Here is a 57,671-nt window from a genome sequence, read left to right on the forward strand (position 1 = left end):
TGTATTATTATTCCACAGTAGCTCAGTGGTAGAGCTATCGGCTGTTAACCGATCGGTCGTAGGTTCGAGTCCTACCTGTGGAGCCATATGGCCCCGTGGTCAAGCGGTTAAGACACCGCCCTTTCACGGCGGTAACACGGGTTCGAGTCCCGTCGGGGTCATTGATACATATTGGAGGATTAGCTCAGCTGGGAGAGCATCTGCCTTACAAGCAGGGGGTCGGCGGTTCGAACCCGTCATCCTCCACCATTGCTAATTTAATAATACGGAGGGGTAGCGAAGTGGCTAAACGCGGCGGACTGTAAATCCGCTCCTTCGGGTTCGGCAGTTCGAATCTGCCCCCCTCCACCATTAATGGGCTATAGCCAAGCGGTAAGGCAACGGACTTTGACTCCGTCACGCGCTGGTTCGAATCCAGCTAGCCCAGCCATTAGAGCCATTAGCTCAGTTGGTAGAGCATCTGACTTTTAATCAGAGGGTCAGAGGTTCGAATCCTCTATGGCTCACTTTTAAGCATTCCTTCGGGAATGCTTTTTTTGTTTTTAATAGAAGTTTTTTGATATTTATTATATACATTTTTTTGTTTAAAATAATGAAATTATGTTGCTATACCTAGTTATTTTGAATTAAAAATCGTTATTTTGTTTCTTTATGTAATTTGCTTAAATTTACATAATTGGGGGCTTTTGTATTAGCTTGAAAGTCATATCACTTTAGATTATCCTAGTATCAAACGAAAACAAAGGGGTTTTTTAAATGGATAAATTAGTAGAGATTATTGGTGCACCTTCGACTTATGGCCAAAAAAAATTGGGGGTAGATTTTGGACCGGACGCAATCCGTTATGCAGGTATTGTAGAACGAATACAAAATATTGGAATTAATGTTAAAGATTCAGGTAATATTAGTGTTCCTGCAATACATTTAGAGAAGTTCAACTCAGCTCAAAAAGGATTACGCAATTTAGATGAAATAGTTGAAGTATCTAACCAACTTAGTGAAACAGTATCACAAAGTGTTGATAATGGTAATTTTCCACTTATATTAGGTGGTGACCATTCCATAGCAATAGGCTCAATTTCTGGTATTAGTAAACACTATGAAAATTTAGGAGTGATTTGGTATGATGCACATGGTGATTTAAATGTACCTGAAGAATCACCTTCAGGTAATATACATGGGATGCCACTGCGAGTGTTGGCAGGCGAAGGGGACTCACGTTTAGTGAATATCTCTAATTATGCGCCAAAAGTTAGATCAGAGAACATTGTACTGATAGGTATGAGAGATTTAGATAAGGGAGAACGTCAATATATTAAAGAAAATAATATAAAAACATATACAATGGCCGATATTGATAAACTTGGGATTAAGCACGTGATGGAGGCAACTTTAGATTACTTGAAATCTAAAACAGATGGCATTCATTTGTCATTAGATGTAGATGCCTTAGATCCTGCTGAAACACCAGGAACTGGTACAAGAGTACTAGGAGGCTTAACATATAGAGAAAGTCATTTTGCGCTAGAATTATTACATAATTCAAATTTAATCACTTCCATGGATTTAGTTGAAGTAAATCCTTTGATAGATATGAATAATCACACGGCAGAACAGGCAGTTTCATTAGTAGGTAGTTTCTTTGGTGAAACATTATTATAAAACAATAAAAGGAATAATATGGGGGTAATTCCATATTATTCCTTTTAATTTTATGATAAAAAATTAATACTTAATATGACAGTTAATGTTATGATTGGTATAATATATAACATGGGAACAGATAACCGGAGGAGATGTTATGGATTTATCCAACTTTTTTGATGATTGGAGTACAGTCAAAATAATTGCTAGTGTACTCGATTTGCTCATTGTATGGTATGTACTTTATCTTCTCATTACAGTATTTAAAGGTACAAAAGCGATTCAATTGCTGAAAGGTATTGTAGTAATTGTGATCGGCCAACAAGTGAGTAAAATGTTAAACTTAACAGCGACATCTCGTTTGTTTGATTTAGTAATACAATGGGGTGTTTTAGCTTTAATCGTTATATTTCAGCCGGAAATTAGACGTGCTTTAGAACAACTGGGTAGAGGAAGTCTATTTAAACGCTATTCTACAAGTTTGAATAGTGATGAAGACAAGCTTATTTCATCTGTTTCTAAGGCTGTTCAGTATATGGCTAAACGCCGGATTGGCGCATTAATCGTATTTGAAAAAGAAACAGGATTACAAGATTATATTGAAACAGGTATAGCAATGAATTCCGAAATTTCTCAAGAATTACTGACTAATGTGTTTATACCAAATACACCTTTACATGATGGTGCTATGATCATTCAAGCGAACAAAATTGCAAGTGCTGCCAGTTATTTGCCACTGTCAGACAGTGCTAAAATAGCTAAAAGTCTGGGAACAAGACATAGGGCAGCTGTGGGCATTTCAGAAGTTTCAGATGCATTTACAGTAGTAGTATCTGAAGAAACAGGATCTATTTCAGTCACGTTTGATGGTAAATTAAGAAAAGATATCTCTAATGAAGCATTTGAAGAATTATTGGCTGAACATTGGTTTGGCACACACTTTCAAGAGAAAGGTGTGAATTAATATGTTAGAAAGTAAATGGGGATTAAGATTAATCGCATTAGTTTTAGCATTAGTATTCTTCTTATCTGTCAATAACATGTTTGGTAATATCTTTAATGCTGACCAACTGGGACAAAAATCTACTGAAACACTTCAGGATGTACCAGTACAAGTTAATTATGATAGTAAATCGTTATATGCTAGCGATGTACCGAATAAAGTGGATATTGAAATATCTGGTCCACAATCTCAAGTGTTGAAAGCTGAAAACGGCGAAAATATTAAAGCTGTACTTGATTTGAGTGGTGAGAAGGCTGGAAAACATACCACACAATTCAAGGTCAATGGTTTAAATAAAGACGTTGATTATACAGTTAAGCCAAAAGAAACAACAGTTAATCTTGAAGAAAAAGTTACTAAGAAACTTAAAGTAGAACCTGATGTGAGTGATAATGACTTAGATGCCAATTATAAAGTGAGTGACCAAAGCGTATCGCCTGAAACAGTTAAAGTTACTGGTGGTAGCAAGCAAATTGATAAAATTGCATACTTAAAAGCTACGTTTAAAGATAAAGATAAAATTAGTAAAGATACTACGGATATTGCACGTATCACTGCTTTTGATAGAAAACTCAATAAAATCAAAGTATTAATACAACCAAATGAAGTTAATTTGAGCGTCAAATTGGAAGATTATAGCAAGAAAGTAAAAGTGAAAACTAAAGCAATAGGCGCCTTACCTAAAGGTAAAGAGATAGATGATATAAAATTAGATAAAGAAGAAGTAGAAATTTTCGGTAATAGAAACGACATTCAAGATATTGACGAAATTACTGCAGAAATCGATTTAGATGGAGTTACAGAATCAACTGAAAAAAATGTAGAATTTAAATTACCAGATGACGTTTCAAAAATTGAACCAAATGAAACAACAGCAAAAATTAATATTAAATAGATTTTTATAAAGGAGATATAAATCATGGCAAAATATTTTGGTACAGACGGCGTAAGGGGCGTTGCAAACAAAGAATTAACGCCAGAACTTGCGTTTAAATTAGGGCGTTTTGGAGGTTACGTGTTAGCCCATAATGAAGGTGAAAAGCACCCTAAAGTACTAGTAGGTAGAGATACTCGTGTTTCTGGTGAAATGCTTGAATCTGCGTTGATCGCTGGATTGATTTCAATCGGTGCAGAAGTCATGCGTTTAGGCGTTATATCAACACCTGGCGTAGCATATTTAACTAAAGAGATGGAAGCTGAATTAGGTGTTATGATTTCTGCTTCTCATAATCCTGTCCCAGATAACGGTATTAAATTTTTCGGTTCAGATGGTTTCAAACTATCTGATGATCAAGAAAGAGAAATTGAGCAATTATTAGACCAAGAAAATCCAGAATTACCACGTCCTGTCGGTGAAGACATTGTGCATTATTCTGATTATTTTGAAGGTGCGCAGAAGTATTTAAGTTATTTAAAATCAACGATTGATGTTAACTTAGATGGTATGAAAATCGCCTTAGATGGTGCCCATGGTTCTACTTCATCGCTAGCACCGTTTTTATTTGGAGATTTAGAGGCTGATACAGTTACGGTTGGTTGTAATCCTAATGGTTATAATATTAATGATCATGTAGGATCAACACATCCAGAAACATTGTCTGAAAAAGTTGTTGAAGCTGAATGTGACTTTGGATTAGCGTTTGATGGTGATGGCGATAGAATAATCGCTATTGATGAAAATGGAGATATCGTTGACGGAGATCAAATTATGTTCATCATTGGTCAAGCAATGAGCAAGAACCAAGAATTAAATAATAATATGATCGTCTCAACCGTCATGAGTAATTTAGGATTCTACAAAGCTTTAGAAGATGAAGGTATTCAATCTAATAAAACAAAAGTAGGAGATCGTTACGTAGTTGAAGAAATGCGTAGAGGTAATTATAATTTAGGTGGAGAACAATCTGGCCATATCGTGTTAATGGATTATAACACTACTGGTGATGGTTTATTAACAGGCGTGCAGTTAGCAAGCATTATTAAAATGACTGGTAAAAGCTTGAGTCAACTTGCAAGACAAATGAAAAAATATCCTCAATCTTTAGTTAATGTGCGTGTGACTGATAAATATCGCGTAGAAGAAAATGTAGATGTTCAGGAAGTTATGACTAGAGTAGAGGTTGAAATGAACGGAGAAGGGCGTATTTTAGTTAGACCATCAGGCACGGAACCATTAGTAAGAGTTATGGTTGAAGCAGCAACTGATGAAGCAGCACAACATTATGCCCAAACAATTGCAGATGTAGTTAAAGAGAAAATGGGGTTAAATGAATAAGTTCTATGACTTATTTGAAACTGTTAATACAGATACTAATGATAGTGTTAGTACATGTATTGACAGTTTTTTTATTAGCTATAAACCAAACGAAGTGTGTAATTCATAATATTATATTTTAAATTCATTTTGTAAATTAATTTAGGTAGATATCTAGTAGAATCAGAAGCATAAGAAAAGTACAGAATTGAGCTATAAAGTCACTTATTTCTTGCAAATACAACTAATGTTATAAAAATTAACTAAAAAGACTAATCCATATAAATGAGGATTAGTCTATAATTTTGGATATTTAATAATACATTATCTTTTATAAAACGTTGTATTCTTTGTTAATTTCAGAAGCCAAGTGATCATCAATTTTAGCATAATCTTTTAAGAAGGCTTCAACACCATAAGCTTTAATATAATTATTTTTTTCAACTGTTTCTTGATCATTCGTATCATCGTATTTTAATAGTAATGCAGCTGCTTTAATTAAGGCATGATGTTTTAGATTATTTTGATAGAGATAATTTAATGGTTTAATTATTCTATCTTGAGGTCCAATTTTACGGATTGTGCCTCGACCAACACGAGTTACTTCATCTGAAAGATGAGGGTTTTTAAAGCGCTCAATAATTTTATCAACGTATTTTGCTTGTTCTGATGTTGAAAAATCAAATTGGTTCGTAATGTATTGACTGGTTTCTTTTAAAACTTCTTCCAGGTCATGTTTGATTATTTTATCATTCATTGCATCTAAAATCGTAGGTTGATTATTATATCTACCAGCGTAGGCTAAGAATGCATGACCAGTGTTTACCGTCAATAATTTTCGTTCAATATAAGGCGTTAAATTAGACACGTATTTGATATGATCTAATTCTGGACCATACCATGCATCTTTTTCTACAACCCATTCATAGAAAGGTTCCACGATGACATCTAAAATATTCTCATTGGACTGCAGAGGAACAATTCGATCAACTGCAGAATTGACAAAATGAATATGGTCATCTAATGGACCAGTGATATCTAAGATTGCCTCTTTCAATGTGTTCGTAGCCATAATGGCATTTTCACATGCTACAATATTTACCGGTGTTTCTTTTTCTTTTAAATAAGGCGCAAACGTTTTAGCTATAATTGGTAAAATATTTACACCGACTGCAGTAGTAATTAAATCAGCTTCTAATACAGCTTGTTTTAATTTAGCATAAGGTTGTCCTGAATTGATTGCGTCAACATTGTGCACACGAGTTGTTGTTTGCGCATCGTCAGCTAGTATCACATCATATTCATGTTTTGAATCTAAAGCATCAATAATTTCAGCATTGACATCTGCAAATGTAACTTTAATATCATTATCAGCTAAAATATAACCAATAAAACCACGACCAATGTTACCCGCACCAAAATGTAATGCTTTCATTATGCGTCAGCCTCCTCAAATACTTGTTTAATTTCTTCAGCTGATGAAGCATTGATAATGCGTTCAACATTTTCTTCTTCACTAAATGTGATAGCAATTTTTGATAGTAAATCTAAATGCTCACCATCCTTACCTGCGATACCTACAACCACTTTAACTTCTTCTCCATCCCAATCAACACCATCAGGAATTTGAATTAAAGTTAACCCTGATTTTAATACACTAGTTTTCGCTTCATCAGTACCGTGGGGAATGGCCAATCCATTACCCATAAATGTTGTTACAACTTGCTCACGATCTTTCATAGCTTGAATGTAGTCTTCTGTAACTGCACCACTGGATACAAGTGCTTGTCCTGCTTTTTCAATTGCTTCGTTTTGATCTTTCACAGTTTGATTAATAAAAATATTGTCATTGCTAAATAATTCGCTCATATTATTCACTCCATGTTTAATTGATTTTGTAATGCTTTCAGATAACTTTGTTTTAGTAAATCTGATAATTGTTCTGGTTGTTGCATAAATTGATCGATATTATCGAGATGCTCACCAATTTTTCCAGATAATTCACTAATAAGTTGTGCCATGATATCATCCGGAGGTATGAACATATTTAATAAATATGTTACAGAAACTTTGTCATTTTGATTACTTTTAAGCAAAAGTGGTTTTTCTAATATAGTGACTAGGATAAATGGTTTTTTAATTAAATCACTTTTTAAGTGTGGCATAGCAATAGGATAAGGATCTAAAACAAAGCCTTGTTCATCCATGCGTTGCTTAATAAGTTCAGCGAATGACTGTTTATCTTCAATAATTTGATGTTTAAATAATTGTCTTGTTAAATACATAATCCAATCTTGAATATGTGTATAATCAATATATATCGAATCAATGACTTCAAGTCCTTTACGGATATAATCTAATTGATATTCAGGATTTGAAAAGGTTATATCAGCATCATCAAATATTTGCGTTTGTGGCTTGTCTTGTTGCATGTTTAGAAAAGCAGCTACGTGATTAATGTCTGCATCTGGTAACAATGGATTAACAGTGAGATATGGTAAGCTGATATCTAGATTAACTGTTGAAATAATAGCATCATATTGTTGAATATCAATGGAATTAAGATCACCCACAGAGGCTTGCGTTGTTTGTTGAATTTCACTAAATGTTTGTTGTAATCGTGTAGCAAGTAGACGGCTTGTACCAATCCCACTACTGCAAACGACGAGCACCTTATAAAAAGATGTGGCTTGTTTTTGAATTGCACCACCGAAATGTAATACGATAAATGCAATTTCACTTTCTGGAAATTGAAAATTTGGCCATGTTTTTATTAAACCTTGATGTACACTTTCAAATAATCTTGGATATTTATGCTTAATCATTTCAGTTAAAGGATTATGCGTTTCAATATTAGCATTTAATCGATTGATTGCAGGTATTATATGCAATTTTAACCCTTCGCTTAATGTTCGCCAATCTTTAAATGTTTGTTGAGAAATTTCTGATACCATTTGAATAAGATTTTTGATGCGTTGATCATCTTTATTATTTTTAAACACTTCAGTAGTTTCTTTGCGTTTGGCCCCGCGTAAATGAATCGTGATAAAGGTTATTTCGGCTTGGTTGAACTGAACGCCGTAGATGTGCTCTAAATGTAATGCTAAAGCTGAGGCGACTTGATGTTCAAAGGTATCTTTGACATGATTATAAATATCATCATTTAAAGCTACATATTCATCTTTAAGCATTCGATCAATGCTGAGCACAATGTGTACTGTTAAAGTTAAATAGCTTGATTCTGTCAGTGAATAAGGTAGTTGTCCTAAATGATCCATAAGAATTCTCTCAACTTGGAAGATTTTATCTAAATCTACCATTGGTAACTGAGTTTGATTAATGGATTGATACACAAAGTGGTTTTCTATTACAGAATAAACACTCGTACTGTTTAAATTATTAACCATCAATTGACTTAATAACTCTCTTTTTTTTGATTCAGCACCATAAAGGTGAATACCTTCACCACGCTTTTTTTGAAGCGTTAATTGATATTGTACGAGTTCACCATCTAACTCATCTAGTAATTTAGCTAGGGTTTGCGTAGAAACACCAATTTCGTGTGCTAAACTGTATTGCTTGATTGGATCTTTAGCTTGAATAAGTGCATATAATATAATTACTTTTTGTTCTTCTTGAGACAAATCAATCGTAACTTGTTGAAGTAATTCATTTTTTAATGAATGTATCGCTGATGGACTACCAGATAACTGTAAACCTTTTTTCGTAACGCGTTCCAATTCAATATTAAAACTTTCTAAAAATGGCTCAATAGACTTTAATTCTCTATGAATAGTACGAGAGGATACAGCTAAATGTTGAGCAATGTCATAAATAGTGACATATTGACCGTGATACTTAATTAACATTTCGATAATTTCCTTTTCACGTGTACTCAAAAACATAGCCATACCCTCCAATTTATTTCTCTTTTAGTGAGTGATTAGTTTTCTTCTTTTTTAAGGTTTTCTAATAATTCATCATATCTAGGAGAATTTAAGAAATTCTCTACTGAAATATGAATTGCATTTGGAACTTGTTTGATTGCTCTATCTGTTAATTTTTTTTGAGTAATGACAAGTTGAGCGTCACTTGGCAATTGATTAATCGCTGTATTCGTTACTTCAACGTCTTGAATGCTAGCTTTTTTGAATTTGTTACGTAACATGCTTGCGCCCATAGCACTTGATCCCATACCTGCGTCACAAGCGAAGATAACATGATTTACTTTACTGTAGTCATGTGCATCTACATTCTCTGTATCATAGTTATCTAGTAAATCATCCTCTGATTGACTATCACTATTTTTGTCAGCTGTATCTTTTGTAGTTGTTGAAGTGTTATCATCACTATTCCCTGTTAACTTAGAAGATACACTCGATTTTTTACCTTTTGATGCTTCCATTTTCTCTGTCGCTGCTTCTAAATCTTCTTCTGTTTCTTTTGTGAATTTTAAAATAATTGATGAAACAATAAATGAAACGATTGCTGCTAATAACACACCTGTAATCATGTGTAAGAATTCGCCTTTAGGGGCATTTAACATATATACGATAAATGAACCAGGTGAAGCTGGACTCTTGAACCCAAAGTCTAATAATGAATAAGTAGCAACACCAGTCATACCACCTAATATTACTGCGATGAACAATAAGGGTCTCATTAACACATAAGGGAAGTAAATTTCATGAATACCACCTAAGAAGTGGATAATCCCAGCACCATATGAAGTAGCTTTAGCTGTCCCTTTACCAAAGATCATATAAGCAACTAAAACACCTAAACCTGGACCAGGATTTGATTCGATTGTGTATAAAATAGATTGGCCTGCAGATGCAGCTTGATCTGCACCCAATGGTGTAAATACACCATGATTTATAGCGTTATTTAAAAATACGATCTTAGCAGGTTCAACAATAATACTTACCAATGGAAGTAAATGCGCATGTACCAATGCTTCAACAGCAACTGATAAAATATGCATGATAAATTCCATGATTGGTGCTAATATTTTAAAACCTATGATAGTCATAATAAAACCTAAAATACCAGCTGAGAAGTTATTGAATAACATTTCAAAACCTTGTGGTGTTCTTGGTTGAATGAATTCATCAGTTTTCTTCATTAACCAACCAACAAGTGGTCCCATAATCATTGCACCTAGTAACATAGGTGTTTCTGGTAATGCTACAATAACACCCATTGTTGCTACAGCTGCAATAATTCCGCCACGCATCTCGTGTATTAGGCGACCACCACTATAAGCAATTAATAATGGTATTAAATAAGTAATCATTGGTCCAGCTAATTCACCTAAATCTTTATTTGGCCACCAACCGCCATCTATAAATATTGCTGCTATAAAACCCCAAGCAATAAAAGCACCAATATTAGGCATAATCATACTACTTAAAAATGAACCAAAGGCTTGAACTTTACGACCAATTCCTTTATTTTCTTGAGCATCTGTTTGTGACATAATTTGCACCTCTTTTTCTCTGTATTTAAGTATCATTGTAGGTCTGTTTACATAAATAAACAACAAATAGTAATCTCAAATTTGTCACATATTTTTTGACAAGTTTATGACTATTAATATATGGAAGGTTTTGAATTTTTAATAATAAAAACATTTTGCAATTATTTTAAGGATGAAGTTAATAAAAAATTTGCATTTGGTCACAAATACATTGTACAATTAGTGGTATTGAAGGAAAGGAGGAAAGTTTGTCTTAAATATATCAATAAAAGCGCCTGTGCAAGTGAAGCGGTTAAATATTTAACATTTAAGATTTATAGCAGAAATCTTAATAGATATGAAATCGAAGCTTGTAGACGAGGAGGATAGTTATCGAACCATCGGCGGATGCTATCCCGGATGTGGCTCATTCGTAAACTTATTAAGGAAAACATTAGGGTGACCTAGTGCACAAAGTTAATAAGATAGCCAAATTAAATAAAAATTAAAAGTAAAGGTGAATGGGATTTCTGTGCCTATTTTTAAAATTTCTTACAAAAACGAATGTTAAGAAATTTATTTGAATTGGTCTTATATATTGAACAGGTTCCTATACGCCGAACGTTCAATACCCTTCACCATTAAATTGGAGGAGTATTTATATGTGTGGAATAGTTGGATATATCGGGCATGATAATGCCAAAGAATTGTTACTAAAAGGATTAGAAAAATTAGAATATAGAGGATATGACTCTGCTGGTGTTGCTGTTGTTAACGATGATGGCACAAATGTATTTAAATCAAAAGGACGTATTGCAGAGTTAAGAAAAGTTGCAGATAGTAAAGACGTTGATGGCAATGTAGGTATTGGTCACACACGTTGGGCAACACATGGTGTGCCAAATTATGAAAATTCACACCCACATCAATCTGCAACTAAACGTTTCACTTTAGTGCATAATGGTGTAATTGAAAACTATGAAGAGTTAAAAAATGAATATTTATCAGATGTAAAATTTCTATCTGAAACTGATACAGAAGTTATTGTTCAATTAGTTGAATACTTCTCAAATACTGGACTTTCTACAGAAGCAGCGTTTACGAAAGTTGTATCGTTATTAGAAGGTTCTTACGCATTAGGATTAATTGATAGTCATGACCGTGACACTATGTATGTTGCAAAAAATAAATCGCCGTTATTAATTGGTGTAGGCGATGATTTTAATGTTATTGCTTCAGATGCACTTGCAATGTTACAAGTAACAAACCAATACAAAGAAATTCATGATCATGAAATTGTTATTGTTAAACGTGATGATGTAGTTATTAAAGACCAAGAAGGTACGGTACAAGACAGAGAAGCTTATACTGCACAAATTGATGCTGCTGATGCAGAAAAAGGTGTTTATGATCATTACATGTTGAAAGAAATCCATGAACAACCTGCAGTAATGCGTCGTATTATCCAGGAATATCAAGATGCTGAAGGTAATTTGAAAATGGATGCGGATATTATAAAAGATGTAGCAGATGCAGACAGAATTTACATCATCGCAGCAGGTACAAGTTATCATGCAGGATTAGTTGGTAAAGAATACTTAGAAAAATGGGCAGGCGTGCCTACAGAAGTACATGTTGCTTCAGAATTTGTATATAATATGCCATTACTTTCTGAAAAACCATTATTTATTTACATTTCACAATCAGGTGAAACAGCGGATAGTCGTGCTGTATTAGTAGAAACTAAGAAACTAGGGCACAAATCATTAACAATTACAAACGTTCCTGGTTCAACATTATCTCGTGAAGCAGATCATACTTTATTATTACATGCCGGTCCTGAAATAGCCGTTGCATCTACAAAAGCCTACACTGCACAAATTGCAGTACTTTCAATTTTGTCACAAATTGTAGCGAAAGAACACGGTAAAGAAGCCGACGTTGAGTTATTACGAGAACTCGCGAAAGTGACTACTGCTATTGAAACAATTGTGGATGATGCAGATGTAATGAAACAAATTGCTACAGATTTCTTAGAAACAACTAGAAATGCATTCTTTATTGGTCGTACAATCGACTATAATGTTAGTTTAGAAGGCGCATTGAAGCTTAAAGAAATTTCTTATATTCAAGCAGAAGGTTTTGCAGGTGGTGAACTTAAACACGGTACGATTGCTCTTATTGAAGAGGGTACTCCAGTGATTGCTTTAGCTACACAAGAAAATGTAAACCTTTCTATTCGCGGCAATGTGAAAGAAGTTGCTGCACGTGGCGCAAACCCTTGTATAATTTCTATGGATGGATTAAATAAAGAGGGCGACACATACGTTATTCCTCATGTCCATGAGTTGTTAACACCATTAGTTGCTGTTGTGGCAATGCAGTTAATTTCATATTATGCTGCACTGCACAGAGATTTAGATGTGGATAAACCACGTAACTTAGCTAAGTCTGTAACAGTTGAATAAATTTATAAATAAGTTTGAGCTGGGTGTAGGTTTGAAATAAAGTCGCGACGTTTGTAAAAAAGATGCGATGTTTAAAACAAAGTCGCGATGTTTATAAAAAAGTTGCGAAGTTTCACCCCTTTGGATATGATTGTCTAAAGGGGTGTTTTTGTGGCGAAAAGAAAAAGAACATCTAAAATAGATAAGTGGATCAAAGAAGGTAGAGGAACTGGCAGTGGGGCAGATTATCAGCCATGGCTAAAAATTCAAGATGTTTCCTCACTAGGTCGGTCAACGAGATTAAAAGGTATAAAAACTGGCAGACAACATGAGTTTTTATCGGATTTGGAACGAAATTATTTTTATTTGACTGAATTTTCCGATGCCGTTTTAGATATTCGTGAACAATTTCCTTTATTACCACAAGAAGAGACAATTGTCATTGCGGAAGAGCTTGGAATTAAACACCCAGCTGATCCAAAAACAGGCGATCCGATTGTTATGTCAACGGACTTTTTATTAACAGTTGACAAGGGACAAGGTGTATTTGAAGTTGCTCATACTATCAAAATGAAAGATAAGCTTCTAGAAGAACGTGTGTTAGAGAAATTCGAAATTGAACGGGTTTACTGGGAGCGTAGAGGCATTAGTTGGGGTATCGTAACAGAGGAAGAAATTGATAAGACCGTGGCTAGAAATATTAGTTATATCCATGATTATTTTGATATTCGGAACTATGATGTATATCGAGAAATGGCTGACCAACAAATTGATGATTTATCATTGTCTCTTATGAGTCGTCTATTGAATAATTCGCAAAGTATCCGAGAAATTGCTAGTGAGTTTGATGCAGATACACACTTGCCTTTCGGTAGTGGTGTTACGTTGTTTTATCATTTGCTTGCCAAAAAAATTATGGTTACAGATATGTACAAGCCAATTGATTTAGAGAAGCCAACTGATGTTAAGTATGTTGATGAAAGTAAATTAGAGAAGGTGAAATACGGATGATTTATATTAATCAGGTATTTCAATATGTAACAGATTCAAAGAGAATTCGGGTAATAGATATTGAAGAACCACATGTATATATAGTTAATATTGACACCAGCAGTGCTATGCCACGAAAAGAGCTATACTCTAGCCTAACCACAGACATCAAGCAAGGTGAACTGTTAGCAATTAGTGATCCTTATGCAAAAATGATTTCTGAAGGTGATTTAACAGAGGTACAAATTCGTAAGCGCGAAGAAGATTGGGAAACTATACAAAAATACTGCGTGCCTAATATGCAAGATTTGCTCCGTAAACAAGGGAGAGAGAATAAAATTATTGAAGTAGTTAGGGATAGCAACTTAGGTAAGACAAAGATTAAAAAGTTGCTAACTCGCTATTGGCAGCGTGGAATGACAAAAAACGCCATGTTACCTGACTACTCTAATTCAGGTGGTAAAGGTAAAACGAAAGCTTTAACGAAAGAAAAAGTTGGTCGTCCTAGAAGAGTAAATTTAAATAATGAATATCAAACTGGGATTAACATTACAGAAGAAGTTAAGGTCCAAATTGAACACGTTATCAATAAGTACTACAGGAAAAAGAATAACTATTCTTTAAAAGATGTATATAATTTTATGCTACGTGACTTCTATTCTGATCGCTACAAGGAAAACGGTGAGCTGAAATACCGTATTTGGGATGCTACCCGAACGCCCTCTTACCATCAGTTTTACTATTGGTTTAAAAAGCTAGAAGATCCAAAAAAAGATATTCAATTTCGTAAAAGTACGAAAGAGTATGAATTGAAGCATCGTCCAATTTTAGGTAATTCTAAATCGGAAACAAATGGTCCTGGAACTAGATTCCAGATTGACGCAACTATTGCTGATATCTATTTAGTTAGTTCGCTTGATGTAAATAAAGTAATTGGACGACCAGTTATTTATGCTGTTCTTGATGTATATTCACGTATTATCACAGGGCTTTATGTCGGACTAGAAGGTCCATCATGGATCGGAGCAATGATGGCTTTAGATAATATGGTTGCAGACAAGGTGGAATTTTGTAAGCAATATGGAATTGATATAACTCCTGAGCAATGGCCAACACATCATTTGCCTGAAATAATTATCGCTGACCGAGGTGAGTTTGAAGGTTATTCGGTAGACAATCTCATTAACAATCTTAATATTAAAATTGAGAATACTACGGCTTATCGTGGAGATTTAAAAGGAATTGTTGAAAGGAAATTTCGTACGTTTAACGGTAAGCTGAAGCAAAAGGCACCTGGAGCGATTCAAAAGGAATATAGAGAGCGTGGAGATCAGGATTATCGCTTAAATGCTACGCTGAATTTAAAGGAGTTTACGTCTCTTATTATTACAATGGCGCTGCATCACAATCAAAAAGTCATTGATAAATACCCTGTTGAAAAAGAAATGGTCGCAGAGGGGTTAGTTCCAACGCCAATTAATTTATGGAGTTGGGGCATTCAAAATCGCACGGGAAGGCTAAGAACAATTGATAGAAATATTCTTCGCTTGAACGTGCTACCGAGAGGGAAAGCAACAATTTCAAGGGCAGGAATAAAATTTAAAAACCTTCTATACGGTTCTCAAAGAGCGATTGAAGAGGATTGGTATTTGAAGTTGAAAAATAGAAGTGTAGAAGTTGTTTATGATCCTAGACACGTCGAAAAAATCTATATTCCCCATGATAACGGAATGGACTTTGAGACGTGTATTTTGTTAGAACCAAGTCAGCAATATAAAGAAGATTTATTGGAAGAAATTGTCTTCCAACAACAACTTCGAAACGAACTAGAAGAAATAGAACGTACGAATCAAATTCAACTCACAGTAAATACAGATGCAGCAATGGAAGAGATCATTAAAAATGCTGTGAAAAATAAAAAACAATCATACAACCAACCAACGAGTAAGAAAGCCAAAATAGCTTCTATTCGTGATAACAAGGATGTTGAAAAACAATTAAACCGTGAATCTGAAAAATTTGATTTATCACCTGATAAGGTTAGTGAATCAGCTGAAGTAATTGACTTCGCTACAAAAGAAAAGGTCGATGAGACACCACCTAAGAAATCATCCTCACGACTAATGCAAAAATTAAAGAAGAAGCGAGATGAGGAATTTGGGAAAAACAAATGACATGGTTGTTTTAAAAGGAGAATTTGAAAAAGGTACCTATAAGGAACAACCTTTAAGTGAATATACCAATAATCCTTTCATCGAAGCTCTTCCAGCGATTTTCAGTGAGGATGATGTGTTGGAAAGATTTATGGTGACCCCACGAATTAGTAGGCAAGATAAGTTAAGTGCAACGAATATTCGCTATCACGTATTAAAACGTGTGAGGAATTTTATCCAGCCCTTGCCTATTCACTTCGAGGTAGAACGTCGTTTATCAACGTTGATTCGTAGGAGTTACTTAGCACGTAATCCTTTAGACATAACATTTTTAGAGCGTATTCGTGTATTGCATGAATTGCGTGAAGAAGAGACCACACATAAATATATCGATGAAAGACTGGATTATATTCGCTCGACCGCCGATAGTTTATCCATTATTGGTATTTCTGGAATTGGTAAAACAACGGCAATTGAACGTCTTTTGCTTATGTATCCACAGGTAATCAAGCATGAAGAATACAAGGGACAACCGTTTAATCGGACCCAAATTGTATGGCTTAAAATTGACTGTCCTTATGATGGAAGCTTATCTACTCTATGTAAAAGTTTCTTTAAAGCGATTGATGACTTGTTAGGAACAAGATATCTTGAGAAATTCGGTTACTTAAATCGAGTGACATCGACCATGTTATTGCACATGACTTCATTAGCAAGCATGTATGGCATTGGCGTTCTGGTAATTGATGAAATCCAGCACCTACTACATTCTAAAAATGATCAGGAAGAAATGCTGAATTTCTTTGTAACGCTATCTAATACGGTTGGCATTCCAACCGTATTAATTGGTACTTCTAAGGCACAAAAACTATTTAAGGGGAATTTCAGGCAGGCAAGACGAGCTGCAAGTGATGGAGCTATTATTTGGGATCGTATGGCGGAAAATAGTGAAGAATGGGAGTTCTTCTTAGAAACTCTTTGGGAATTACAGTGTTTAAAAACCTATTCTGAGCTTACTGAGGAATTAAAGAAATCATTTTATTACGAATGCCAAGGGATTACTGCTGTTGCTATGAACTTATTTATTTTAGCACAAGAACGCGCATTATTTGATGAGGGCAACCCGAATGAAATCATTACGCCACAAGTACTGAAAAAGACTGCGAAAGAAGATATGCAAACGATTCAACCAATGATGACAGCTATTCGGACAAACAATATTGCCGATATGATGAAATATGAAGATATCATGATCAACCTGGATGAAGTTATGCTGAACCATAAGCGAAATACAGAAATAGCAGGACGTATTCAGGAGGCGTTTAAGGAACGACAAAATAGAATCGAGTATAAACGTCAAGACATGATCGAAAACTTAAGTGTTGAAGTAGCAGCCCTTGGTATTTTTGATAGTTTGAAAGAGAATGATATAAAAAAACTCGTACAAAAAATAGTTGAAGAAAATTCACTTGATACTGAATTTAATCAACTTAAATCAGATGCGATTCAGCAGGCGATTGCCTTAAATCAACAAAAGAAAGATCAAAAAGCAAAGGCAAAAGTAAAAAATGTAGAGGTTCTACCATTACTAAAGCTAAGAAAGCAAGCATTGGAAAAAAAGCAACACCCCTATGAATTATTAAAAGCAAATGGATACATTAAAAAACCTTTGAAGGAGTTCTACTAGGAGGGAAGCAAATGCTGCCATTCTTTACAGATCCATATCCCGATGAATTAATTTATTCAGCGATTGCACGTTATCATTTTTATAGTGGAAATATAGATTACAAAGATACGTTGGAAGAAGTGTTTCAAAGTCGTTCTGTGATACCGAGTTTAGAGATTGGTAGCCATTTTGATGCTTTAGCTCAACAAATAGGAAACCGTTACTCGGTAGAAAGTCTGTTAGCAAAACATACTATTTATCCGTTTTATGCTCCATTCCTTTCTAAACAGCGACAGCAAGAGATTCTGTGGGACGTTCAAGGTGACGGAAAGGGTCTTTATACGAGACTTGGCATGATTGCAGGAGGTATTTGCAAGAAAGATGGATTATACTACTGCTCACAATGCGCCAAGGGTGATATTGATAGATACGGAGAACCATACATTCATAGGGAGCATCAATTACAGGGCATAGACTTGTGTGCGCATCATTATTTACAACTAAAGAAATATCCAGATGAATTTACCGAGCATAGTCGTATCAAGTTTATTCGGTTTGAGGTACAAAAAATGGATTTATCTGTTATACAGGAGGTGGTGTACCCTGAACGATTTGATATCCAAGTAAATTTAGCGACAATGGCATATCAACTGTTAAATGTTGATATAGTAGTGTTCTCTCGTGAGGAAATCTTTAAAAGGTATCAAATGCTTCTTAAAGAGAAAAATTTAATTACTACATCAAACCAAGTAAGGCAAAAAGAGTTATTTGATGCATTTCAAGTGAATTTCCCAAAAGGATTTCTAGAAAAGTACGAATCGAATTTTAACGGGGAAGATGAACACAATTGGCTCAAGGTATTAACTCGCAACGAAAAGCGTCATGTCCATCCTTTGCGCCATCTATTCTTTCTGTACTTTTTAGGAAAAGACGTAGAAGAACTTTTTCGTGTTCGTGAGGATTTAGGTCCTTTCGGTAAAGGTCCTTGGCCATGCTTAAATAAGGCTGCCGATCATTATAAGCAATTGGTAATCAGTAATGTAAAGATTACAAGAGATTTTAAAACAACAGCTCCTATCGGTACATTCGAATGTTCCTGTGGCTATATTTATGCCAGAAAGGGTCCTGATAAATCTAGCGAAGATAAATATCACATTGGTCGTGTAAAAGTGTTTGGAGCCACTTGGATGGATAAATTACGAGTCCTTGCATCCAACAAGAATTTAAGCATAAGAGCAATGGCTGAAATGCTTGGAGTTGATTCTAAGACCGTGAAAAATTATTTATCTGCGGGTGGAAAAAAAGAAAAAATCAAAAATAAAGTCAACTCACCAATGTTACAGCAATACCGTACACAACTACTTGAAGGGATACAGCAATTTCCTGATGATTCAAGAACACAAATTAGGGAACGTTTTAAAAGGGAATATATGTACTTGTATCGCCATGATAAGAAATGGTTGTTTAATAACCTGCCTATCAATCAGATAAAAGGGAAACCAAAAGCAACTGTGGATTGGGAATCTCGTGATTGTGAATACTATTCAAAAATTAAAAGGCTTTACGAAGAACTCATTATGTTAGATAAGCCTGTTCGAATCACCATTTCGGTTATTGGAAAACGTCTTGGAATACTGTCCAATTTGGAGAAACATCTTGATAAACTGCCACAAACTAAAAAGCTCCTAACCGATGTGACAGAAACTACCCAGCAATTCCAAATTAGACGCTGCTGTACTATTATTAATCAAATGTTGCGGGAGAGAGAACCTGTAAGCTTATGGAAAGTACAGCGCATAGGTGCTGTAAAATCACATCATTTCTATGAAATAAAACCATATTTGGAAGCTTATATAAACATGAAACAGGAAGTGGATAATTATGAGCTCACAACAAGTTAAAATTAAATGGCCATTCAAGAAAGGAGAAAAGGCAAGACTAATCTGGATTGGTGATCCTTTTCGTAATAATAATAAAATGATGCTTCATGCATACTTTCGCGCAAGGGGAGTCACAGAAAAGATACTAATGGACTGGGGTACGCTGCCTTGCTTGGCAATTCAACATTATTATAGTGATGGTGTAATTACGACAAGTCAGCCTCCACAGGGGGTGCAGGAAGTAGATATTACTATTTATCCAAATCGAGTTCAGTATTACGAAAAACTTTGGAACGTCCATGGAAGTAATGACCCTGCAACCTCACGCAGTTTCATATTTTCTTTTGAAGGCAAGAATGTCATTCTGCCAGTCATTGAAGTGCTGAGAAGTATATTGGCGCCTAATGGTTTTCTTTTATATCGCTTGTTTGAATCGAATTCATTTCCTCAATTTTTCACAGAAACATACGAACCAAATAAAATACATCTTAGTTTTTCATCGCTTTATGAATTGAAATACACCAGAACAGCATTTATTTATCAATTGGTTTGGCTATTAACAAACCGTGATTTAAGGCATGTTTATGAAAGTATTGCCTTCACATGGTTGCAAGAACAGACATTGAAATTCGAATGGACTTTTACACAACCAATCACTGTAACTGCACGGATAAAGGAAGATCAGAATACATGGACAGTACTACAAATTGTTAATGTGAAAAATAAGTATATTCCATATGAAAATATCTCAATTTCACATCCGGAAATTCGGGATAATGAGAAATCAAAGGAAGCGAAGAAATATACATATCGTTCTTTAAATAAAAAAGATGGTGAAGGGGGATTTACATTAGATGAACAAGTCGATGGGGCGACTGAGGATTTTGATTTTGTTCAGATGAATCAATTGGGACACGAATATACCTCGGTTCCTAAAGTTAAACAGGTCAAACTTGGATCAACCAAACAAAGGTTGGAAGAGGATGAAAATACAAAGAGATACTATGGTGACGATCATTACATTCGTTCTACAGCAGATAGTGGTGGTCAACAACTGGCAAGAGGATTAGAGCATCAAATGCTTCACGAAATTAAAGCTCAGGGAGAAATACAGGACTTTATTAATGTTTTGAAGGTATTGGAGCAATATCCAGAGGTAAAAGCAATTCGAGCATTTACTGATGTGTTGCCAGAAAGTGTGGGGCATAGGAAATATACTAAGTTAAGCGACGGTATTACTAAGAGGAGTTATATAATTGCTGAAGTATATATGATGAATGGCAACCATTTCAACATTATTGAGGTAGAACGTGAACGTCGTTCCCTATCTACACTTATTTTATCATCATCTTCGAAACAAAATTGGAGTGCAATCTGTAATTATATTCTTTTGAATCTTGTTAATGCTAGTGGTAATTGGACCAGAAAATCATTAAACTCTATCAATACTAAGGGAATTAAAATTGAAAAAACAAAACATAGTAGTAAAGGGGTTCAACATAGGGCTGGGATATTACTAGGCAAGTTGTTGTAATGTTTCACGCTATTTAAGCCGGAAAGTAGATACTAATTTTGTTCAAAGAATATTCAATGACTAATCTTAAATGAACTTTTTTCATTTATATAGAATGAGTAATATGTTGTCAAATAGTATTTAAATAAATATATAAGCTTGACTATGATCTAACTTAAAATTTAATAATGAGTGGGGAGTGAATAGGGTTAATTTAAAAATCATACGGTAAAAACCTTGCAAGATTGACTAGTGTCACAGAACGAACCCTTCATTACTAGTGGTTCGGTATTTGTCCGATAAACTGTGTGAATTGTAATGAAGAAGTTCATATTAACGCTAAAAAGCAGGTGAAAATATGGAAGATATTCGAATACTTATAGCTGATGATGAGAAGGAAATTAGAAATTTGCTAAAAAAGTACCTAGAAAGAGAATTATATAAGGTAGATGTTGCTGTAAATGGCGAGGAGGCTCTTCGTTTATTTGATAAAAACCAATATAATCTCCTCATTTTAGATCTAATGATGCCGAAGGTCGATGGTATAGAGGTATGTAGAAGGCTTAGAAATAAAACAAATATTCCTATATTGATGCTCACTGCTAAAGACCAAGAGGTTGATAAAGTTTTAGGATTAGGCATCGGAGCGGATGATTATATTACAAAGCCTTTTAGCATTAATGAAGTGATCGCCAGGGTGAAGTCCCTTATGAGGAGATTTTTGATACTAGGTAGTGATGGCGAATCCCTTGAAAAAACATCGATCAAGTATAAAGACCTAACGATTGATCTGAAAAAATACATAATCGTCATAGGTGGTGAGGAGGTACCCCTAACTGCCAAAGAATTTGAACTGCTTAAGTTTCTTGCTGCACACAATGAACAAGTTTTCACAAAGACACAATTATTTCGTAATGTCTGGGAGAGTGACTATATAGAAGATGACAATACAGTTATGGTGCATATCAGAAAGCTCAGAAAGAAAATAGAAGTGGATCCCTCTAATCCGCAATTTATTCAAACCGTATGGGGGATAGGCTATAAGTTTGTTGGTGAACAAGATGAATGACAAGATTATCTTTCTTATTATGCTTCAGTTTATAACTATAACTGGTATCTTCATGATAGATATTTATTATCAAACACCGGCAATAGTTAGGTGGTTTTTATTCATTGTATTGTTTTTTATAACAGCCATTTTATTATTCAAAAGAATCCATTACCATACCCAACTGAAACGAATGAATGTGGAGTTGGAGCGGGCTATTAACGGGAATTTAAATACAAGGTTATTGGCTAATCACGATAAATTTTTCAATGAATTGACTTTTTCTATCAATGACTTAATTGAACAATTGGAAAAAGTTCAAATCCAGTCAATAAAGTCTCAAACAGCGCGAAAGAGAATTCTATCTAGTATTTCCCACGATATTCGTACCCCACTTACTTCTATCATTGGATATATTGATGCCTTGCAAGATGACATATCTACCTCAGAAGAAGAAAAGAGAAAATATCTTGAAATTGTATCGAGAAAATCCAACGGTTTAAAGCAATTGTTAGATGAACTTTTTAATATGGCAAAAATCGAAGCGAATGAATTCTTACTAAAAGAAGAACTATTGGATTTTGCAGAGGTTACAAGGGAGTCAATCATTGAATTTTTACCTGAGCTTAAAAAAGAGGAGATCGAGTTAATAGTCCGTATTCCAGAAGAAGATTGCTTGATCATGGCAGACCACCAAAGCCTTATCCGAATCATAGGTAATTTAATCAAGAATGCTGTGCATTATGGAAAGGACGGGAAAGTATTAGGAATAGAATTGACGGAAACCACTAATGATTTTCAACTGCTAATTTGGGATCAGGGGTCTGGAATTTCAAATGTGGATATTGGGAATGTTTTTGAAAGAATGTATCGGAGCGATTATTCAAGAAATAATTCATTTGGTGGCAGTGGTTTGGGGCTTTCTATCGCCAAAGAACTGGTGGAAAAAAACCACGGACGAATTTGGGTTGAAAGCATTCCGTGGAAAAAAACGACTTTTGGTTTTTCCATCCCCAAACACAGTAATAAGGGTATTTAAGAAACAATTAAGAAATGGTTAAGACCCAGTTAAAATCAACCTTCTATAATGTAATCAAGAGCTTAATTGGAAGAAGGTGTTTTCTAAATGAATACGGTTATCAAAACTACTAATTTGTCTAAGATTTATGGGGAACAAAAGTCTGTAGATCAGCTTAGTATAACTGTAAATCAAGGAGAAATTTACGGCTTTCTAGGTCGAAATGGTGCTGGCAAAACGACGACAATTCGAATGCTATTGGGGTTAATTAGACCGACCTATGGGCAAATTGAAATTTTTGGAGAGAATCTATTCAAGAACCAAAAAAGGATTTTAAGACGGATAGGGTCTATTGTTGAGGTACCGGGATTTTACGAAAACTTAACAGCCAAGGAAAATTTATTAATCAATGCAAAAATCATAGGGGTACATAAGAAAAATGCCATTGATGAAGCATTAGAGATTGTTGGACTGCAAAATGAAAATAAAAAGCTAGTCGGTAAATATTCATTAGGAATGAAACAGAGATTAGGAATCGCCAGAGCTCTTCTCCATTATCCGGAATTGCTAATATTAGATGAGCCTACCAATGGCTTGGATCCTATTGGCATTAAGGAGATGAGGAGGCTGATTAAATCTCTCGCTGCAGAGAGAAATATAACCATATTGATATCTAGTCATATTTTATCGGAAATAGAACAACTGGCCGATCATATGGGAATTATTCATGAAGGGAAGCTTTTAGAGGAGATTGGGATCGATCATCTTAGAAAAAGGAATCGTAAATACCTTGAGTTCCAAGTATCTAACGATAATAAAGCAACAATGCTCCTTGAGGAACATTTTAATATTTTTGATTACGAAGTTTATGACGAAGGAATGGTTCGGGTGTATTCTCACCTAGGGGAGCAAGGAACGATTAATAGGATGTTTGTGCAAAATGATATTAACGTATTAAAGATAAAGATGAGCGAAGACAGGTTAGAGGATTATTTTGAAAGATTAGTCGGAGGTGGCACGATTGGTTAATTTATTCTTAACTGAAGTACTAAAGCTCAAACGCTCTAGTATGTTTCTGATAAGCATACTTGGGGCAGCCGTAGCCCCTTTTGTTGTAGTCATAGCTACATATCTGAACGAACCATCCATCCTCTTCAAGGAACTTTTTTACAACGTGAATTTGTACACCGTTCTCATCATTGGGGTTCCTTTATATGGTGTGGTTACTACCTATCTTTTCAATCGCGAATATATGGAAAATACATTGAAAAATATATTAGCCATTCCTGTGTCACGCATAGGTTTTATTGTGAGCAAAATGCTTCTGCTGTTTATATGGATTATGATGTTGACACTTATTGCCTGGACACTCACTTTAGTCTTGGGTATGCTAACGCAGTTTGACGGACTAAGCATTTCCTTAGTAATGGAATCGTTAAGTCAATTTAGTATAGGAGGAATGTTTTTATTTATTCTTTCCACTCCAATTATACTTGTAACGCTTGTAATGAAGAATTATGTTCCAACTATCATTTTTACGGTTGTTATAACCTTGATTAACGTCATGGGTGGAAATTCGGAACATAGAGCTTTATTTCCATGGGCAGCAGCAGGGGATATAGCCAACAATACACTCCCTCTAACTTACCCGCCGGAATACTCTTACATCGCTATTACAGCTACTGCTCTCGCAGGATTTATTGCGATGATTGTCTATTTTAACAAGACAGATATCCATTAACATCATTGATTAATAAGGTATGGGGAAAAATATCAAATATATGAAAATATAGGGAGACGTAAAAAAACAGTGGATTTACTTCAGATTTTAAAAGTGATTATTTTAGGAATGGTTGAGGGATTAACAGAATTTGATCCTGTTTCGTTAACTGGTCTCATTGTCATTGTTGATTAGATGTGGCTCCAATCTGAGCAATTTTTAGGGAAGTACGTAGCAAACACGTTTAAAGTTGTGATTCAGCTCGGTTCGATTTTGCTGTTGTCGTGATCTTTAAAGATCGCTTTCTAGATCTGTTAGGATTAAGACACCGAAACAAGGAAGCAGTTCATGGAACTAATGCCAACCTCCTAAAGTTAACACAGGTTATCGTTGGTTTAATTTCTGCTGGAGTTCTTTTTTTATCAATCTTTTTCAAAAGGATTATTTCTATTTAACAAAAAATGCGGGTTTGTGAGATATTTATAATCAAACTTTATTTTAAAGCTACACCTGGCATTCATCTGGCCTTATCTTGAAGTGCTTTATTTAGCCAAATGAGGGGGATTTTTCCGTGGGATCCATGACAGAACTGTGTACATTAATACAATATTTACTATTAGGATTGGTTCAAGGTATTACAGAGCCGATCCCTATTTCTTCGAGTGGACATATCATAATCGTTCGTGAACTATTTGGAATTGAAGCTAGAGGGCTCTCTTTTGAAATATTTGTTAACTTTGCCTCTCTTCTTGCAGTTCTGCTTATATATAGGCACGATATTTATCGGTTAATCAAAAATGGCATCCTTTTTATAACAAAAAAGGATGAACAAGCCAAAAGTGATTTTCAATTTATTCTTTACCTTGTTATCGGCACAATTCCAGTAGGTGTGGTCGGTTTATTATTTGGGGACGTTATTGGTGAGGCACTTAGCAATACAAAAATTGTCGGATTTACCTTACTTATTACGGCTGTTGCAATTTGGATGATCCGAAATCTTAGGGGCAGGAAAAAAGATGGTGATTTAACTTCCAAAGATGCTGTTATTGTTGGGCTAGCTCAAGCAGTTGCTGTGACACCAGGCATTAGTCGTTCAGGTGCTTCGATTGTTGCATCAATGCTTGTTGGGATGAAACAGGAAACAGCACTTCGTTTTTCATTCCTGTTGTATATCCCGGTTAGTTTGGGGACAACCATGTTAGAGGTCCCTGAGATAGTACAGGACCCAAATTTTGATGCATTGATGATTCCATATCTAATCGCATTTATAGCAGCATTTATAGCAACATACTTCGCGTTAAAAGCCCTTATCAATATAATGGCTAAGGGAAACCTCGCATATTTCTCATATTATTGTGTAGTCGTAGGAGTACTAGTAATTTTATTTCTATAATGAATTTTTTTTGAAGGCTTCTGGCATTCCTAGGTTTGGTTATGTCAGAAGCCTTTCTTTATTTTGCTGTAGACTTAAAATAAAGTTTAACCGTTTGAAAAAAAGTTCGATCATTTATCGTAATTGCGGAATAACATACGTAGAAAATGATCAAACTTTAATATAAAAATTGTATACTACTTCACAAATAATGAATCTATTTTAATCAATCTTTTTTCAAAATGGATTCTTCTTATTGGCGGTAAAAAACGGGCTTTTGAGGTGTTTGTGATCAAACTTTATTTCAAAGCAACACTGGGACATTAAATTGTCTCAGCTTTTATTTTTAACTTATTGAAAGTGAAATGTTTTCAAAAGTTTAGAAAATTTAATATGCTAAGAAGAACGATTACATATAGAAATTAAAGAAAGGTAGTGTAAAATAATGACAAAACCTAAAATTTATACTATGGCTTTTGGAAATGTTTATCCTCATTTAGTGAAAAAGGCCGAAAAAAAAGGTAGAACGAAAAATGAAGTGGACACGATCATTAAGTGGATGACCGACTATAGTCAATCTCAGTTGGATGAAATGGTAGAAGATGGCACTGATTATGAAACATTTATTCAACAAGCACCACAATTAAATCCACATAGAACTAAAGTGACAGGTGTTATTTGTGGGGTTCGTGTTGAAAATATGGAAGAATCAGTAATGAAAGAGATTAGGTATTTAGACAAGATGGTTGATGAATTAGCTAAAGGTAAGACATTAGAAAATATATTTAGACAGAATCAAAAATAAATGGCAATTTAACAAAGGGGGATATATATATGCTAATTGATTTGAACAATATAGCAAGAAGAAAAGATGGAAAAGAAATTGTTCAAGGTGTGAGTTGGCAGATTAAAGAGGGAGAAAAATGGATGTTATATGGTTTGAATGGGGCAGGTAAGACGACACTATTGAATATTTTAAATGCCTATGAGCCAAATACGTCAGGTGAAATGACTTTATTTGGTATGAAGCCTGGAAACAAAGGATATTCTGCTGAAAATGTACGCCAGCAAATTGGATTTGTATCTAGTAGTTTAATGGATCGTTTTCAAGATGGTGAAATTGTTTTAGATGTAGTAATGAGTGGGATATTTAAGTCAATCGGTGTGTTTCAGGATGTACAACAACAACACATAGATTTGGCAAAACAATATTTAAAGCAAATGGGAATGACTCAATTTGAAAATCAATATTATGGTTATCTTTCTACTGGAGAGCGTCAAAAAGTGTTGATAGCAAGAGCTTTGATGGGGAGCCCTAAACTTTTAATTTTAGATGAACCAGCTTCAGGACTAGATTTTATTGCAAGAGAAGATTTATTAAGTGCACTGACACAATTGTATAAGCAAAATCCTCAATTAGCAGTAATTTATGTCACGCATTTTGTAGAAGAAATCACTCAGGACATTGATTATGGTTTTTTATTGAAAAATGGACAATCTTTCAAACAAGGTCAATTATCCGAAATTCTAAATAATACAACATTAAGTCACTTCTTTAAGCGGAATGTCAGCATAACATATAACCATGGGCGCTATACATTGTTTTTAGAAGATGAAGACATTGCAGAAACATAGACAAAGTGCCATAATTTAAGACGATAACATATGATGGAGGATTTATATTAAATGGAAAATGTTAAAGCAATATTTTTGGATATGGATGGTACAATTTTACATAAAAACAATCGTGTAGATAACGAAACGACAGAAATAATACAGACTTTAAGAAATCATGGTTATAAAGTGTTTTTAGCTACTGGAAGAGCACATGATGAGATTCATTACCTTGTACCTAAAGACTTTAAAGTGGATGGTATTATTAGTTCTAATGGTACGAACGGTGTCGTTCACAATGAAACTATTTTTAAACATAGTTTAACATTTGATACGGTAAATGAAATTGTGAAAAGAGCAAAAGCACAAGCAATTTATTATGAAGTGTTTCCTTTCGACGGCAATCGTATCATTCTTAATGAAGATCAAACGTGGGCAGAAGCTATGTTTAAACAATCAACACCACCTGAAAACGTAGGCTATAGTGAGTGGACATCCCGTAGAGAATCTATTGTTGAAAAAGTAAGTTGGGAACCAATTATCCCTGACACATCATTTTCAAAAATTTATTTATTCTCACCAGATTATGATAAGATTACTCAATTTCGAAATCAGTTAATCGATGACCAAACAGCACTTCAAATCAGTGTATCAAATTCATCGCGCTTTAACGCGGAAACAATGGCTTTTGGTATTGACAAAGGCACTGGAATTAAAGAAATGATAGACTACTTTGGCATTAAGCAAGAAGAAACATTAGTCATTGGTGATAGTGATAACGACAGAGCGATGTTTGCGTTTGGTAATTATACTGTAGCGATGAAGAACGCTCGGCCAGAAATTCAAGCTTTAGCTGATGATGTCACTTCATTCACAAATGAAGAAAATGGTGCGGCATTATACTTGAAAAAACATTTATTATAAAATATACGTATAGATAAATTGATTAAAAAAGACACTTTTCTCGTTTAATAATGATTATTAAATGAGATAAAGTGTCTTTTTTTGATATGGATAATTGATTGTTCATATGCTTTAGCATAAGAATCAATTGAGAGTGTGCAAGTATAATATAAACAGTTAAGTAGTATCGTAAAAAAAGACAAGTATAAATTCAAAAGGACTAATCCTTTTGAACGTGGATTAGTCCTTTTTGAAGGTAGAACGATGGTCCTAACTGTTTCCTATTGATATTTATTTTTCTTTGTTATCAATTTGATCTTTGATATCTGAAGCCTTTTCTTCAGCATTATCTTTAAACTGATCAGAAGTTTGATTAACTTTATCCGTAGCTTTCTCAGTTGTATGATTAACACTATTGCTTACTTTAGATGTTTGATTAGATTGTGTAGAAGCTTTTGATTTTTTAACTTCTGATTTATCTATTTTCTCGCCATTTTTATTGTAGTATTGAATAATTGCTAATAAGTTTGTGTAATAAACGATTAATCTAATTATAATAACGATTACTGACACAATATAGATAATAGTCGTTGCTAATGTTTGTGAAATACTACCAGTACTAATAGAAACTAATTGACTTACTGGGTTTGCTAAGATGATAACAAGTAAATTTAGCAATAATATACCTATATAGAATTTAAACCAAGTTTTATTGCCGTTTTTAATAGCTTTAAAGCCACGTTTCACAGATGACCAAGCGCCTCTACTAGGTTCTTTAACAAAAGCTAATGTATAATTGATGATTAGGATTGTAAAGAACCAATAAACAAATGACAATATAAATACTTGTAAAGTAGCGGCAATGATTTGGAATGTTAATGACCATCCAAGTGCATGATCAGAACTGCTTAACGGTCCTTGTAATGCAGTGAATAATTGTACAATGCCTAATTGTAATAGCTTACTTATTAGAATATTAAGTAATAATATAATAATAATACTTAATAAAGTAATTAAAGATAATTTTAACGATTTAGCATATTTACCTTTTTTAAATATTGAAAATAAATCTTTGAATTTAACCTTGTCTTTATTAATTGCATTGTCTATAGTGTATATAGTTCCAGCAATAAGTTGATAGCCTACAAATATGAAAACCACTAATGGAATTAATATTGCTAGTATTAATGTAATTAAGGCACTACCAATAGGTTGTTGCATTGCCATTGACATTAAAAACTTATATATTGCTGGTTGAACTGGTATAAAAGTTAGAACAGTCAAAGCAAATAATATGATAAAACTTACAATTGTGAATAGTAAAATTTTAGCATTTTGCGGTTTAGCATTTTGTAATGCTAGTTTATGAAATTTAAACAAATTTTAAGCACTCCTTTTTAGTGATAAGCATATGCTATCAAAAAATTAGAGATTTTAAAATTAATAGGTAACAAAATGGCTATAAAATGTTAAAATGACCAAATGAGAAAATGTTGAAAGGAGATATCATCATGAAATTTGCAATTCTTACTGATGTACATGGCAATTTTGATGCGTTGGATACAGTATTGGATGATATTGATAGAAGAAAAGATATAAATAAAATATATAACCTAGGCGATAATATTGGTGTAGGCCATGAAACAAATAAAGTACTTGACGAAATATTTGAAAGAGATGATATGGAAATTATTGCAGGTAATCATGATGAAGCGGTGATGTCAATTGTTAACGATACGCCTTATCCTGAAGACTTAAAAGATAAATTTTATGAACACCACCAATGGATTGAAAGTCACTTAGACGAAGATTATTATGATAAATTAAATGCGTTACCTCGTGTTATTGAAAAAACTATAAATCATAAAAAAATCATGTTCATTCATTATGAAATCCCAAATGATAAATTGAACACGCCAATTGATGGGCAGCCGTTTAGTCCCATTGTGGAACCTACAGAAGAAAATATTAAATCACTATTCGAGGATAAAGAAGCAGATTTAATTGTTTTTGGTCATAATCATACGGTTCATTTGTTTGATGATAAATCTAAAGTTTATTTTAATCCTGGATCTGTTGGATTGAATAATGGCGCATATGCTGTATATGGTATTGTTACTATCGATGAAAATGAATTTTCATTTGAAAGGGTTAAAGTTCCTTATGATAATGAAGAATTTATAAGAGGTTTTAAAGAAAAACAAGTGCCAGCTAAAGAGCTGATATTTGATAAATTTTTATAGGCATAAAATGTTTTGGATTTGCTATATATTTTAAAAGAAATTTAAATAATAAAAGTGACTAGATTGATATTGCTTATTTTAAGCTTTAAAATCTAGTCACTTTTTATTTTTATTCATGTTATTTTTCTGTATAAATTGCTGAACATAAAGTATTGTTGTCATGATTATGATATTCTGTTTCAAACTGTATTGTCATATGTTGAATGTTTAAATGTGTTAGACGATGTTCGAGTAAGTTTAAAAGTTGTTCACCTTCTTCAATTGTCATGTCATTTGGTACAACTGCATGACAACTTAAAGCATTTATTTCGTTAGAAATAGTCCAAATATGACAATCATGTACATTTATTATTTGCGCTTCACTTGTAATAGCACTTATGATTTCACTCATATTGACATCGCTTGGCGTACCTTCCATCAATATATTGATGGATGATTTCGTTATCCCCCAACTACTTTTAATAATAAGTAGAGAAACGATAATACTCGCAATAGGATCTGCAAATGTCCAATTAAATGCCCAAATAAGAATAGCTGCTGTAATGGCTCCGACTGAACCTAATAAGTCACCAATAACATGGAGAAATGCACCACGCATGTTTATATTATGATCTGTATCTCCACCTTTAAACATAAAGGAAGCAACAACGATATTAACGATGAGTCCAATTACACTGATAATAAACATTTCTGTAGATTTTACAGCTACTGGATTAAAGAAACGGTCGATTGCTTCTATGATTATAAAAATACCGATAACAAATAGCGTTACGCCATTAAATAATGCAGCTAATATTTCGAAGCGTTTGTATCCAAAAGTCTTAGATTTAGTAGCGTGTTTTTCAGAATAAATAAAAGCTAATAAAGCCACACCTAATGAAATTGAATCACTGAACATGTGTAAACCATCAGATAATAGTGCTAAACTATGTGCTAAAAAACCTCCGATGATTTCAACAATCATAAATATACCAATAATTAAAAAGCTAATGAGCAAGATTTTTTTATTATTGGTATGTACATGTCCATGTGTATGATTATGTGTGTGATTGTGTTCGTGTTGTTGAGTCATATAGGTCCACACCTTTCATTATAGTTTTATAGTTTGTGATTTGCGTGATGTATTGCTTGTTTTAGTAAATCAGTTACATGTGTATCGTCAATTGAATATATCATTGACTGGCCTTCTCGGGTAGATTTGACTAGGTGGGCTTGTTTGAGTATACGTAACTGATGTGACACATTAGATTGGCCCATATTTAAAGTGTGCGCAATATGTCCTACACTGCTAGAACTTTGAGATAATAAGTGCATGATGCGTATGCGATTTGTTTCGCTTAATGCTTTGAAAATATCGGTTACATGATTTAATGTTTCAGTGTTTATTGATGCATCCACAAAATTCACCTCTATATATGAATATATTAGTATATATTCATATATTAATGCTTTCGTACTAATATGTCAACAAAAAGTGCATAATTGTTTTAAATTCTTATAAAAGTGGTAGACTTTTAGTATTAACTTAATTAAGGAGGTACCAATATGAGTATTTTAGTTATTGGCGCTAATGGTGGCGTTGGTCAACATTTAGTAGAACAATTGAAAGAAAAAGATATAGACTTTACCGCTGGAGTTAGAAAAGAATCCCAAGTTGAACAGTTAAAAGAAAAAAATATCAAAGCAACATTAATTGATGTAGAAACAGACGATATTCAAGCTTTAACTGAAAAATTCAAAGGTTTTGATCGTGTAGTATTTTCTGTTGGTTCAGGTGGTAGTACAGGCGCTGATAAAACAATTATTGTAGACTTAGATGGTGCTATTAAAGCTATTAAAGCAAGTGAGGCAAATCATGTTAAGCAATTTGTTATGGTGTCAACATATGATTCTAGAAGAGAGGCATTTGATGCTAGTGGAGACTTGAAGCCTTATACAATTGCTAAACATTATGCTGATGAATATTTAAAACAAGCATCAGTATCATATACGATTGTACATCCTGGTGTTTTATTAAATGATGATGGCACAAACAAGATTGAAGTAGGAGCCTTTTTTGAAGGTAGAGGCTCAATTCCAAGAGAAGATGTCGCTTCAGTTATCAATGAAGTTGTAACAACTGATGATTATTTAAATACTGAATTCCAAATTATTAGTGGAGATGTGGAGATACCACAAGCTTTAGATAATTTTAAAAATAAATAATTAATAGTTACAAAGATGGGCCAATTTACAACTTATAGTAATTTGGTCCATTTTTAACTGAAATATCTATTATTTTAATAAATTTTATGAAGAAAATTTGATACAATAATAGATATCGTTTGGAGGTAACTATGAAGATTTCAAACACTAAAATTTATGAACAAGTCGCAGATACTTTATTGGAAAGCATCAAATCTGGAAATTATCAAGTCGGAGATAAAATACCATCGATACAAAAGCTCAGTAAAGAATTTGGTGTGAGTGTGGCTTCGGTAAGAGAAGCTTTGAATGCATTAAGAACGATAGGCGTATTAGAAATAAAACAAGGATATGGGACATTTGTAAAACAAATTGAACCAACTTTTTTTGAATTAGGAGATAAATTTAATTCAGTAGTTCAGATAAAAGAATTGTTAGAGTTAAGAGAAATTGTTGAAAGCGCCACCGTTAAAATGGCTGCTTGTCATCGTACAGAAGCAAATTTAATTGATTTGAAAAATGCTTTGAATCGAATGGGGGAAGCGATAACAGATGGCACGTCAGGAGAAAGAGCTGATTTAGAATTCCATTTATTAATTGCTAAAGCTGGCAATAATTCTTTATTAGTTGAATTACTAAATAATATATCTGAACTCATGCAAGATTCTATGAAAGAAACAAGAAAGATATTTATTTATAGTAAACAAAAAACAATGAATAAATTGCTAGAGGAGCATGTAGTCATTTATAATGCGATTGCTAATAAAGATGATGTAGAAGCAGTTAAAGCAATGGAGTCACACTTATTAGAAGTCAAAGAAACAATATTAGCCAACTTCAAAGAAAAATAGATTTGAGAAAGCATCATGGCGATAATCTTCAAATTTATTTTAATGCTTTCCAAATTCATAAAATCTAAGACGAGTATAATTAAATTTCAATGAATAAAAAGCCCAAACTATAGCACTTTGGGCTTTTATTGCAAATTTTAAATTTTGAACAGTAATCATCTGATCAAAATCATCATAATTCATTACCTTATATGTAAAAGAATCTGAGTCTTTTAAAGACTCTAGTATCATTATAATGTGAAAAATATTGACAAGGCAAGTCTTTATTTAAAAAATTTATGACAATTGAATAATTTTATTGTCAAATTCAACTGAATGTAATTGAATCACATTAATTTAACTATACGTCTATGAAACGTATTGATATAATAATTATTGATTTAAATATGAGTAAACGTTGAAGTGACAGTTTATAATGCGTTAAGATATGTGATACAATTTCAATAGTTCTGTCAAATTAATTTTAAAATGTAATATTAATAGTATAAATTTATATTTTTCTAAATTGGAAATATCAGATTAAACAATATATTAACTAAGTTTGGAGGTGTGGTGAATGCCATTATTTTTAAAACCAGTATTACATGAGAAAATTTGGGGTGGCACAAAGTTGAAATCACTCGGTTATGATTTGCCGGCTGAAAATATTGGAGAAGCATGGGGGATTTCAGCACACCCAAATGGAAAATGTGAAGTGTTGAATGGGCCATACAAGGGGCAGACACTAGATATGGTATGGGAAAATCATCGAGAATTGTTTGGTGATTTCCCGAGCCAAGAGTTTCCATTAATGACAAAAATTGTAGATGCAAAAGAAGCATTATCAATCCATGTGCATCCTGATGACGCATACGCTTATGAAAATGAGAATGGACAATATGGTAAGTCAGAATGTTGGTATATCATAGATGCAGAAGAAGACGCAGAAATCATTTATGGTGTGAATGCAGATTCGAAAGATATTGCAGTGAATCAAATCAATGAAACTGACTATGCAAATTTATTTAATAAAGTTAAGGTTAAGCCGGGTGAATTTTATTTCATACCAGCAGGAACGGTTCATTCTATAGGTGCTGGTGTACTTGTCTATGAAACAATGCAATCTTCTGATGTCACTTATCGCGTATACGATTTTGGTCGAGAGGAAAAAGCACATCATAGTAGAGGATTGGATCAAGCAAAAGCAAAGGATGTCATCGAAGTTACTCAAGAAAATATTAATATAGCTACGGATACTGAAATTATTGAAAATCACAAACGAATTCAACTAGTTTCAAATGACTTTTTTACAATGGTTAAGTGGGAAATATCTGGCACATTAAATTATATGAAACCGAGAGAATTTGTTTTAGTTTCTGTATTAAAAGGCAATGGACAAGTCATAGTTGATGGAGACATTTATGATGTAACACAAGGTCAAAATTTCATACTAACTTCAGACGATTTAGATACAATTTTTGAAGGGAATTATGAATTAATTATAAGTTATTTATAGAGAATAAAAACGGAGTGTTTTAAAATGTATAAGTATTTATATGTATCGTTAATTTGCGGCTTATTAGCTGGCGCAGGGATATTTTTAAAAATACCTATTTTCCCTTCATTTTTCTTACCCGTAATCATTGGTGCAATTGGTATAATTGCTACATTAATTACGATACCTAACAAAGAAATAAGTGGATTATTAAAACTTGGTGGTGTACTCATTAATTTAATGCCAATTATGGGTGCATTGACGATGGTTCAATAATCAATAAATTTAGTGTCTTTACTTTTGAAGTTAAAGATACTTTTTTTATAAGTAATAATCATTAGTTTTATTAATTAAATCAAATTCATTTTGGACGAAATGGATATTAATAATTAAAATGAATCAGTTTTATAATTAAAAGATTATAAAATTTTCTTTAGCGATAAAATATTTATGGTAAAATAGAATTTAAATTGGAGGTGGGCTAAATGTCGAAATCTCGAGGCTTATTGATGACATTTATTATTGCGCTTATTGCAACCATTATGGGAAGCAAATTTCCAGTAATAGGAAGTGCAATCTTTGCCATTGTTATAGGTATTCTTTTAAATAACTTTATTGAAATTCCCAAAAAATATCGTGCCGGTATCCAATTTAGTAGTAAAAAAGTATTGCATTATAGTATTATTGTTCTCGGTTTTACGTTGAGCTTTCAATCTATAGGTTCAATTGGTTGGAAATCTCTGCCAATTATAATTATAACGTTATTAGCTGCATTTATAATCGTGTTTATTTTGATGAAAATATTTAAAATAAATGAAAATCTTAGCATCCTGATTGGGGTTGGAACATCTATCTGTGGTGGGTCTGCGATTGCTGCCACAAGCCCAGTTATCAAGGCTAAAGAAAACGAAGTAGCATTTGCTATTTCAACTATATTTTTATTCAACTTAATAGCAGTTTTTATATTCCCACCACTCGGTCATTTAATGAACATGGGTCAAACGGCTTTTGGATATTTTGGGGGTACGGCAATAAATGATACATCTAGTGTTATTGCTGCGACTTCTAATTACGGAAATAAAGCATTAGAAACTGGCGCAATTGTAAAATTAACACGGACGTTAATGATTATTCCAGTAGTATTATTTTTTACATATAGAACGATTCGTAAAGAAAAATCTAAACAAACAGGCACGTCGATCAAACAAATCTTTCCATGGTTTATAGTTTGGTTTATTATAGCCTCATTAATTAGTACAATTTTTAATTTTTCACCAACTGTTATTCATATATTTCAACAAATATCACTATTCTTAATAACGATGGCAATGGCAGGTATAGGATTAAATGTAGATTTCAGACAATTTAAACAAGCTGGTGCAAAGCCGATTTTATTAGGGCTAGTGACTTGGATAGTAGTAATAATAACAAGTTTGATATCAATGAAATTGATTAATTTATTGTAATCGTTGTTTGCGAATTAATTTTTAAATATAATGAGAAGATAGAATTTTTTATATGAGATAAGGAGTATCTAAATGGCAGAGGAAACAAATTATTTTTGGTTAAATTGCGGATATAATCGCTGGAATCATAACGAACCATTAGTGGGTCAAACAACATTATTTGAATCAGGTGCTCAATTTAATCCGTCACAAGGTTTCCGATCTTTTAAACAAGCTAAAGTAAGAGATAAAGTTGTATTTTATCAAGTACAGATGGATACTGGTTTACTAGGATTTGGTGAAATTACTAGCGTTCAAACAGGCGCACAGAATAAAATTCGTGTTCATTTTCAGTTGTTAGAACAATTGAAACCATTAACTGCTGATTACTTAAAAAGAAGTGAACAATTAGAATTTCGTATTACTAATATGAAAGAAACACTATTTAATCAAATTACAAAAGACGAATTTGACTTAATCGTGAGTTTGGGTAAAGGAGAAACGAAAATACCTAGATATTTCTTTATATCAGAGGAGCAAGAATTCGAACCCAATTCTTATAATACGTTGTTTACACACACATATAATGGTATTAAACGAAATGGATACCATTTTTATAGACAACTTGAAATTGGAGACCAACTCGTTTTTTATAATAAACATAGAGAACAATCAGTGATTGGTGTTGGTGAAGTAAGTCAACATTTACATGAAAAATCTCCAATCCCTGGTCGTACAAATAGTACAGCGATAGAGGTTTATTTTGAAAAAGAAATCGAGCCCGTAACATTAAGTACATTAAATAAACACCCAAAATTAAAAAACTTATATTATTTACAAGAAAATGCAAAACAAGCGATTGCGAGTATGTCACGTACACAATTTGATGCAATACTTGAAATGAGTGAAAACGATGGAATGAAATCTCAGTTTGAAGCAGTTAAAAGTCAAGATGTTATTGATAAAGCAGATGAGGATGTAAAACCATTTATTCTGTTAGTAGTTGATAAAGGCGAAGGTCTAAAAGCTGCAGAAAACTTGCTACAAAAGACAAATGCTAATCCAGTAATTACGGCAGGGCATCCAGATTTTACAGAGGATATGTTATATGGTAAATATTTACCAAATGAGGCGGGTGCTTTGTATTATAGAGAGGGTTTCATTACTAATCTTATGCCAAGAAATGATAAAAGTTATCTGGTTATTGATAATTTTAATCGTATAGATCCAGACATTTTTCAAACTTATATTAATGTTTTAGAAGGCTATGAAATGACATTACCAAGATATAATAGAGATGGAAGTATGGTTAAATGGTCCAGAAAAAAAGATTCATTTTATCATTTTAATCCCAATTGGCATATCGTTGGCATTACGTATGATAGCATAAATGATATAAAACAAAAATATACTGAACAGTTTTTAAAATATGCAAGAATTGTTAAGGTAAATCAAGATTAAAATCACAGTTTAAAAATAGTGAATAAGCGTCTGGGACATCATTGGTTCGTCCTGGGCGTTTTTATATTATCTGTAGAAGACTAAAGCTCAATTCAGGTAAAGTTTAATACTTTTTCTATTCTAGTCATCATTACTGTGGTGAGGTGACGAAATATTTTAAATAAAATGAGATTTCTGCCCAATTTTGTATGTGAAATAAATACTTAAGGAGACCTAATAATATATTTCATATAATGATTTATTTTTATCATTTTAGGATATAATAGAACTGTGAATAAATAATTTATATTTTATGGTTACAAATCATAAAAGGAGATGAAGGCATGCCAATAATTTATTACGATGGTAACTGCGTATACTGTTACAATTACGCAATTTGGCTTATTCAAAATGGGTTGTCTAGACGTTACCAATTTGCAAAACTTCAAGGTTCTACAGCTCAAAATATGTTTGAAAATTATCCAGAAACAAAACAACACGATAGTGTTATTTTGCAAGAAGGAGCCCAATTTAAGTATAAATCAGATGCAATAGCATCATTGATTTCATCTTTAACAAATTATAAATGGATTGGCTTATTATTATATATAACCCCTAAATGGTTAAGAGATTTTGGTTATCAACTTTTTGCAGATAATAGAAACAGAATGTGGAAAACACATTGGCACAAACCTAATGATTATGAGCAATCATTTTTTATTGACTGAATGCATAGATGGAGGAAAAGAATATGGGAAACATAGTTGTGATTGGTAGCGCATCAATTGATTTAGTGGTAAAAACAGATATTTTACCTAATGTAGGTGAAACAGTAATGGGGGAATCATTTTTCACAAATCCTGGAGGTAAAGGTGCTAACCAAGCTGTTGCGGCTGCACACTTAAGCGACCATGTTTATATGATCGGGGCTGTAGGCGATGATGATAATGGACAGCAAATACTTTCAAATCTTAAAAAAAACAATGTAAATACAAAGTATATGGATATTATTGAAAATGAAGCGTCAGGAACTGCACATATAACGTTGTTTGAAGATGATAATCGAATTGTTGTAGTGCCGGCAGCAAATAATTATGTAACGCCAGATAAAGTAATTCCAAAACTAGAATTTTTTGCTGCTGGCGATATTATTGTAATGCAACATGAAATACCTGAAGAGACTATTAAAAAAGTAGTGGAATATGCACAAAAACATGAAATGAGGGTAATGTTAAATCCTGCACCATTTCGACCATTAGATAAAGAAATAATTGAGAAAGTTAATTGGTTGACGCCAAATGAATCAGAAAGTGAACTATTATTTGAAAATGAAGTTGATAAAGCTCTTATGATGTATCCTGAAAAATTAATCGTAACTAAAGGGGCTGCGGGTGCATTGTTTTACAGTGATTCTCAACAACTTGTTAAGGGATATAAAAAAGAAGTAGTTGATACTACAGGGGCTGGAGATACGTTTAATGGTGCGCTAGCAGTTGCTCTAATTGAAAATAAGTCATTAGAGGAAGCAGTTAATTTTGCCAATTTAGCTGCTAGTTTTTCAGTTACAGGATTAGGTGCTCAAGGTGCAATGCCATACAGAAAAGAACTAGATTAAATGACTTAATTCAGGGTATAATATAAGTGAGTGATTAAGCTGCATTCTAAATTATAATAATTATAATTTAATACTGATAAACACTTTACAGATTGTAATTATTATAATATAATAATTATTGTAATCGAAAATTGATTGTCGCTTAGTTACGACAAAAATTTAAAGGAGAGATTTTTGATATGTCAAAAAATAATGAAGAAGTTGTAAAAGTATTAAACCAACAAGTAGCAAACTGGACAGTTGCATTCACCAAATTACACAATTTTCATTGGTATGTAAAAGGACCAAATTTCTTCTCACTACACACAAAATTTGAAGAATTATATGATGAAGCAAGTCAATATATAGATGATTTAGCAGAGCGTATTTTAGCAGTAGACGGTAATCCAGTAGGTACATTAAAAGAAAGTTTAGAGTTATCAATTATAGATGAAGCAGGTAAAGGTTATACAGCAGAACAAATGGTTGAAGCATTATCAACAGATTTTGAAAATATTTCAAAACAATTAGAAGAAGCAATTGAAGTTGCTTCTAATGCCGAAGATGATGTAACTGAAGATATGTTTATCGGTATGCAAACCAATATTGATAAACATAATTGGATGTTAAAATCTTATTTAGGAAAATAATAGTTTATAGATAGACAAACAGTATTTATATTTAAAACAGTAAAAGACAGGAATCAAATTTTTCATTTGATTCCTGTCTTTTTTGTAATAGAGATAGAAATAAGAACTTACTTCATGTATGAACGCTATAAAATTTTATTCAGCAATTTCTAATGCAATTTCCATCATTTGAGTAAATGAGTTTTGACGTTCTTCTGCAGTAGTTGCTTCATCACGTAGAATATGGTCACTTACAGTGAAGACGCCTAAAGCCTTTTTATTAGCAAAAGTTGCATTTAAGTATAATGCAGCAGATTCCATTTCAATGCCTAAGATGCCCATACGTTGCCATTTTTCGTTAAATGTTGGATCGGCATTATAAAATGTGTCTGAAGAAAGAATATTACCAACATGCGTAGTAGCACCAATTTCATCCGCTTTTTGTTTTGCTTTTAACATTAAGTCAAAATCAGCTAAAGGCGCATAGTGACCTGGAATATTATATTGCTCTACATAACTCGAATTCGTAGAAGCACCTTGAGCAATAATGATGTCATATAGGTTAACGTTTTCCTGTAAAGCGCCACATGATCCAATTCGAATAATTGTGTCGACATTGAAAAAATTATATAGTTCGTATGAATAAATACCAATACTTGGAATACCCATTCCAGAACCCATAACAGAAACTTCTTTTCCTTTATAAGTGCCTGTATAACCAAACATGTTTCTAACTTCATTAAATTGTTTTACATCTTCTAAATAGTTATCAGCGATATATTTAGCTCTCAAGGGATCCCCAGGCATTAAAACAGTTTTAGCAATTTTAACTCCGTTAGGTTGAATATGTGGTGTAGATTTTGTCATAGACTTCTTCTCCTTTAAATTCTTTTATCAAAATAAAGATAACATTTGTTTATTATTTTTGCGAATTTTTGTAATATAGAGGTAAAGCACTTGTTGTGATGTTATTAATTTTTTAGAATAGTAATGACTTTCAAGAATTAGAATAATTTCATACAGTTAATATATTAGGAGGAATTAGAATGAATTATGCAAAATATATAGATCACACTTTACTAAAACCGGAGTCTACTAGAGCACAAGTAGATAAAATTCTTGATGAGGCAACAGAATACCATTTTAAGTCAGTGTGTATTAACCCTACACATGTTAAATACGCAGCTGATAAATTACAAGATACTGACGTATTAGTATGTACAGTTATTGGTTTTCCATTAGGTGCTACAAATACTGAAGTGAAAGTGTTTGAAGTAGAAGATGCTATTAAAAATGGCGCATCAGAAGTAGATATGGTTATCAATATTGGTGCCTTAAAAGACGGACGTTATGATGAAGTCCAAAAAGATATTGAAGGCGTAGTAGCAGCAGCTAATGGTAAAACGGTAAAAGTAATTATTGAAACTTGCCTTTTAACTGATGATGAAAAAGTAAAAGCTTGCGAACTCAGTAAAGCAGCAGGTGCTGACTTTGTGAAAACATCAACTGGATTTGCTGGTGGTGGTGCCACACCTGAGGATGTTAAATTAATGAAAGATACAGTCGGAGATGCATTAGAAGTTAAAGCTTCAGGTGGTGTCAGAAACTTAGAAGATTTCAATAAAATGCTAGAAGCTGGTGCTACTCGAATTGGCGCTAGTGCAGGTGTACAGATCATCCAAGGATTAGAAAGTAATTCAGATTATTAATCACTATCTTTAAGTTTAATATGAGACATATAAAGACATAAATGTCTAACAGGGGAGGCCAACTCAAATGAGAATGGTAGATATTATTGAAAAGAAACGTGATGGTCAAGCTTTAACAAATGAAGAAATAGAATTCTTTATTAATGCTTATACCAGTGGTGACATACCAGATTATCAAGCTTCGAGTTTAGCGATGGCAATTTTTTTCCAGGATATGAATGGTCAAGAAAGAGCAGCACTTACAATGGCAATGGTTAATTCTGGTGACGTGATTGATTTATCAGCGATTAATGGGATAAAAGTTGATAAACATTCTACAGGTGGTGTTGGAGATACAACGACACTAGTATTAGCACCATTAGTAGCTTCTGTTGGTGTTCCTGTGGCTAAGATGAGTGGTAGAGGATTAGGTCATACTGGCGGCACAATTGATAAATTAGAATCAGTTGAAGGGTTTCACGTTGAAATTAGTGAAGATAAATTTGTTGAACTTGTAAATGAAGCAAAAGTAGCTGTAATAGGACAAACTGGGAATTTAACACCGGCAGACAAAAAACTTTATGGCTTACGTGATGTGACTGGAACAGTTAATTCAATACCACTGATTGCATCTTCTATTATGAGTAAAAAAATTGCCGCTGGCGCTGATGCTATTTTATTGGATGTCAAAACAGGCAATGGTGCCTTTATGAAAACAATCGAAGATGCTGAAGCACTTGCACATGCGATGGTTAGTATTGGTAATAATGTTGGCCGAAACACGATGGCGATTATTTCAGACATGAGTCAACCATTAGGTAATGCAATAGGTAATGCCTTAGAAGTTAAAGAGGCGATTGAAACACTGAAAGGTCAAGGTCCAAAAGATTTAACTGAGTTAGTTATGACTTTAGGTTCGCAAATGGTAGTGGTTGGCGGCAAAGCTAAAGATTTAGAGGAAGCCCAAGCATTATTAGAAAAAGCAATTGAAGATGGTTCAGCATTGGAAAGTTTCCGTACATTTTTAGAAAATCAAGACGGTGATGGATCAGTAGTTGATGATGTTTGTAAACTACCACAAGCGCGTTTTCAAATTGATTTACTTTCGCAAAAATCTGGTACAGTAACTGAAATTATTGCCAATGAAATCGGTGTTGCATCTATGATGTTAGGGGCAGGTAGACAAACTAAAGAAGATGATATTGATTTAAGTGTTGGCATTGTCCTTCACAAAAAAGTAGGAGATTCAGTTGATGAAGGCGAAGCTTTATTAACGATTCATAGTAACCGTGAGCAAATTAATGATGTTAAGGAAAAATTAAATCAAAGCATTACGATAAGTTCGCACGGCGAAGTTCCTACGTTGATTCATAAAATAATTACTGAATAGGAGATGGAATGATGACTATACCATTTAAAAGGGTACATTTAATTGTCATGGATTCAGTGGGTATAGGCGAAGGGCCTGATGCAAAAGCATTTAATGATGAAGGCAGTCACACTTTGAAGCATACGCTTGAAGGTTTTGATAAATCATTACCTAATTTACAAAGGTTAGGTCTAGGTAATATCGCTGCATTACCTAATGTCGAAAAAGTGTCTAAACCAGAAGCGTTTTATACTAAGATGAGTGAAGCTTCTGTAGGTAAGGATACGATGACGGGCCATTGGGAAATTATGGGCTTAAATATTATGCAACCTTTTAAAGTTTATCCTGATGGATTTCCACAAGAATTAATCAGTGAAATTGAAACGATGACAGGTCGAAAAGTAGTTGCAAACAGACCAGCTTCTGGTACACAAATTATTGATGAGTGGGGAGAGCATCAGATGAAAACTGGAGACCTGATTGTCTATACATCAGCAGATCCAGTACTTCAAATTGCGGCACATGAAGATATTATTCCACTCGAAGAATTGTATGATATTTGTGAAAAAGTAAGAGAACTAACTAAAGATCCAAAATATTTAATTGGTCGAATCATTGCACGACCATATGTAGGTGAACCAGGTGCTTTTACAAGAACTTCTAATCGACATGATTATGCGTTAAAACCATTTGGACGAACAGTGATGAATGAGTTGAAAGAGAATCAATTTGATGTGATTGCATTAGGAAAAATCAATGACATTTATGATGGTGAAGGTGTTACTGAAGCAATTCGAACAAAAAGCAATATGGATGGCATGGATAAGCTCATAGAAACTGTACAACGTGAATTTAAGGGGTTAAGTTTCTTGAATTTAGTGGATTTTGACGCTCTGTATGGACATCGACGTGATAAAAATGGATATGCTGAGGCATTGAAAGATTTTGATGAGCGTTTACCAGAACTTATCAAACATCTTAAAGATGACGACTTAGTAATCATTACTGCAGACCACGGCAATGATCCTACGGCACCGGGGACAGATCATACAAGAGAATACATCCCAGTCCTAATGTTTAGTCCTAAAATAAAAGATTACCATGAACTATCTACGGACGATACTTTTAGCTCTATAGGTGCTACAATTGCGGATAATTTTGACGTTACATTACCAGAATTTGGTCGAAGCTATTTAAAAGAAATGGGTGTCGATAAATGAAGCGGTTATTAAGCTTGATTTTAGGCTGTGGCTTCATGATTATTGGTGTCTTACATTTTAAACATGAGTCACGTTTTAGAAAAATTGTACCTGAATATTTACCACTTAGAAAATCTGCGGTTATTATTTCGGGTGTAGTCGAAATAATTTTTGGCTTGCTTTTAATAGTTAATAGACCTGGCCAATGTCTCAAGAAAATGATTAATATGTTTTTATTAGCAGTATTGCCTGCAAATATTTATATGGCAAGAAAAAAATTGCCACTAGGCGATAAACAACTACCAAATAGTTTGTTATACAGTCGAATCCCACTTCAATTTGTCTTAATAAAAATCGTGAACAAACTATAAAGTGAACAATCAATAGTTGCGTGACTGGATATACATTATAAAGCGCCATGGTTAGAATGCTCTGATTATAGACTAAACGCCAATTTCTATTAAATTAATATAGAAATTGGCGTTTTCTATGTTTTATATATCATAGTTATGGTGTAAACTGGAAAAAACAAAACTTAAACGATAACATCATTTCTTTTAAAAATAGAGTTTTATAGCTGAGTCGAAACATGCGGACAGCCAAGGTAACCTTATAATTTGAGCGGTTGCATGTTCAAACTTTACAAAAATATATTTCTGATAAACATAAACGTTTAAAAATGAAAAAATATAAAAAATACCATTTTTCAATTTTGTTTTAATTATCATTAGCGCATTGAGTTACTACTTTTTTATATTAAATGCCATTAATACAAAGAAATAAAGATTCTAATATGGACTTGTTTTTAAAGTGTTTTAATGTGAAATTACATATAAATACGTTGTATTTTGGCGAGACGCTTGAGGGAACGGAACAATCTGAAAACGACAGGCTGAAGTCTTCCTCTTAAGCAAGCGAGCCAACAATAATACGCCGCAGTATTGAATAATAAAGAAGCACGCAGATGTATTAATTAAATCATCTGCGTGCTATTTTTCTAGGTTTTATGTCTCAGATTCTTGTGTATTTTGACATTAGATGATAACGATTCAAATCAAGCATCTTTTTAAATAAATTAGAATATTGTCAGTGCTTATTCAAAAATAGTTACTTATATTTTGAATTTGATTTTTGTATCTTATTTTACAACGGTAATAAGATATTATTTGCCTTCGCCATAAATATCATGCCATTGATTCTTTTTATCTAAAAATGCTTGTGCAATTTCTTTGGCACCTTCTAATGAATGGCTAGCAGCCCAACCACATTGTACTTCATTACATGCTGGAACTTCTGTAGCAGATAATACATCTTGAAGTGTTTGTTCAATTATACTTAACACATCATCATAATCACTATGATTGATAAAAGATACGTAAAAACCAGTTTGACAACCCATTGGACTTATATCAACAACTTTATCTGAATGATTTCTAATATTTTCAGCCATTAAATGTTCAAGTGAGTGCAAACCAGGCATTTCCATATGTTCTTTGTTTGGTTGTTTAAAACGAATGTCATATTTATGGATAACATCTCCATTAGCACCTTCCATTTTACCTGCAAGTCGAACAAATGGTGCTACTACTTTGGTATGATCTAAATTAAAACTTTCAACGTTCATTTTTGGCATGTGATGTCCTCCTAAAATAATAATTATCATAATTGTAACAAGACGTAACGCTATTTACAATTTCTATAAATTTTAGAAAACACAACTAAACATCATTTTTTAAAATTTCAGAAAAATAATGACAGAATTAATCAAAACGGATAGAATAAGTAATAATAAAAATGTATTTTGCACATTTAGTATTAAATATGCTTTATTTATAAGTTTTATAATACGTGTAAAATGTTGTAGTACAAGGGAGTTGTATTGAAAATGACACATGAACAAATCATATTAGATTATATAGAAAATGAAAAATTAACATACATAGAATTGAGTCACCTTATTCATCAAAGACCTGAATTAGGTAATGAAGAAATATTTGCTTCAAGAACGTTAATTGAAGATTTAGAGAAGCATGGGTTTGAAGTTGAAACAAATATTGCAGGTTATGCTACGGGTTTCATTGCACGTTATGATTCAGACATCGACGGTCCAACCATTGGATTTTTAGCAGAATATGATGCTTTACCAGGTCTAGGGCATGCCTGTGGTCATAATATTATAGGCACGGCAAGTACATTTGCTGGTATAGCTTTGAAGCAAGTGATTGAACAAACAGGTGGAAAAGTAGTAATACTTGGTTGTCCAGCCGAAGAGGGTGGTGTCAATGGTAGCGCAAAAGCTGCTTACGTTAAAGAAGGTATTGTAGATGAAATGGATGTTGCTTTAATGATACATCCCGGAAATGAAACTTACAAAACAATTAACACATTAGCGGTAGATGTTTTAGACATTAAATTTTATGGTAAAAGTACACATGCGTCTGAGAATGCTGAAGAAGCAAGAAATGCTCTAGATGCAATGATTACATATTTTAATGGCGTGGCTCAGCTAAGACAGCATATCAAAAAAAGTCAAAAGGTTCATGGTGTTATATTAGATGGTGGAAAAGCTGCTAATATTATCCCAGACTACACACATGCGCGCTTTTATACACGTGCAACATCTCGTAAAGAATTGGATATTTTAACTGATAGAGTAGGGCAAATTGCAAAAGGAGCCGCGATTCAAACGGGATGTGACTATGAATTTGGTCCCATACAAAATGGTGTTAATGAATTTATTAAAACGCCCAAATTAGATGATTTATTTGCAAAATATGCTACGAAAATGGGAGAGGCAGTGATAGATGATGATTTTGGTTTTGGCTCGACAGATACGGGTAATGTAAGTCACGTTGTACCAACGATTCATCCTCATATTAAAATAGGTTCTAGAAATTTAGTGGGACATACACATCGTTTTCGAGAGGCGGCAGGAAGTGCCCATGGAGATCAAGCTTTAATAAGAGGTGCTAAAATCCTTGCATTAATGGGATTAGAATTAATAGAAAATCAAGCAGAACTTAATGAAATAGTTGAACAGCACCAATATATAAAGGGGAACAAAAAATGAAAAAACTAAGTACTCAACACCCTAAATTAACACTTAGTGATTTATACAATGATGATGTCGTATATACTTCTAGACCATCTTATATTTCCAATCCATGGTTAGAACCAGAGGAACATCAATCTAATTTTTTGACTGGTAGGGAATTGATTATAGCTGATCAAATGCCTGTTATTGTGCATCAAGCAAGTGTCACAAAGAAATTGGAAAGGTTATTGGAATTGATTGGCAAACCAATGCCGACCAATATCTATACTTTTTATGATCAAACTTCGTACGAAAAAACAATAAAAAAACTTGCCAAACAAGACAATAAACGCATTTATTTTCAATATATTCATAGTGAATCTATTTTAGAAAAAGAATATTACGCAATGGATAAAGATATTTTTGTTGCATTAAATAATAAAGCACGCATTCCAGAATGGACGAATCAAAAATATTTACCTGCACGTGAAGTGGTAAAAGTAGAAGCGTTTGAAGATGCGATTACAAACTGGACGTTTCCTTTTGTCTTGAAGCCTGGTGATGACTTACCAACTGCAGGCGGTTATGGCGTGATGATATGTTATGACGATGAGGACTTGATTAAAGCAAAATCACGTATTGAACAAGCAAAAGATGAGACTGACACAATTATTATCGAACAAAAAATTCAGGAAATAGCTAATTATTGCGTGCAATTTGCATGTGAAAAAGAAGGGGATATTCACTATATAGGTACATCAGAGCAAATTACAGACAAATATGGACATTATAGTGGTAATCAAAATGTACATGATGTGCCTGAATCAGTCATTCAAGCAGGCAAAGAAATCATGGAAATAGGTGTGTCGAAAGGTTATTTTGGCATTGCGGGTTTTGATTTACTTATAGATGAGCACGGTGATATATTTGCGATTGATTTAAATTTTAGACAAAATGGCTCAACAAGCATGCTTTTATTAGATCCATTAATTCAGTCTGGATATCAAAAGTTTTATAGTTATATTGCACCTCATGATAATGAACATTTCTTCCAAACAATTATAAAATATGTTCGTAAGGGTTGCTTGTTTCCGCTATCATATTATGATGGTGATTGGTATAATAATGAAAACGTTCCTTCAAGATTTGCATGTATTTGGCATGGACAGTCTCAAGAACAAGTGGATAAACTAGAACAACAATTTTTAAAAGAATTAAAAATATAATCAGTAATATAGGAAAAATTCAGTTAATAGGATTTGTTAACTTAGTTTATTGTTTAGATATATTAAAATTTTAATATTTATTGTATGACGTTAATTGACTATAGTATTATACTCATTTATATTTTAAATATAGTTAAATATTTTAATGAATTGAAGGTGTGATTATGTCTTATAAAGCAAGTTCATTTTTTCAAGATATTCTGGTAAATGAATATTTTTATATAGCAACAAAGTCAAAACAACTAATTAGACATGAAATTTTAGGGAAAGACGTCATTTGTGTTTGGACTCAAAAAGAAACAGCTGAAACATTCTTAAATAAACATGACACCGATTATGATAAGATTAAAAAAATTGATATTGATCGTTTCGTAACATATGAAATGGATGATGTGTTTGCAGAAGGTGAAGAAGTGTTGATGAATGCTTCATCTCAGACAGATGGTGATTTAGTAAATATTATTGATTTTACAAATGAATTGATGTCAGATTTAGATGAAATTCGTCTCAAAGAATTTGTTATTGATGTAGCAGAAGAAGATGCTGTATTTGGTTTAACTAATAAAGATGCCAAACAATTCATTATGATTAGTGATGATGAGCATCAAAAACCACATATTATGCCGGTGTGGAGTATTAGAAATAGGGCAGAAAAAGTAAGAAATGAAGATTTTGAAGAATGCGATATTATTGAAATAGAAGGTGAAGTCTTCGCAGAATGGTTAGATACTTTAAGAGATGATGACAAAGCAGTAGCGATTGATTTGAAATCAGGCGTTGTAGGTACCGTAGTCTCAGCTCAGAAAGTATTAGATCAATTACCGTTTTAATATAATCGAATACAAGCACTGTTGGAAGTAATTATTCCGTTTGAATGAATAGTGATATTCAAACGGAATAATTACGTTCATTTTTTACCATGACATAAGTAAAGAAAAAACAATTCTTTACATTTATGTCATGGTATTTTTTTAACTTAAATGAATTGCGCCTAGTGCACCGGAAAAGGCACCGTGTTCAATATAAAATGGTTTAAAACCACGTAATACCGTATAATCTTTAACAACTTCTTTAAGTAAATGATTATTGTGGAACGAAGAACCGATATAAGCTACGTTTTCTGTACCATATTCTCTCGCTACTGTAATAGACATCGTAGTAATGACTTCTCCCACGACACCAATCAATGAAGCTAATTTGTCAGAATCTGAAAAATCCTTGTCTAAATTATGTAACACATGACCGAAATTAGCAGCAGTTAAATCTCCTGAAATTGGAGGTTCACTATCTTTATAGATATGTTTTACTTTTAAATCAATAAATTCGCGATCTCCTTTTTGGGCAGTATCTGTCAATTGTTTGTAATCTTTTAATCCAGTTAATAAATAACCCAAACCTTGTATCATACCACCGCCTGTACCGACACCACCAACACGTTGTTGTTCTTTGCCATTTGAATAATGCAATGATGTTCCAGTACCAACATTAGTAAAAATATAATTATCTAAATGATGACCTTGTTCTTCTAACAAGAGTTCTAAGCCTTTTGCAGCAGCATCAAACTCTACAAAAATACGAGATTCACAATTTAAACTATTTTGAATTGTCCCAGCTTGCCCCCCTGTTAAACTAATACTTTCACAAGATTGTTGTTCCAACCATTCAATGACGTCATTTATTTCAGTAGTTAATTTTGTAGTATATTGTCGTTTACCATTATCATCTTGAACAATTTTTATAAGTGTTCCGCCGGCATCAATGCCTATTTTCATCTGTGTACCTCCTAAAAAATTTACATTATAACTTATATTATAATAAAATGAGGGAAAATCAAATATAGAAAATTAGAAAGGAATGGTTTTAATGAAATTAAGCCCTTTTATTAAAGTAGATGATGTAGAACAAGCATTAACATTTTATAAAAATGCGTTTGGTGGTAGCGAAAAAATATTAAACGAAACAAACGGTAAAACTTTACACGCGGAGCTCCATATTAATGAAACAGTTGTATTACATATTTCCAGCACATATGGACGGGAATGGAGCAATGACAACACAAATATAATTTTAACTTTCGACGATTTGGAAACTCAAAAACAAGTATATGATAAATTAAGCGAAGCGGGAGACGCACATATGCCTCTGTCTAAAACATTTTTTAATGCGATGCATGGACAAGTGAAAGACCAATTTGAAGTCAACTGGCTCATGAATTGTTTCTTAGACTAATAAGACAAAATGTTCAACTTTCGATTATACTAGTGTAAAAGTGGTATTAATAACTAATAAAAGTTAAACACAATAGGGGATATAATATGTTTATTAATGAAACGTTTGAAAATATTACAATACAAGTTTTTGAAGAAAAATATAAATCAGCTGTTTGTCATTTTAAATTAAGTGAGCGCCAACAGATATATTCTTCATTGCCAAAAGATGTGCTTAGTGATGCGTTGAAGGATAACGACCGAGTAGCTAATATTGCTTTGAATGATGAAGGAGAAGTAGTAGGTTTTTTTGTCTTACATCAATATTATCAACATGAAGGCTACGATACACCTAAACAAGTTATATATGTTCGTTCTTTATCTGTAAACGAAGATTTTCAAGGGTTTGGGTATGGTACAAAAATGATGATGTATTTGCCACAATATGTTCAAAAGTTATTTCCAAACTTTAATCATTTATACTTAGTTGTAGATGCGGAAAATAAAGGTGCATGGAATGTATATGAACGTGCAGGTTTTATGCATGCTGCCACAAAAGAAGAAGGCCCGATTGGCAAAGAACGTCTATATTATTTAGATTTAGATTCTAAACATGTATCTTCTTTAAAGCTAACAGCAAATGGAGATACATCACCTTATGATGTGCATATTATTGATATGATGAAAGACGATAATAAGGTAGGTTTTATAGCAATTGAGCAACATGAACAGCGTATGAATATTAATTCAATTGAAGTTGATAAAGCAGAGAGACATAACGGTATAGCGGAAAGTGCATTGAGACAATTACCTACATATATTCGAAAACATTTTGAAGGTATAAAACTAATAACGATTACACTTTATGGGGAAAATAATGAATTAAAACCACTATGTATAAACAGTAATTTTGTTGAAATTGAAAAGGCAGAAGATTTTTCTGTTTTTGAAAAATATATTAATTATTAATAGTGTTTGCGAAATCAGGGATTGTCATTTATAATTTACTTTTGTTATTATTACTTAAGATGAATAGTACTGATTTGGATAAATGCATAAATGCCTCTGAAAGGAAGAATAAATAATGAGAATTCAAGATTACACTAAAGAAATGGTTGACGAGAAATCATTTATTGATATGGCCTACACATTATTACTTGAAAAAGGCGATACAATGAACTTATATGATATTATTGACGAATTTAAAGCTTTAGGTCATTACGAAGACCACGAAATTGAAAATAGAATTGTTCAATTCTATACAGACTTAAACACAGATGGTCGTTTCCTAAATGTTGGAGAAAACATATGGGGCTTACGTGATTGGTATTCAGTTGCCGATATTGAAGAAAAAATAGCACCAACTATCCAAAAATTCGACATTTTAGACGATGACGATGAAGAAGATAAAACATTAAAATTACTTGGTGAAGATGAGGCAGACGACGATGATGACATCCCAGCAGTCACTGATGACCAAGAGACAATCGAAGAACCTGATGAAGAAGAAGTTGACGAAGAGATTCCTGAAAATGAAATCGTTATTGATGAAGACGATGACGAAGATGAAGATTTAGAAGAAGACGAAGATGAATATGATGAAGAGGAAGAAGACGAAGAAAATTAATCAATAATCTATCAATATTCATTTGACTTTTTCTGCGAAAATGATAAAATTTTATTCGGGCTCCTTTAATTAGGACGACGTGTATAAATGTTATACGCTCCCCCTTGCAAATGCTGTGAGAGGGAGCGATTTTTTTATTTAAATGACTATACAAATTTTATAAAATTTTAATTTATGACGTTATTTTTAGTGAATATAATGACATTTAAAAATTATAACGCTTAGACGTTTACATAAATTATAACTATTTCAATGATTAATGAAACATGCCATAAATTTTTGTTGGTATTGTGGGAATGACTGTTTTAATAATAGGAGGCAGAAAATGACAAAATTTATTTTTGTAACTGGTGGGGTTGTATCTTCACTAGGTAAAGGTATCACAGCAGCATCTTTAGGACGTTTATTAAAAGATAGAGGATTAAAAGTTACAATACAAAAATTTGATCCCTATTTAAATGTTGACCCAGGTACAATGAGTCCATACCAACACGGTGAAGTATTTGTTACTGATGATGGTGCGGAAACAGATTTAGACTTAGGACATTATGAAAGATTTATTGACATTAATTTAAATAAGTATTCAAATGTTACTGCTGGTAAAGTTTATTCACATGTTTTGAAAAAAGAACGCCGTGGTGATTATCTAGGTGGTACGGTTCAAGTAATTCCTCATATTACAAATGAAATTAAAGAGCGTTTACTTTTAGCAGGAGAAAGTACGAATGCTGATGTAGTTATTACTGAAATTGGCGGTACTACTGGAGATATTGAATCATTACCATTTATAGAAGCGATTAGACAAATTCGTAGTGACTTGGGTCGTGAAAACGTCATGTACGTACATTGTACACTTTTACCATTTATAAAAGCTGCCGGTGAAATGAAAACAAAACCCACACAACATAGTGTTAAAGAACTTCGTGGGTTGGGTATTCAACCAGACTTAATCGTAGTACGTACAGAATATGAATTAACACAAGATTTAAAAGATAAAATTGCTTTATTCTGTGATATTAACAAAGAAAGTGTCATTGAATGTCGCGATGCAGATTCACTTTATGAAATTCCATTACAATTAAGTAAGCAGGACATGGATGATATTGTAATTCAACGCTTAGAACTTAACGCTAAGTATGAAACTCAGTTAGACGAATGGCAGTATTTACTAGATACAGTAAACAGTTTAGATGGCAAAATAACTATCGGCTTAGTTGGTAAATATGTAAGTCTTCAAGATGCTTATTTATCAGTAGTTGAATCGTTAAAACATGCAGGTTATCCATTTAAAAAGGATATTGAAGTTAAGTGGATAGATTCTAGTGAGGTAACTGATGAAAATGTACATGATATACTGAATGATGTTGATGGCATTTTAGTTCCTGGTGGATTTGGATTCAGAGCAAGTGAAGGAAAAATATCCGCTATCAAATACGCGAGAGAGAATAATGTACCATACTTCGGTATCTGCTTAGGAATGCAACTTGCTACAGTAGAGTTTGCAAGAAATGTACTTGGCTTAGAAAATGCACATTCTGCAGAATTAGATCCCTCAACGCCACATCCGATCATTGACCTATTGCCCGAACAGAAAGACATTGAAGATTTAGGTGGTACGTTAAGATTAGGGCTATACCCATGTCATATTAAAGAAGGAACTTTAGCGCATAAAATCTATGACGCAGTAGATATAGAAGAAAGACATCGTCATCGTTATGAGTTCAATAATGAATATAGAGATCAACTAGAAGAAAAAGGTATGATTTTCTCTGGAACTAGTCCAGACGGTAGATTGATTGAAATGGTAGAAATTCCTGAAAATGATTTCTTCGTTGCATGTCAATTTCATCCAGAATTCTTATCTAGACCTAATCGACCACAACCTATATTCAAAGCATTTGTAGAAGCATCATTGAATCATCAACAAACAAAGTAAATATTGATTAAAAAGGCTGAAACGATGACATTCGTTTCAGCCTTTTTAAAGTTAGTTTGTTTATTAAATTAGATGAGATATGAAGAATAATAGTGATTTAGATGTTAAAGATTTAAATCTCTAACCATTTCAACCATTTGTGTATATATATCATAATAAATGTAGTTGAATGCAATTGGATGTGGTATAACAATTTTATCGTAATCTTCGGTATACACAATAGGTCTTGGTGTACTTAGATTAACAAAATGAAATAAATGATCTGGAAAATTTCCTGTTTTTGGTTTATTACAAATTAAGACAAAGTCTACATCATTTGCAATTAATGACTTAACATCATTTTCAACATTCTCAGTATAGTAAGGGGAAAAAAGAAACACTCTATCTGTTGTGTCAATATCTTCGAATGTATTAAGTGAGGATAATGCAACACTAGATTCTAACTTTTCATTACTATTTAAAATGTAATTTTCAAAAAAATTCAAGTCCCCATAACCTTTAACAAACACATTACCTTCTCCACCTATTGCTTGAATTAAGCATTGAGCTGCCATTTGAATATCTAAATCTTGTGCTTCAATTCGATTGAAAACACCATTTAATTGTGTGTTTAAAATTTTAGACATATATGTACCTCCGATCTATTCACTCAACTTATTTTAAATAATGATAGAAAATATTGCAATTTTATATAAAAATATGAATGCTAAAGACTGATTTAAATGGAATAAATTAAAAAAATAAATTAAAAACGCTTACAAATGAATAGAAGAATGCAAATTGTTTGGGATTTTGATATAATTAAATTGTAAAAATATGTGCTCAATGCACTAAGGAGGAACTTTCATGCCTTTAGTTTCAATGAAAGAAATGTTAATCGATGCAAAAGAAAATGGTTATGCGGTTGGCCAATACAACTTAAATAACTTAGAATTTACACAAGCGATATTGGAAGCTTCACAAGAAGAAAATGCTCCAGTTATTTTAGGAGTTTCTGAAGGTGCAGCACGTTATATGGGTGGATTCTATACAGTAGTTAAAATGGTAGAAGGATTAATGCACGATAAAGAAATTTCGATTCCAGTTGCAATTCACTTAGACCATGGTTCAAGTTTTGATAAATGTAAAGAAGCTATCGATGCTGGATTTACATCAGTTATGATTGATGCTTCTCATGAGTCATTTGAAGATAACGTAGCAATTACATCAAAAGTAGTTGAATATGCTCACGAACATGGCGTATCGGTAGAAGCTGAATTAGGTACAGTAGGTGGACAAGAAGACGATGTTGTTGCTGAAGGTGTTATTTATGCAGATCCTAAAGAATGTCAAGAGCTTGTTGAAAGAACAGGTATTGATACTTTAGCACCAGCGTTAGGTTCAGTTCACGGACCGTATAAAGGTGAACCAAAATTAGGATTTAAAGAAATGGAAGAAATTGGTGCTTCAACTGGCTTACCATTAGTATTACATGGTGGAACTGGTATCCCAACTAAAGATATTCAAAAAGCGATTCCATTTGGCACTGCAAAAATAAATGTTAATACAGAAAATCAAATTGCTTCTGCAAAAGCAGTACGTGAAGCTTTAGACAATGATAAAGAAATGTATGATCCTCGTAAGTATTTAGGACCAGCACGTGAAGCGATTAAAACAACAGTAGTGGGTAAAATTAAAGAGTTTGGTACATCAAATAGAGCTAAATAATCTGCCTATAATAGAAAGATGCATATTTTAAAGTAATCTTGATGATTCAATCGGTAAGGCTGTGACAATTTTTAATGTCGCAGTCTTATTTTTTTATGTTATAATCTATGAGCGTTAAAATTAAGCAAATTGAAATATCAACATAAATTTTAAACAGAAATAAGATAAATAAGATTTGAACCCTATTAAATCGGGAATAAAAATATCATTATAGTATACATAAAAGTGAAGCAATACATAATTTAAAATTAAAAAAGTTTTGTTTCATTGGTGTGTTTTGCAAACTTCATTTTTTTACTTTATAATGCAAATAATGTAATTAAATTGAAATACTGATTGAAAGGCAAAGGAGATCAAGCGAATGGCTCAAGAAGTAATAAAAATTAGAGGCGGTCAAACACTAAAAGGTGAAGTTAATAATCATGGTGCAAAAAATAGTGCTGTAGCAATCATTCCAGCTACAATTCTAGCGGAAGATAAAGTTACAATAGAAGGGTTACCACAAATCTCAGATGTTGAAACGCTAGTGAGTTTATTAGGTGATTTGAATATTGATGCAAAGCTAGACGGCACGACACTTGAAGTTGATCCGAATGAAATTGAAAATGCTCCATTACCTAATAATAAAGTAGAATCACTACGTGCTTCATATTATATGATGGGGGCAATGTTAGGTAGATTTAAAAAATGTGTAATTGGGTTGCCTGGCGGTTGTCCATTAGGTCCACGACCGATTGATCAACACATCAAGGGTTTTAAAGCATTAGGAGCGCATGTTGATGAATCCAGTGAAACATCTATGAAAATTGAAGCTGATCGTTTAATAGGTGCTAATATATTTTTAGATATCGTTAGTGTAGGTGCAACGATTAATATTATGTTGGCAGCAGTACGAGCTGAAGGACAAACTGTAATTGAAAACGCAGCGAAAGAACCAGAAGTGGTTGATGTAGCTAACTTCTTAACAAGTTTAGGCGCTAATATTAAAGGTGCTGGTACAAGTACAATCAAAATAAAAGGTGTTGAGCATTTACATGGATCACATCATCAAGTGATACCAGATAGAATTGAAGCAGGAACTTATATGTGTATTGCCGCAGCTTGTGGTGAAGATATTGTGATTAATAATATTATC

Annotated in this window: 52 protein-coding genes, 6 tRNA genes and 1 pseudogene (1 of these 59 running past the window's edge); 48 read left to right on the forward strand and 11 right to left on the reverse strand. The window is 33.1% G+C overall.

Features of this window, described 5'->3' with window-relative positions:
* Positions 1–11 precede the first annotated feature (11 nt).
* The 10 genes from AB1J10_RS10185 (at position 12) to glmM (ending at position 4,922) form a co-directional block, all read left to right on the forward strand.
* Positions 12–86, forward strand: a tRNA-Asn gene (locus AB1J10_RS10185).
* A 3-nt stretch (positions 87–89) separates the two neighbouring features.
* Positions 90–161, forward strand: a tRNA-Glu gene (locus AB1J10_RS10190).
* A gap of 12 nt (positions 162–173) precedes the next feature.
* Positions 174–249, forward strand: a tRNA-Val gene (locus AB1J10_RS10195).
* Positions 250–267: 18 nt separating this feature from the next.
* Positions 268–351: transfer RNA gene (locus tag AB1J10_RS10200), tRNA-Tyr, on the forward strand.
* A gap of 4 nt (positions 352–355) precedes the next feature.
* Positions 356–430, forward strand: a tRNA-Gln gene (locus tag AB1J10_RS10205).
* Between the two features lie 3 nt (positions 431–433).
* A tRNA-Lys gene (locus AB1J10_RS10210) sits at positions 434–506 on the forward strand.
* A gap of 250 nt (positions 507–756) precedes the next feature.
* Positions 757–1,662, forward strand: a complete 906-nt coding sequence (gene rocF, locus AB1J10_RS10215) for an arginase (protein WP_070039777.1) — start codon at positions 757–759, stop codon at positions 1,660–1,662.
* Positions 1,663–1,801: 139 nt separating this feature from the next.
* Complete coding sequence (gene cdaA, locus AB1J10_RS10220) at positions 1,802–2,608, forward strand: diadenylate cyclase CdaA (protein WP_019467737.1); 807 nt, start codon at positions 1,802–1,804, stop codon at positions 2,606–2,608.
* Position 2,609: 1 nt separating this feature from the next.
* Positions 2,610–3,542 (forward strand): CdaR family protein, encoded by a 933-nt coding sequence (locus tag AB1J10_RS10225; protein WP_046207708.1) that lies wholly within the window; start codon positions 2,610–2,612, stop codon positions 3,540–3,542.
* Positions 3,543–3,566: 24 nt separating this feature from the next.
* Complete coding sequence (gene glmM / locus AB1J10_RS10230; RefSeq protein WP_046207709.1) at positions 3,567–4,922, forward strand: phosphoglucosamine mutase; 1,356 nt, start codon at positions 3,567–3,569, stop codon at positions 4,920–4,922.
* Positions 4,923–5,232: 310 nt separating this feature from the next.
* Here the strand turns inward: glmM and AB1J10_RS10235 are convergent, their stop codons facing one another.
* The 4 genes from AB1J10_RS10235 to AB1J10_RS10250 are packed head-to-tail and all read right to left on the reverse strand — an operon-like array spanning position 5,233 to position 10,380.
* A complete protein-coding gene (locus tag AB1J10_RS10235) occupies positions 5,233–6,336 on the reverse strand; it encodes a mannitol-1-phosphate 5-dehydrogenase (RefSeq protein WP_107391399.1) in 1,104 nt (367 codons plus the stop codon).
* The gene (locus AB1J10_RS10240; protein WP_046207711.1) at positions 6,336–6,770 is read right to left on the reverse strand and encodes a PTS sugar transporter subunit IIA; all 435 of its coding nucleotides are present in this window, start codon (positions 6,768–6,770) and stop codon (positions 6,336–6,338) included. The genes AB1J10_RS10235 and AB1J10_RS10240 overlap by 1 nt, the downstream gene beginning before the upstream one ends.
* Before the next feature lie 5 nt (positions 6,771–6,775).
* Positions 6,776–8,806 (reverse strand): BglG family transcription antiterminator, encoded by a 2,031-nt coding sequence (locus tag AB1J10_RS10245; RefSeq protein ID WP_107365739.1) that lies wholly within the window; start codon positions 8,804–8,806, stop codon positions 6,776–6,778.
* A 38-nt stretch (positions 8,807–8,844) separates the two neighbouring features.
* Entirely contained in the window at positions 8,845–10,380 is a 1,536-nt protein-coding gene (locus tag AB1J10_RS10250; RefSeq protein ID WP_046207713.1) for a PTS mannitol transporter subunit IICB, read from the reverse strand.
* Between the two features lie 641 nt (positions 10,381–11,021).
* Between AB1J10_RS10250 and glmS the strand changes: the two genes are divergently transcribed.
* The 15 genes and pseudogenes from glmS (at position 11,022) to AB1J10_RS10325 (ending at position 28,704) form a co-directional block, all read left to right on the forward strand.
* Positions 11,022–12,827: a glutamine--fructose-6-phosphate transaminase (isomerizing) gene (gene glmS / locus AB1J10_RS10255; RefSeq protein WP_046207715.1), complete on the forward strand. Its 1,806-nt coding sequence runs from the start codon at positions 11,022–11,024 to the stop codon at positions 12,825–12,827.
* A gap of 150 nt (positions 12,828–12,977) precedes the next feature.
* Positions 12,978–13,817: a heteromeric transposase endonuclease subunit TnsA gene (locus tag AB1J10_RS10260; protein WP_011867750.1), complete on the forward strand. Its 840-nt coding sequence runs from the start codon at positions 12,978–12,980 to the stop codon at positions 13,815–13,817.
* Positions 13,814–15,970, forward strand: coding sequence for a Mu transposase C-terminal domain-containing protein (locus tag AB1J10_RS10265; RefSeq protein ID WP_011867749.1), 2,157 nt, complete (start codon positions 13,814–13,816; stop codon positions 15,968–15,970). Before AB1J10_RS10260 ends, AB1J10_RS10265 begins: the two co-directional genes overlap by 4 nt.
* Positions 15,945–17,636 (forward strand): ATP-binding protein, encoded by a 1,692-nt coding sequence (locus tag AB1J10_RS10270; RefSeq protein WP_011867748.1) that lies wholly within the window; start codon positions 15,945–15,947, stop codon positions 17,634–17,636. The genes AB1J10_RS10265 and AB1J10_RS10270 overlap by 26 nt, the downstream gene beginning before the upstream one ends.
* Positions 17,637–17,647: 11 nt before the next feature.
* Positions 17,648–19,516, forward strand: coding sequence for a TnsD family Tn7-like transposition protein (locus AB1J10_RS10275; RefSeq protein WP_011867747.1), 1,869 nt, complete (start codon positions 17,648–17,650; stop codon positions 19,514–19,516).
* Entirely contained in the window at positions 19,497–21,029 is a 1,533-nt protein-coding gene (locus AB1J10_RS10280; RefSeq protein ID WP_011867746.1) for a Tn7-like element transposition protein TnsE, read from the forward strand. The genes AB1J10_RS10275 and AB1J10_RS10280 overlap by 20 nt, the downstream gene beginning before the upstream one ends.
* A gap of 337 nt (positions 21,030–21,366) precedes the next feature.
* On the forward strand, positions 21,367–22,077 hold the full coding sequence (locus tag AB1J10_RS10285) for a response regulator transcription factor (RefSeq protein WP_011867745.1): 711 nt from the start codon (positions 21,367–21,369) through the stop codon (positions 22,075–22,077).
* A complete protein-coding gene (locus tag AB1J10_RS10290; protein WP_011867744.1) occupies positions 22,070–23,095 on the forward strand; it encodes a sensor histidine kinase in 1,026 nt (341 codons plus the stop codon). The genes AB1J10_RS10285 and AB1J10_RS10290 overlap by 8 nt, the downstream gene beginning before the upstream one ends.
* An 87-nt stretch (positions 23,096–23,182) precedes the next feature.
* A complete protein-coding gene (locus tag AB1J10_RS10295) occupies positions 23,183–24,103 on the forward strand; it encodes an ABC transporter ATP-binding protein (protein WP_011867743.1) in 921 nt (306 codons plus the stop codon).
* The gene (locus AB1J10_RS10300; protein ID WP_088401733.1) at positions 24,096–24,815 is read left to right on the forward strand and encodes an ABC transporter permease; all 720 of its coding nucleotides are present in this window, start codon (positions 24,096–24,098) and stop codon (positions 24,813–24,815) included. The genes AB1J10_RS10295 and AB1J10_RS10300 overlap by 8 nt, the downstream gene beginning before the upstream one ends.
* Before the next feature lie 69 nt (positions 24,816–24,884).
* A pseudogene (locus AB1J10_RS10305) lies at positions 24,885–25,210 on the forward strand (undecaprenyl-diphosphate phosphatase); the annotation flags it as partial.
* Between the two features lie 164 nt (positions 25,211–25,374).
* Positions 25,375–26,187, forward strand: coding sequence for an undecaprenyl-diphosphate phosphatase (locus AB1J10_RS10310; protein ID WP_011867740.1), 813 nt, complete (start codon positions 25,375–25,377; stop codon positions 26,185–26,187).
* 424 nt (positions 26,188–26,611) lie between these two features.
* Positions 26,612–26,971 (forward strand): DUF2200 domain-containing protein, encoded by a 360-nt coding sequence (locus AB1J10_RS10315; RefSeq protein WP_369003113.1) that lies wholly within the window; start codon positions 26,612–26,614, stop codon positions 26,969–26,971.
* 29 nt (positions 26,972–27,000) lie between these two features.
* On the forward strand, positions 27,001–27,801 hold the full coding sequence (locus AB1J10_RS10320; RefSeq protein ID WP_046207717.1) for an ABC transporter ATP-binding protein: 801 nt from the start codon (positions 27,001–27,003) through the stop codon (positions 27,799–27,801).
* A gap of 51 nt (positions 27,802–27,852) precedes the next feature.
* Entirely contained in the window at positions 27,853–28,704 is an 852-nt protein-coding gene (locus tag AB1J10_RS10325; protein ID WP_046207718.1) for an HAD family hydrolase, read from the forward strand.
* A gap of 270 nt (positions 28,705–28,974) precedes the next feature.
* On the opposite strand, the gene AB1J10_RS10330 is transcribed toward AB1J10_RS10325, so the two are convergent.
* Positions 28,975–30,063 carry a hypothetical protein gene (locus tag AB1J10_RS10330; RefSeq protein WP_046207719.1) on the reverse strand — a complete coding sequence of 363 codons (1,089 nt, stop codon included), beginning with the start codon at positions 30,061–30,063 and terminating at the stop codon, positions 28,975–28,977.
* A 131-nt stretch (positions 30,064–30,194) separates the two neighbouring features.
* Here AB1J10_RS10330 and AB1J10_RS10335 point away from each other — a divergent pair, with 131 nt between their 5' ends.
* On the forward strand, positions 30,195–30,926 hold the full coding sequence (locus tag AB1J10_RS10335) for a metallophosphoesterase family protein (RefSeq protein WP_064209826.1): 732 nt from the start codon (positions 30,195–30,197) through the stop codon (positions 30,924–30,926).
* A gap of 118 nt (positions 30,927–31,044) precedes the next feature.
* On the opposite strand, the gene czrB is transcribed toward AB1J10_RS10335, so the two are convergent.
* Complete coding sequence (gene czrB / locus AB1J10_RS10340; RefSeq protein WP_046207721.1) at positions 31,045–31,998, reverse strand: CDF family zinc efflux transporter CzrB; 954 nt, start codon at positions 31,996–31,998, stop codon at positions 31,045–31,047.
* A gap of 26 nt (positions 31,999–32,024) precedes the next feature.
* Positions 32,025–32,324 carry an ArsR/SmtB family transcription factor gene (locus tag AB1J10_RS10345; protein ID WP_080937829.1) on the reverse strand — a complete coding sequence of 100 codons (300 nt, stop codon included), beginning with the start codon at positions 32,322–32,324 and terminating at the stop codon, positions 32,025–32,027.
* Positions 32,325–32,471: 147 nt separating this feature from the next.
* Here AB1J10_RS10345 and AB1J10_RS10350 point away from each other — a divergent pair, with 147 nt between their 5' ends.
* From AB1J10_RS10350 to AB1J10_RS10390, 9 genes are all read left to right on the forward strand, one after another.
* Positions 32,472–33,131 (forward strand): NAD(P)-binding oxidoreductase, encoded by a 660-nt coding sequence (locus AB1J10_RS10350; protein WP_064209828.1) that lies wholly within the window; start codon positions 32,472–32,474, stop codon positions 33,129–33,131.
* A 131-nt stretch (positions 33,132–33,262) separates the two neighbouring features.
* Positions 33,263–33,961, forward strand: coding sequence for a FadR/GntR family transcriptional regulator (locus tag AB1J10_RS10355; protein ID WP_046207724.1), 699 nt, complete (start codon positions 33,263–33,265; stop codon positions 33,959–33,961).
* Positions 33,962–34,517: 556 nt separating this feature from the next.
* Entirely contained in the window at positions 34,518–35,456 is a 939-nt protein-coding gene (locus AB1J10_RS10360; protein WP_046207725.1) for a type I phosphomannose isomerase catalytic subunit, read from the forward strand.
* Positions 35,457–35,480: 24 nt separating this feature from the next.
* Positions 35,481–35,711: a hypothetical protein gene (locus AB1J10_RS10365; RefSeq protein ID WP_046207726.1), complete on the forward strand. Its 231-nt coding sequence runs from the start codon at positions 35,481–35,483 to the stop codon at positions 35,709–35,711.
* 209 nt (positions 35,712–35,920) lie between these two features.
* On the forward strand, positions 35,921–36,901 hold the full coding sequence (locus AB1J10_RS10370; RefSeq protein WP_046207727.1) for a YeiH family protein: 981 nt from the start codon (positions 35,921–35,923) through the stop codon (positions 36,899–36,901).
* 72 nt (positions 36,902–36,973) lie between these two features.
* On the forward strand, positions 36,974–38,341 hold the full coding sequence (locus AB1J10_RS10375) for an EVE domain-containing protein (RefSeq protein ID WP_369003114.1): 1,368 nt from the start codon (positions 36,974–36,976) through the stop codon (positions 38,339–38,341).
* 323 nt (positions 38,342–38,664) lie between these two features.
* On the forward strand, positions 38,665–39,048 hold the full coding sequence (locus AB1J10_RS10380; protein ID WP_070657401.1) for a thiol-disulfide oxidoreductase DCC family protein: 384 nt from the start codon (positions 38,665–38,667) through the stop codon (positions 39,046–39,048).
* A 23-nt stretch (positions 39,049–39,071) separates the two neighbouring features.
* A complete protein-coding gene (gene rbsK, locus AB1J10_RS10385; protein ID WP_046207730.1) occupies positions 39,072–39,935 on the forward strand; it encodes a ribokinase in 864 nt (287 codons plus the stop codon).
* A gap of 179 nt (positions 39,936–40,114) precedes the next feature.
* Positions 40,115–40,564, forward strand: coding sequence for a Dps family protein (locus tag AB1J10_RS10390; RefSeq protein ID WP_046207731.1), 450 nt, complete (start codon positions 40,115–40,117; stop codon positions 40,562–40,564).
* 135 nt (positions 40,565–40,699) lie between these two features.
* Here the strand turns inward: AB1J10_RS10390 and deoD are convergent, their stop codons facing one another.
* Positions 40,700–41,410 carry a purine-nucleoside phosphorylase gene (deoD, locus tag AB1J10_RS10395; RefSeq protein ID WP_046207732.1) on the reverse strand — a complete coding sequence of 237 codons (711 nt, stop codon included), beginning with the start codon at positions 41,408–41,410 and terminating at the stop codon, positions 40,700–40,702.
* Positions 41,411–41,589: 179 nt separating this feature from the next.
* On the opposite strand from deoD, the gene deoC reads away from it, so the two are divergent.
* The 4 genes from deoC to AB1J10_RS10415 all read left to right on the forward strand — a co-directional run bounded on the left by deoC (position 41,590) and on the right by AB1J10_RS10415 (position 45,170).
* Positions 41,590–42,252 carry a deoxyribose-phosphate aldolase gene (deoC, locus tag AB1J10_RS10400; RefSeq protein ID WP_046207733.1) on the forward strand — a complete coding sequence of 221 codons (663 nt, stop codon included), beginning with the start codon at positions 41,590–41,592 and terminating at the stop codon, positions 42,250–42,252.
* A gap of 67 nt (positions 42,253–42,319) precedes the next feature.
* Positions 42,320–43,621: a pyrimidine-nucleoside phosphorylase gene (locus tag AB1J10_RS10405; protein WP_369003115.1), complete on the forward strand. Its 1,302-nt coding sequence runs from the start codon at positions 42,320–42,322 to the stop codon at positions 43,619–43,621.
* Positions 43,622–43,632: 11 nt separating this feature from the next.
* Positions 43,633–44,820 carry a phosphopentomutase gene (gene deoB / locus AB1J10_RS10410; protein WP_070657397.1) on the forward strand — a complete coding sequence of 396 codons (1,188 nt, stop codon included), beginning with the start codon at positions 43,633–43,635 and terminating at the stop codon, positions 44,818–44,820.
* Positions 44,817–45,170 (forward strand): DoxX family protein, encoded by a 354-nt coding sequence (locus AB1J10_RS10415; protein WP_046207736.1) that lies wholly within the window; start codon positions 44,817–44,819, stop codon positions 45,168–45,170. Before deoB ends, AB1J10_RS10415 begins: the two co-directional genes overlap by 4 nt.
* Positions 45,171–45,961: 791 nt before the next feature.
* On the opposite strand, the gene AB1J10_RS10420 is transcribed toward AB1J10_RS10415, so the two are convergent.
* Positions 45,962–46,432, reverse strand: coding sequence for an S-ribosylhomocysteine lyase (locus tag AB1J10_RS10420; protein ID WP_046207737.1), 471 nt, complete (start codon positions 46,430–46,432; stop codon positions 45,962–45,964).
* Positions 46,433–46,684: 252 nt separating this feature from the next.
* Between AB1J10_RS10420 and AB1J10_RS10425 the strand changes: the two genes are divergently transcribed.
* The 3 genes from AB1J10_RS10425 (at position 46,685) to AB1J10_RS10435 (ending at position 49,889) form a co-directional block, all read left to right on the forward strand.
* Positions 46,685–47,869 carry a M20 family metallopeptidase gene (locus tag AB1J10_RS10425; RefSeq protein ID WP_107360112.1) on the forward strand — a complete coding sequence of 395 codons (1,185 nt, stop codon included), beginning with the start codon at positions 46,685–46,687 and terminating at the stop codon, positions 47,867–47,869.
* The gene (ldmS, locus tag AB1J10_RS10430) at positions 47,866–49,059 is read left to right on the forward strand and encodes an L-aspartate--L-methionine ligase LdmS (protein ID WP_064209835.1); all 1,194 of its coding nucleotides are present in this window, start codon (positions 47,866–47,868) and stop codon (positions 49,057–49,059) included. The genes AB1J10_RS10425 and ldmS overlap by 4 nt, the downstream gene beginning before the upstream one ends.
* Before the next feature lie 164 nt (positions 49,060–49,223).
* Positions 49,224–49,889 carry a DUF2750 domain-containing protein gene (locus AB1J10_RS10435; RefSeq protein WP_070039528.1) on the forward strand — a complete coding sequence of 222 codons (666 nt, stop codon included), beginning with the start codon at positions 49,224–49,226 and terminating at the stop codon, positions 49,887–49,889.
* Between the two features lie 141 nt (positions 49,890–50,030).
* On the opposite strand, the gene coaW is transcribed toward AB1J10_RS10435, so the two are convergent.
* Complete coding sequence (coaW, locus tag AB1J10_RS10440) at positions 50,031–50,831, reverse strand: type II pantothenate kinase (protein WP_046207741.1); 801 nt, start codon at positions 50,829–50,831, stop codon at positions 50,031–50,033.
* Positions 50,832–50,922: 91 nt separating this feature from the next.
* Between coaW and AB1J10_RS10445 the strand changes: the two genes are divergently transcribed.
* From AB1J10_RS10445 to AB1J10_RS10460, 4 genes are all read left to right on the forward strand, one after another.
* On the forward strand, positions 50,923–51,288 hold the full coding sequence (locus AB1J10_RS10445) for a VOC family protein (protein WP_046207742.1): 366 nt from the start codon (positions 50,923–50,925) through the stop codon (positions 51,286–51,288).
* 86 nt (positions 51,289–51,374) lie between these two features.
* Entirely contained in the window at positions 51,375–52,235 is an 861-nt protein-coding gene (locus tag AB1J10_RS10450) for a GNAT family N-acetyltransferase (RefSeq protein WP_107391366.1), read from the forward strand.
* A 115-nt stretch (positions 52,236–52,350) separates the two neighbouring features.
* On the forward strand, positions 52,351–52,893 hold the full coding sequence (rpoE, locus tag AB1J10_RS10455) for a DNA-directed RNA polymerase subunit delta (protein WP_019468279.1): 543 nt from the start codon (positions 52,351–52,353) through the stop codon (positions 52,891–52,893).
* Between the two features lie 325 nt (positions 52,894–53,218).
* Entirely contained in the window at positions 53,219–54,829 is a 1,611-nt protein-coding gene (locus tag AB1J10_RS10460; protein WP_046207744.1) for a CTP synthase, read from the forward strand.
* 104 nt (positions 54,830–54,933) lie between these two features.
* Here AB1J10_RS10460 and AB1J10_RS10465 read toward each other — a convergent pair whose 3' ends face one another.
* The gene (locus AB1J10_RS10465) at positions 54,934–55,455 is read right to left on the reverse strand and encodes a DUF2529 family protein (protein ID WP_046207745.1); all 522 of its coding nucleotides are present in this window, start codon (positions 55,453–55,455) and stop codon (positions 54,934–54,936) included.
* 220 nt (positions 55,456–55,675) lie between these two features.
* Here AB1J10_RS10465 and fdaB point away from each other — a divergent pair, with 220 nt between their 5' ends.
* Positions 55,676–56,536 carry a class IIb fructose-bisphosphate aldolase FdaB gene (gene fdaB / locus AB1J10_RS10470; protein ID WP_046207746.1) on the forward strand — a complete coding sequence of 287 codons (861 nt, stop codon included), beginning with the start codon at positions 55,676–55,678 and terminating at the stop codon, positions 56,534–56,536.
* 361 nt (positions 56,537–56,897) lie between these two features.
* Positions 56,898–57,671: the 5' portion of a UDP-N-acetylglucosamine 1-carboxyvinyltransferase gene (locus tag AB1J10_RS10475; RefSeq protein WP_046207747.1), read on the forward strand. 486 nt of this gene lie beyond the right edge of the window; the window shows 774 of its 1,260 coding nt (coding positions 1–774); it begins with the start codon at positions 56,898–56,900; its stop codon lies off the right edge, out of view.

The organism is Staphylococcus cohnii species complex 1663 (assembly GCF_041008415.1).
GTDB classification, from domain to species: Bacteria; Bacillota; Bacilli; order Staphylococcales; family Staphylococcaceae; genus Staphylococcus; species Staphylococcus ureilyticus.

Coding starts and splice junctions, on each gene's coding strand:
- AB1J10_RS10325 (WP_046207718.1), top strand. CDS start 27,853: ATGGAAAATGTTAAAGCAATATTTTTGGATATGGATGGTACAATTTTA.
- AB1J10_RS10250 (WP_046207713.1), bottom strand. CDS start 10,380: ATGTCACAAACAGATGCTCAAGAAAATAAAGGAATTGGTCGTAAAGTT.
- AB1J10_RS10420 (WP_046207737.1), bottom strand. CDS start 46,432: ATGCCAAAAATGAACGTTGAAAGTTTTAATTTAGATCATACCAAAGTA.
- rbsK (WP_046207730.1), top strand. CDS start 39,072: ATGGGAAACATAGTTGTGATTGGTAGCGCATCAATTGATTTAGTGGTA.
- AB1J10_RS10235 (WP_107391399.1), bottom strand. CDS start 6,336: ATGAAAGCATTACATTTTGGTGCGGGTAACATTGGTCGTGGTTTTATT.
- AB1J10_RS10375 (WP_369003114.1), top strand. CDS start 36,974: ATGGCAGAGGAAACAAATTATTTTTGGTTAAATTGCGGATATAATCGC.
- rpoE (WP_019468279.1), top strand. CDS start 52,351: ATGAGAATTCAAGATTACACTAAAGAAATGGTTGACGAGAAATCATTT.
- AB1J10_RS10365 (WP_046207726.1), top strand. CDS start 35,481: ATGTATAAGTATTTATATGTATCGTTAATTTGCGGCTTATTAGCTGGC.
- ldmS (WP_064209835.1), top strand. CDS start 47,866: ATGAAAAAACTAAGTACTCAACACCCTAAATTAACACTTAGTGATTTA.
- AB1J10_RS10460 (WP_046207744.1), top strand. CDS start 53,219: ATGACAAAATTTATTTTTGTAACTGGTGGGGTTGTATCTTCACTAGGT.
- AB1J10_RS10240 (WP_046207711.1), bottom strand. CDS start 6,770: ATGAGCGAATTATTTAGCAATGACAATATTTTTATTAATCAAACTGTG.
- AB1J10_RS10445 (WP_046207742.1), top strand. CDS start 50,923: ATGAAATTAAGCCCTTTTATTAAAGTAGATGATGTAGAACAAGCATTA.
- deoD (WP_046207732.1), bottom strand. CDS start 41,410: ATGACAAAATCTACACCACATATTCAACCTAACGGAGTTAAAATTGCT.
- AB1J10_RS10280 (WP_011867746.1), top strand. CDS start 19,497: ATGAGCTCACAACAAGTTAAAATTAAATGGCCATTCAAGAAAGGAGAA.
- AB1J10_RS10425 (WP_107360112.1), top strand. CDS start 46,685: ATGACACATGAACAAATCATATTAGATTATATAGAAAATGAAAAATTA.
- AB1J10_RS10380 (WP_070657401.1), top strand. CDS start 38,665: ATGCCAATAATTTATTACGATGGTAACTGCGTATACTGTTACAATTAC.
- AB1J10_RS10285 (WP_011867745.1), top strand. CDS start 21,367: ATGGAAGATATTCGAATACTTATAGCTGATGATGAGAAGGAAATTAGA.
- AB1J10_RS10245 (WP_107365739.1), bottom strand. CDS start 8,806: ATGTTTTTGAGTACACGTGAAAAGGAAATTATCGAAATGTTAATTAAG.
- AB1J10_RS10450 (WP_107391366.1), top strand. CDS start 51,375: ATGTTTATTAATGAAACGTTTGAAAATATTACAATACAAGTTTTTGAA.
- AB1J10_RS10415 (WP_046207736.1), top strand. CDS start 44,817: ATGAAGCGGTTATTAAGCTTGATTTTAGGCTGTGGCTTCATGATTATT.
- AB1J10_RS10370 (WP_046207727.1), top strand. CDS start 35,921: ATGTCGAAATCTCGAGGCTTATTGATGACATTTATTATTGCGCTTATT.
- fdaB (WP_046207746.1), top strand. CDS start 55,676: ATGCCTTTAGTTTCAATGAAAGAAATGTTAATCGATGCAAAAGAAAAT.
- AB1J10_RS10435 (WP_070039528.1), top strand. CDS start 49,224: ATGTCTTATAAAGCAAGTTCATTTTTTCAAGATATTCTGGTAAATGAA.
- glmM (WP_046207709.1), top strand. CDS start 3,567: ATGGCAAAATATTTTGGTACAGACGGCGTAAGGGGCGTTGCAAACAAA.
- deoC (WP_046207733.1), top strand. CDS start 41,590: ATGAATTATGCAAAATATATAGATCACACTTTACTAAAACCGGAGTCT.
- AB1J10_RS10405 (WP_369003115.1), top strand. CDS start 42,320: ATGAGAATGGTAGATATTATTGAAAAGAAACGTGATGGTCAAGCTTTA.
- deoB (WP_070657397.1), top strand. CDS start 43,633: ATGACTATACCATTTAAAAGGGTACATTTAATTGTCATGGATTCAGTG.
- AB1J10_RS10315 (WP_369003113.1), top strand. CDS start 26,612: ATGACAAAACCTAAAATTTATACTATGGCTTTTGGAAATGTTTATCCT.
- AB1J10_RS10275 (WP_011867747.1), top strand. CDS start 17,648: ATGCTGCCATTCTTTACAGATCCATATCCCGATGAATTAATTTATTCA.
- AB1J10_RS10355 (WP_046207724.1), top strand. CDS start 33,263: ATGAAGATTTCAAACACTAAAATTTATGAACAAGTCGCAGATACTTTA.
- AB1J10_RS10350 (WP_064209828.1), top strand. CDS start 32,472: ATGAGTATTTTAGTTATTGGCGCTAATGGTGGCGTTGGTCAACATTTA.
- AB1J10_RS10320 (WP_046207717.1), top strand. CDS start 27,001: ATGCTAATTGATTTGAACAATATAGCAAGAAGAAAAGATGGAAAAGAA.
- AB1J10_RS10225 (WP_046207708.1), top strand. CDS start 2,610: ATGTTAGAAAGTAAATGGGGATTAAGATTAATCGCATTAGTTTTAGCA.
- AB1J10_RS10270 (WP_011867748.1), top strand. CDS start 15,945: ATGAGGAATTTGGGAAAAACAAATGACATGGTTGTTTTAAAAGGAGAA.
- rocF (WP_070039777.1), top strand. CDS start 757: ATGGATAAATTAGTAGAGATTATTGGTGCACCTTCGACTTATGGCCAA.
- AB1J10_RS10390 (WP_046207731.1), top strand. CDS start 40,115: ATGTCAAAAAATAATGAAGAAGTTGTAAAAGTATTAAACCAACAAGTA.
- AB1J10_RS10335 (WP_064209826.1), top strand. CDS start 30,195: ATGAAATTTGCAATTCTTACTGATGTACATGGCAATTTTGATGCGTTG.
- AB1J10_RS10360 (WP_046207725.1), top strand. CDS start 34,518: ATGCCATTATTTTTAAAACCAGTATTACATGAGAAAATTTGGGGTGGC.
- AB1J10_RS10265 (WP_011867749.1), top strand. CDS start 13,814: ATGATTTATATTAATCAGGTATTTCAATATGTAACAGATTCAAAGAGA.
- cdaA (WP_019467737.1), top strand. CDS start 1,802: ATGGATTTATCCAACTTTTTTGATGATTGGAGTACAGTCAAAATAATT.
- AB1J10_RS10310 (WP_011867740.1), top strand. CDS start 25,375: ATGACAGAACTGTGTACATTAATACAATATTTACTATTAGGATTGGTT.
- AB1J10_RS10295 (WP_011867743.1), top strand. CDS start 23,183: ATGAATACGGTTATCAAAACTACTAATTTGTCTAAGATTTATGGGGAA.
- coaW (WP_046207741.1), bottom strand. CDS start 50,831: ATGAAAATAGGCATTGATGCCGGCGGAACACTTATAAAAATTGTTCAA.
- AB1J10_RS10290 (WP_011867744.1), top strand. CDS start 22,070: ATGAATGACAAGATTATCTTTCTTATTATGCTTCAGTTTATAACTATA.
- AB1J10_RS10465 (WP_046207745.1), bottom strand. CDS start 55,455: ATGTCTAAAATTTTAAACACACAATTAAATGGTGTTTTCAATCGAATT.
- glmS (WP_046207715.1), top strand. CDS start 11,022: ATGTGTGGAATAGTTGGATATATCGGGCATGATAATGCCAAAGAATTG.
- czrB (WP_046207721.1), bottom strand. CDS start 31,998: ATGACTCAACAACACGAACACAATCACACACATAATCATACACATGGA.